This window comes from Pseudomonas sp. MIACH, assembly GCF_001269925.1.
Classification (GTDB): Bacteria; Pseudomonadota; Gammaproteobacteria; order Pseudomonadales; family Pseudomonadaceae; genus Aquipseudomonas.
The window spans coordinates 1-57,515 of the sequence record NZ_LHVO01000065.1; the positions used below are offsets into that span (position 1 = coordinate 1).

Annotated in this window: 51 protein-coding genes (1 of these 51 running past the window's edge); 19 read left to right on the plus strand and 32 right to left on the minus strand. The window is 60.7% G+C overall.

Annotation, left to right across the window (positions count from 1 at the left end; translation table 11 throughout):
- The first annotated feature begins 390 nt into the window (after positions 1-390).
- The 8 genes from AD670_RS28995 (at position 391) to AD670_RS29030 (ending at position 11,130) form a co-directional block, all read left to right on the plus strand.
- Positions 391-1,056 (plus strand): amino acid ABC transporter permease, encoded by a 666-nt coding sequence (locus AD670_RS28995; RefSeq protein WP_003187615.1) that lies wholly within the window; start codon positions 391-393, stop codon positions 1,054-1,056.
- Complete coding sequence (locus AD670_RS29000) at positions 1,037-1,696, plus strand: amino acid ABC transporter permease (RefSeq protein ID WP_033898855.1); 660 nt, start codon at positions 1,037-1,039, stop codon at positions 1,694-1,696. Before AD670_RS28995 ends, AD670_RS29000 begins: the two co-directional genes overlap by 20 nt.
- The gene (locus tag AD670_RS29005) at positions 1,693-2,469 is read left to right on the plus strand and encodes an amino acid ABC transporter ATP-binding protein (protein ID WP_053140207.1); all 777 of its coding nucleotides are present in this window, start codon (positions 1,693-1,695) and stop codon (positions 2,467-2,469) included. Before AD670_RS29000 ends, AD670_RS29005 begins: the two co-directional genes overlap by 4 nt.
- Positions 2,466-3,317 carry a transporter substrate-binding domain-containing protein gene (locus AD670_RS29010; protein ID WP_053140210.1) on the plus strand — a complete coding sequence of 284 codons (852 nt, stop codon included), beginning with the start codon at positions 2,466-2,468 and terminating at the stop codon, positions 3,315-3,317. Before AD670_RS29005 ends, AD670_RS29010 begins: the two co-directional genes overlap by 4 nt.
- Before the next feature lie 206 nt (positions 3,318-3,523).
- Positions 3,524-4,606, plus strand: a complete 1,083-nt coding sequence (locus AD670_RS29015) for an efflux RND transporter periplasmic adaptor subunit (protein WP_053140213.1) — start codon at positions 3,524-3,526, stop codon at positions 4,604-4,606.
- Positions 4,603-5,673, plus strand: coding sequence for an efflux RND transporter periplasmic adaptor subunit (locus AD670_RS29020; RefSeq protein WP_053140216.1), 1,071 nt, complete (start codon positions 4,603-4,605; stop codon positions 5,671-5,673). The genes AD670_RS29015 and AD670_RS29020 overlap by 4 nt, the downstream gene beginning before the upstream one ends.
- Positions 5,670-8,735: an efflux RND transporter permease subunit gene (locus AD670_RS29025; protein WP_053140219.1), complete on the plus strand. Its 3,066-nt coding sequence runs from the start codon at positions 5,670-5,672 to the stop codon at positions 8,733-8,735. The genes AD670_RS29020 and AD670_RS29025 overlap by 4 nt, the downstream gene beginning before the upstream one ends.
- Before the next feature lie 220 nt (positions 8,736-8,955).
- A complete protein-coding gene (locus AD670_RS29030) occupies positions 8,956-11,130 on the plus strand; it encodes a glycoside hydrolase (protein WP_053140222.1) in 2,175 nt (724 codons plus the stop codon).
- An 83-nt stretch (positions 11,131-11,213) separates the two neighbouring features.
- On the opposite strand, the gene AD670_RS29035 is transcribed toward AD670_RS29030, so the two are convergent.
- From AD670_RS29035 to AD670_RS29090, 12 genes are all read right to left on the minus strand, one after another.
- Positions 11,214-11,840 carry a bifunctional 2-polyprenyl-6-hydroxyphenol methylase/3-demethylubiquinol 3-O-methyltransferase UbiG gene (locus AD670_RS29035; protein ID WP_053140225.1) on the minus strand — a complete coding sequence of 209 codons (627 nt, stop codon included), beginning with the start codon at positions 11,838-11,840 and terminating at the stop codon, positions 11,214-11,216.
- Positions 11,841-11,879: 39 nt separating this feature from the next.
- Positions 11,880-12,524 (minus strand): methionine ABC transporter permease, encoded by a 645-nt coding sequence (locus tag AD670_RS29040; RefSeq protein ID WP_016974994.1) that lies wholly within the window; start codon positions 12,522-12,524, stop codon positions 11,880-11,882.
- Complete coding sequence (locus AD670_RS29045; RefSeq protein ID WP_053140228.1) at positions 12,514-13,629, minus strand: methionine ABC transporter ATP-binding protein; 1,116 nt, start codon at positions 13,627-13,629, stop codon at positions 12,514-12,516. The genes AD670_RS29040 and AD670_RS29045 overlap by 11 nt, the downstream gene beginning before the upstream one ends.
- Positions 13,626-14,441: a MetQ/NlpA family ABC transporter substrate-binding protein gene (locus AD670_RS29050; protein ID WP_053140231.1), complete on the minus strand. Its 816-nt coding sequence runs from the start codon at positions 14,439-14,441 to the stop codon at positions 13,626-13,628. Before AD670_RS29050 ends, AD670_RS29045 begins: the two co-directional genes overlap by 4 nt.
- Positions 14,442-14,524: 83 nt before the next feature.
- The gene (locus tag AD670_RS29055; protein WP_053140234.1) at positions 14,525-15,877 is read right to left on the minus strand and encodes an LLM class flavin-dependent oxidoreductase; all 1,353 of its coding nucleotides are present in this window, start codon (positions 15,875-15,877) and stop codon (positions 14,525-14,527) included.
- Positions 15,877-17,070: an SfnB family sulfur acquisition oxidoreductase gene (locus AD670_RS29060; RefSeq protein WP_053140237.1), complete on the minus strand. Its 1,194-nt coding sequence runs from the start codon at positions 17,068-17,070 to the stop codon at positions 15,877-15,879. Before AD670_RS29060 ends, AD670_RS29055 begins: the two co-directional genes overlap by 1 nt.
- 24 nt (positions 17,071-17,094) lie before the next feature.
- The gene (locus tag AD670_RS29065; RefSeq protein WP_053140240.1) at positions 17,095-18,336 is read right to left on the minus strand and encodes an SfnB family sulfur acquisition oxidoreductase; all 1,242 of its coding nucleotides are present in this window, start codon (positions 18,334-18,336) and stop codon (positions 17,095-17,097) included.
- A 187-nt stretch (positions 18,337-18,523) separates the two neighbouring features.
- Positions 18,524-19,300 carry a hypothetical protein gene (locus tag AD670_RS29070; RefSeq protein WP_053140242.1) on the minus strand — a complete coding sequence of 259 codons (777 nt, stop codon included), beginning with the start codon at positions 19,298-19,300 and terminating at the stop codon, positions 18,524-18,526.
- A gap of 369 nt (positions 19,301-19,669) precedes the next feature.
- The gene (gene tcyN / locus AD670_RS29075; RefSeq protein WP_053140245.1) at positions 19,670-20,416 is read right to left on the minus strand and encodes an L-cystine ABC transporter ATP-binding protein TcyN; all 747 of its coding nucleotides are present in this window, start codon (positions 20,414-20,416) and stop codon (positions 19,670-19,672) included.
- 3 nt (positions 20,417-20,419) lie between these two features.
- Positions 20,420-21,085, minus strand: a complete 666-nt coding sequence (tcyL, locus tag AD670_RS29080; protein ID WP_032884921.1) for a cystine ABC transporter permease — start codon at positions 21,083-21,085, stop codon at positions 20,420-20,422.
- Positions 21,085-21,879 carry a cystine ABC transporter substrate-binding protein gene (gene tcyJ / locus AD670_RS29085; protein ID WP_053140248.1) on the minus strand — a complete coding sequence of 265 codons (795 nt, stop codon included), beginning with the start codon at positions 21,877-21,879 and terminating at the stop codon, positions 21,085-21,087. Before tcyJ ends, tcyL begins: the two co-directional genes overlap by 1 nt.
- 384 nt (positions 21,880-22,263) lie before the next feature.
- Positions 22,264-23,259, minus strand: coding sequence for a D-cysteine desulfhydrase (locus tag AD670_RS29090; protein ID WP_053140251.1), 996 nt, complete (start codon positions 23,257-23,259; stop codon positions 22,264-22,266).
- Positions 23,260-23,425: 166 nt separating this feature from the next.
- Here AD670_RS29090 and epsC point away from each other — a divergent pair, with 166 nt between their 5' ends.
- The 3 genes from epsC to mgrA all read left to right on the plus strand — a co-directional run bounded on the left by epsC (position 23,426) and on the right by mgrA (position 27,886).
- On the plus strand, positions 23,426-24,352 hold the full coding sequence (gene epsC, locus AD670_RS29095; RefSeq protein ID WP_053140253.1) for a serine O-acetyltransferase EpsC: 927 nt from the start codon (positions 23,426-23,428) through the stop codon (positions 24,350-24,352).
- Positions 24,353-24,713: 361 nt separating this feature from the next.
- A complete protein-coding gene (gene betT / locus AD670_RS29100) occupies positions 24,714-26,675 on the plus strand; it encodes a choline transporter BetT (RefSeq protein ID WP_162844283.1) in 1,962 nt (653 codons plus the stop codon).
- Positions 26,676-26,848: 173 nt separating this feature from the next.
- Complete coding sequence (mgrA, locus tag AD670_RS29105) at positions 26,849-27,886, plus strand: L-glyceraldehyde 3-phosphate reductase (protein WP_053140257.1); 1,038 nt, start codon at positions 26,849-26,851, stop codon at positions 27,884-27,886.
- A gap of 61 nt (positions 27,887-27,947) precedes the next feature.
- Here the strand turns inward: mgrA and AD670_RS29110 are convergent, their stop codons facing one another.
- The 9 genes from AD670_RS29110 to AD670_RS29150 form a co-directional block, all read right to left on the minus strand.
- Complete coding sequence (locus AD670_RS29110; RefSeq protein ID WP_053140260.1) at positions 27,948-29,150, minus strand: ImmA/IrrE family metallo-endopeptidase; 1,203 nt, start codon at positions 29,148-29,150, stop codon at positions 27,948-27,950.
- A gap of 3 nt (positions 29,151-29,153) precedes the next feature.
- Positions 29,154-29,831, minus strand: a complete 678-nt coding sequence (locus tag AD670_RS29115) for a hypothetical protein (RefSeq protein ID WP_053140262.1) — start codon at positions 29,829-29,831, stop codon at positions 29,154-29,156.
- Positions 29,832-29,942: 111 nt separating this feature from the next.
- Complete coding sequence (gene tauD / locus AD670_RS29120; RefSeq protein ID WP_053140265.1) at positions 29,943-30,779, minus strand: taurine dioxygenase; 837 nt, start codon at positions 30,777-30,779, stop codon at positions 29,943-29,945.
- Positions 30,780-30,790: 11 nt separating this feature from the next.
- Complete coding sequence (gene tauC / locus AD670_RS29125) at positions 30,791-31,627, minus strand: taurine ABC transporter permease TauC (protein WP_053140268.1); 837 nt, start codon at positions 31,625-31,627, stop codon at positions 30,791-30,793.
- Complete coding sequence (gene tauB, locus AD670_RS29130) at positions 31,624-32,403, minus strand: taurine ABC transporter ATP-binding subunit (RefSeq protein WP_053140271.1); 780 nt, start codon at positions 32,401-32,403, stop codon at positions 31,624-31,626. The genes tauC and tauB overlap by 4 nt, the downstream gene beginning before the upstream one ends.
- A 17-nt stretch (positions 32,404-32,420) precedes the next feature.
- Entirely contained in the window at positions 32,421-33,398 is a 978-nt protein-coding gene (gene tauA / locus AD670_RS29135) for a taurine ABC transporter substrate-binding protein (RefSeq protein WP_053140273.1), read from the minus strand.
- 188 nt (positions 33,399-33,586) lie between these two features.
- Positions 33,587-35,170, minus strand: coding sequence for a glutamate--cysteine ligase (gene gshA, locus AD670_RS29140; RefSeq protein WP_053140276.1), 1,584 nt, complete (start codon positions 35,168-35,170; stop codon positions 33,587-33,589).
- Between the two features lie 214 nt (positions 35,171-35,384).
- Entirely contained in the window at positions 35,385-35,768 is a 384-nt protein-coding gene (locus tag AD670_RS29145; protein ID WP_053140279.1) for a PaaI family thioesterase, read from the minus strand.
- A complete protein-coding gene (locus AD670_RS29150; protein ID WP_053140282.1) occupies positions 35,768-38,104 on the minus strand; it encodes a Tex family protein in 2,337 nt (778 codons plus the stop codon). Before AD670_RS29150 ends, AD670_RS29145 begins: the two co-directional genes overlap by 1 nt.
- A 356-nt stretch (positions 38,105-38,460) precedes the next feature.
- Here AD670_RS29150 and ompR point away from each other — a divergent pair, with 356 nt between their 5' ends.
- Entirely contained in the window at positions 38,461-39,201 is a 741-nt protein-coding gene (gene ompR / locus AD670_RS29155) for a two-component system response regulator OmpR (protein ID WP_015373500.1), read from the plus strand.
- Positions 39,202-39,317: 116 nt separating this feature from the next.
- The gene (locus AD670_RS29160; RefSeq protein ID WP_053140284.1) at positions 39,318-40,631 is read left to right on the plus strand and encodes an ATP-binding protein; all 1,314 of its coding nucleotides are present in this window, start codon (positions 39,318-39,320) and stop codon (positions 40,629-40,631) included.
- Between the two features lie 95 nt (positions 40,632-40,726).
- Here AD670_RS29160 and rimK read toward each other — a convergent pair whose 3' ends face one another.
- The 3 genes from rimK to AD670_RS29175 are packed head-to-tail and all read right to left on the minus strand — an operon-like array spanning position 40,727 to position 42,904.
- Positions 40,727-41,632: a 30S ribosomal protein S6--L-glutamate ligase gene (gene rimK, locus AD670_RS29165; RefSeq protein WP_003171022.1), complete on the minus strand. Its 906-nt coding sequence runs from the start codon at positions 41,630-41,632 to the stop codon at positions 40,727-40,729.
- The gene (locus AD670_RS29170; protein WP_169899741.1) at positions 41,629-42,078 is read right to left on the minus strand and encodes an ATP-dependent zinc protease; all 450 of its coding nucleotides are present in this window, start codon (positions 42,076-42,078) and stop codon (positions 41,629-41,631) included. Before AD670_RS29170 ends, rimK begins: the two co-directional genes overlap by 4 nt.
- 46 nt (positions 42,079-42,124) lie before the next feature.
- The gene (locus AD670_RS29175) at positions 42,125-42,904 is read right to left on the minus strand and encodes an EAL domain-containing protein (protein WP_053140285.1); all 780 of its coding nucleotides are present in this window, start codon (positions 42,902-42,904) and stop codon (positions 42,125-42,127) included.
- A 116-nt stretch (positions 42,905-43,020) separates the two neighbouring features.
- On the opposite strand from AD670_RS29175, the gene AD670_RS29180 reads away from it, so the two are divergent.
- Positions 43,021-43,428, plus strand: a complete 408-nt coding sequence (locus AD670_RS29180) for an RNA-binding S4 domain-containing protein (RefSeq protein ID WP_053140288.1) — start codon at positions 43,021-43,023, stop codon at positions 43,426-43,428.
- 157 nt (positions 43,429-43,585) lie between these two features.
- Here the strand turns inward: AD670_RS29180 and AD670_RS29185 are convergent, their stop codons facing one another.
- Complete coding sequence (locus tag AD670_RS29185) at positions 43,586-44,389, minus strand: phosphatase PAP2 family protein (protein WP_053140291.1); 804 nt, start codon at positions 44,387-44,389, stop codon at positions 43,586-43,588.
- A 125-nt stretch (positions 44,390-44,514) separates the two neighbouring features.
- Between AD670_RS29185 and hslO the strand changes: the two genes are divergently transcribed.
- A complete protein-coding gene (gene hslO / locus AD670_RS29190) occupies positions 44,515-45,417 on the plus strand; it encodes an Hsp33 family molecular chaperone HslO (protein ID WP_053140294.1) in 903 nt (300 codons plus the stop codon).
- A 179-nt stretch (positions 45,418-45,596) separates the two neighbouring features.
- On the plus strand, positions 45,597-47,138 hold the full coding sequence (locus tag AD670_RS29195; protein WP_053140296.1) for a phosphoenolpyruvate carboxykinase: 1,542 nt from the start codon (positions 45,597-45,599) through the stop codon (positions 47,136-47,138).
- 57 nt (positions 47,139-47,195) lie between these two features.
- Here AD670_RS29195 and AD670_RS29200 read toward each other — a convergent pair whose 3' ends face one another.
- The 4 genes from AD670_RS29200 to AD670_RS31290 form a co-directional block, all read right to left on the minus strand.
- Positions 47,196-48,047 carry a DMT family transporter gene (locus AD670_RS29200; RefSeq protein WP_053140299.1) on the minus strand — a complete coding sequence of 284 codons (852 nt, stop codon included), beginning with the start codon at positions 48,045-48,047 and terminating at the stop codon, positions 47,196-47,198.
- A 185-nt stretch (positions 48,048-48,232) separates the two neighbouring features.
- Positions 48,233-48,589, minus strand: coding sequence for a DUF1493 family protein (locus tag AD670_RS29205; protein WP_053140383.1), 357 nt, complete (start codon positions 48,587-48,589; stop codon positions 48,233-48,235).
- 774 nt (positions 48,590-49,363) lie between these two features.
- Complete coding sequence (locus AD670_RS29210) at positions 49,364-49,963, minus strand: putative adenosine monophosphate-protein transferase Fic (RefSeq protein ID WP_053140302.1); 600 nt, start codon at positions 49,961-49,963, stop codon at positions 49,364-49,366.
- On the minus strand, positions 49,963-50,133 hold the full coding sequence (locus AD670_RS31290) for a YhfG family protein (protein WP_003236014.1): 171 nt from the start codon (positions 50,131-50,133) through the stop codon (positions 49,963-49,965). Before AD670_RS31290 ends, AD670_RS29210 begins: the two co-directional genes overlap by 1 nt.
- Positions 50,134-50,309: 176 nt before the next feature.
- On the opposite strand from AD670_RS31290, the gene AD670_RS29215 reads away from it, so the two are divergent.
- The 3 genes from AD670_RS29215 to AD670_RS29225 all read left to right on the plus strand — a co-directional run bounded on the left by AD670_RS29215 (position 50,310) and on the right by AD670_RS29225 (position 54,096).
- On the plus strand, positions 50,310-51,485 hold the full coding sequence (locus tag AD670_RS29215; RefSeq protein ID WP_053140305.1) for a tetratricopeptide repeat protein: 1,176 nt from the start codon (positions 50,310-50,312) through the stop codon (positions 51,483-51,485).
- A gap of 218 nt (positions 51,486-51,703) precedes the next feature.
- The gene (locus tag AD670_RS29220) at positions 51,704-53,641 is read left to right on the plus strand and encodes an ATP-dependent DNA helicase RecQ (protein ID WP_053140308.1); all 1,938 of its coding nucleotides are present in this window, start codon (positions 51,704-51,706) and stop codon (positions 53,639-53,641) included.
- Between the two features lie 23 nt (positions 53,642-53,664).
- Positions 53,665-54,096 (plus strand): thioesterase family protein, encoded by a 432-nt coding sequence (locus tag AD670_RS29225; RefSeq protein ID WP_053140311.1) that lies wholly within the window; start codon positions 53,665-53,667, stop codon positions 54,094-54,096.
- A 144-nt stretch (positions 54,097-54,240) separates the two neighbouring features.
- Here AD670_RS29225 and AD670_RS29230 read toward each other — a convergent pair whose 3' ends face one another.
- The 3 genes from AD670_RS29230 to fdhD form a co-directional block, all read right to left on the minus strand.
- Positions 54,241-54,714, minus strand: a complete 474-nt coding sequence (locus AD670_RS29230; RefSeq protein WP_053140314.1) for a glycine zipper domain-containing protein — start codon at positions 54,712-54,714, stop codon at positions 54,241-54,243.
- A gap of 386 nt (positions 54,715-55,100) precedes the next feature.
- Complete coding sequence (locus AD670_RS29235) at positions 55,101-57,449, minus strand: FdhF/YdeP family oxidoreductase (RefSeq protein WP_053140316.1); 2,349 nt, start codon at positions 57,447-57,449, stop codon at positions 55,101-55,103.
- A protein-coding gene (gene fdhD / locus AD670_RS29240; protein WP_053140319.1) for a formate dehydrogenase accessory sulfurtransferase FdhD crosses the window boundary here: on the minus strand, positions 57,446-57,515 show its 3' portion. The gene runs 770 nt beyond the window's last position; the window shows 70 of its 840 coding nt (coding positions 771-840); the start codon falls outside the window, past its right edge — the gene reads right to left on this strand; the stop codon is at positions 57,446-57,448. Before fdhD ends, AD670_RS29235 begins: the two co-directional genes overlap by 4 nt.

A 57,515-nucleotide genomic window follows, 5' to 3' on the forward strand; every position in this document is an offset into this window, starting at 1 on the left:
GGTGTGTCAGTCAAAGATGTACTGACACACCGCTATCGGGAGCAAGCCCCCTCCCACAATTGATCTTCATCTCACTTTGGATTGTTAGTGGTTTTAGAGCGCTCGGCTGTTGATCGCCCTGCGCAACGCCACCAACCATTTCACCAGCTCCTGCGGATCAATCGGTTTCGCTTTGTTCATTGTTCATTCCCTCGAAACACAGACCCCTCAACCATAGCCGTCACCCGCCAACCCCGCGAATCCGGGGGTTATCTTTTTGGGTGATATCAATATGCTATTTCGGTATTTAAATTTTACTTTTTATACCTTTAAAGTTCGCGCTACCCGGCGTTACCCACGCTGGTTCGGACGGCGCCCGCCGCATTACCCCTGCGGCGTCATGGACTCAAGATGACCTTCGATTTCGCTTTTATCCTCAGCACCCTGCCGGCGTTTCTGAAAGCCGTGGGCGTCACGCTGCAAGTAGGCCTGATCGCCATCGCCACCTCCCTGCTGGTGGCGCTGATCAACGCCGCGCTGCTGGTGTTTCGCACGCCGTACCTGTCGCGCCTGGTGGCGCTCTATGTGGAGCTGGCGCGCAATACGCCGCTGCTGATCCAGCTGTTTTTCGTGTACTTCGCCTTGCCGGCCCTGGGGTTCAATATCTCCGGGTTCTGGGCGGCGATCATCACCATGACCTTCCTCGGCGGGGCCTACCTCACCGAAGTGCTGCGCGCCGGTGTGGAAGCGGTGCCGCTGGCGCAGATCGAGTCGGGCAAGTCCATCGGTCTGTCGGATTGGCAACTGCTGCGCCATGTGATCCTGCCCCAGGCCGGCATCCTCAGCCTGCCGGCGTTGTTCGCCAATTTCATCTTCCTGCTCAAGGAGACCACCGTGGTCTCTGCCGTGGCGGTGCCGGAGATTCTCTACACCACCAAGAGCTACATCGCCCTCTACTACAAGACCTACGAAATGCTCGCCGTGCTGACGCTGATTTGCGTGCTGTTGTTCTTGCCGCTGTCGCTGCTGCTCAGCCGCCTGGAAAGGAGGCTCCAGCATGGCCAGTTCGGGTCTTGAGTTGTTGTGGGTGTCGTTGCCGCAATTGGGCAAGGGCGCTGCGCAAACCCTGTCAATTTCGTTTTTGAGCATCGCCTTCAGTACGGTCGGCGGCGTGTTGTATGGCGTGCTGCGCACCTTGAACAACAGACTGATCAACGCGGTGCTGCGGGTTTACCTGGAGCTGTTCCGGGCGATTCCGGTGTTGGTGTGGTTGTACCTGCTGTTCTTTGGCCTGCCGATCTTCTTTGGCCTGAGCATCCCCAGTTTCTGGTGCGCGGTGCTGGTGCTGTCGTTGTGGGGCGCCAGCGAAGTGGGTGAAGTGGTACGCGGCGCGCTGCATTCGCTGCCCCGTGGCCAGCGCGAAGCCGGCCTGTCGATTGGCTTGTCCGACCCGCAGTTGTACGGCTACGTGTTGCTGCCCCAGGCCCTCAAGCGCATGACCCCGCCGACCATCAACGTCTACACGCGCATCATCAAGACCAGCTCCCTGGCGGTGCTGATCGGTGTCGTGGACGTGATCAAGGTCGGCCAGCAAATCATCGAGCGCACCTATGAGTCCGTGTTGATCTACGGCGTGCTGTTCCTGTTTTTCTTCTTTATCTGCTACCCGTTGTCGGCCGCCTCCAAGGTGCTGGAACGGCGCTGGGCCCAAGCATGAGCGCATTGATCGAGTTCCAGGGTTTCAACAAATTCTTCGGCGACCAGCAGGTGCTCAAGGGCATCGACTTGAGTGTGCAAAGCGGCGAAGTGGTGGTAATCCTCGGCCCCAGCGGCTGCGGCAAAAGCACCTTGCTGCGCTGCCTCAACGGCCTGGAAGTGGCCCATAGCGGCAGCCTGCGGTTTGCCGGCAAAGAGTTGTTGGATAAAGCCACCGACTGGCGCCAGGTGCGCCAGGACGTGGGCATGGTGTTCCAGAGCTACCACCTGTTCCCGCACATGAGTGTGCTCGACAACATCCTGCTCGGCCCGCTGAAAGTGCAAAAGCGCGAGCCGCGCGAAGCCCGCGCGCAGGCCGAGCAACTGCTGGCGCGCGTCGGCCTGGCGGACAAGCGCGACGCCTTCCCGCGCCAGCTCTCCGGCGGCCAGCAGCAACGCATTGCCATCGTCCGCTCGCTGTGCATGAACCCCCAGGTCATGCTGTTCGATGAGGTCACCGCCGCCCTCGATCCGGAGATGGTCAAGGAAGTGCTGGAGGTGATCCAGGGCCTGGCTCGCGACGGTATGACCCTGCTGATCGTCACCCACGAAATGGCCTTCGCCCGCGCCGTCGCCGACCGCGTGGTGTTTATGGAGGCCGGTCGCATCCTCGAACACAACACCCCCGAAGAATTCTTTACGAACCCGCAAACCGCACGCGCGCAGCAGTTCCTGGAGAAGTTCTCCTTTGTCTCAACACTGCCCAAGAAAACCAAGGAACTGGAGCTGCTATGAAAAAGTTACTGCTGCCACTGTTGGCCGTCGCCTTACTGGCCGGCTGCGATAAAAAGGCCGAAGAGCCTGCTAAACCTGCTGCCGCCGTGAGCTACCTCGACAAGATCAAGGCGCGCGACAAGCTGATCGTCGGCGTATTCACCGACAAACCACCGTTTGGCTTTGTCAACGAAGCCGGGCGCTACGTCGGCTTCGATACCGATATCGGCCGTCAATTCGCCAAGGACCTGCTGGGCGATGAGAACAAAGTCGAATTCGTCGCCGTCGAGCCGGCCAGCCGTATTCCGTTCCTGCAAAGCGACAAGGTCGACCTGATCCTCGCCAACATGACCGTGACGCCCGAGCGCAAGGAAGCGGTGGACTTCACCAACCCCAACCTGAAAGTCGCGGTGCAGGCCCTGGTGCCCCAGGACAGTTCGGTGAAAAGCCTGGATGACCTGGCCACCCGCACCACCATCGTCACCACCGGTACCACTGCCGATATCTGGCTGACCAAGAACCACCCGGACTGGAAACTGCTGAAGTTCGAGAAAAACTCCGAGTCGCTGCAAGCGCTGTCGGCCGGGCGTGGCGATGCCTATGCGCAAGACAACCTGGTGCTGTTCAGCTGGGCCAAGCAGAACCCAGGCTACCGCGTGCTGGAACAGAAGCTCGGTGACGAAGCGCCCATCGCCCCGGCGGTGAAGAAGGGCAATATCGAACTGCGTGACTGGGTGAATGCCGAGTTGGCGAAGTTGGGTGAGGAGAAATTCCTGCTCAAGCTGTATGACCAATATGTGCGCAAAGAGCTGAGCGATGACACCAAGCCCGAGAGTGTGATTGTTGAAGGCGGGAAGTGGCAGGGCTAGTTCTGCGCTGACTGTTATGCCGCTATCGGGAGCAAGCTCCCTCCCACATTTGAATGTATTCACACGTCACATGTGCGAGAGGACTTGCCCCCGATGAGGCCGGTGACCCCCCCCTCAATACGCCTTCCCCATGCAGATAAGGAACCCTGATCTAAGCTCACAGTCGCATACACACTGGCACATCGCATCGCGCACAAGGAGTCTGCATGGGCGGTCGTATTTCCATCTGTATCGTCGGTTTGGGTTTAGTGGTGTTGCTGAGCGCTTGCGGCCAGGAAAACGCCGAACCCAAGCAGCATTCCCGAGTATTTGTGCAAACCGTGCAACCCGCGGATTTCGCCGCGGCCGTCACGCTGACCGGGGATGTGCAGGCGCGCGTGCAAACCGACTTGTCCTTCCGCGTGGGCGGCAAGATCATCCAGCGCATGGTGGATGTGGGTGACCGCGTGACCGCCAGGCAAGTGCTGGCCAGGCTCGATCCCAAGGATTTGCAGACCAACGTCGATTCCGCCCAGGCCCAGGTCGTGGCCGAACAGGCGCGGGTCAAGCAAACCGCCGCCGCGTTTGTGCGCCAGGAAAAACTCCTGCCCAAGGGCTACACCAGCCGCAGCGAGTACGACTCCGCCCAGGCCGCGCTGCGCAGCAGCCAAAGTGCCCTGGCCGCCGCGCAGGCCCAGTTGGCCAATGCCCGTGAACAACTCGGCTATACCGCCCTGGTTGCGGATGCGCCGGGGGTGATCACCGCGCGCCAGGCCGAAGTCGGTCAGGTGGTGCAGGCCACCGTGCCGATTTTCAGCCTGGCCACCGATGGCGAGCGCGATGCGGTGTTCAACGTCTATGAATCGCTGCTGGTAGAACCGCCACCGGATGCGCCGATCACCGTCAGCCTGCTGGATAACCCCAGCATCAAGACCGTGGGTAAAGTGCGTGAAGTCACCCCGGCCGTGGCCGCCAATACCGGCACGGTGCAAGTGAAGATCGCTCTGCAATCCCTGCCCCAAGGCATGCGACTCGGTTCGGTGGTCAGCGCCACCGCCAATGGCCCGGCCAAGCCGAGCATCGAGCTGCCCTGGTCGGCGTTGACCAAAGACCTCAACGAGCCGGCTGTATGGCTGGTGGACGGCGAGGGTAAAGCGCAACTGCACAAGGTCAGCGTGGCGCGTTACCTCACCGGCAAAGTGATTATTGCCGACGGCCTTAAAGGTGGCGAAAAAGTCGTGGTGGCCGGTGGGCAATTGCTGCACCCCGGCATGCTGGTCGAGATCGCCCAGCCAGGAGGCCAGCCATGAAACGCCTGACGGTTGTACTTGCCGCCAGCCTGTTGCTGATGGCCTGCTCCAAGGAAGAACCGGCGCCCGAGCCCGTGCGCCCGGTGCTGTCCATGGAGGTGAAGTCCGAAGACCAGGAAACCCTCGGCCGCTTCGCCGGCACCATCCAAGCTCGCTACGAAAGCAACCTGGGCTTCCGCGTGCCCGGTCGCATCGCCCGGCGTGCCGTGGATGTAGGTGCCGAAGTGGACAAGGGCGCCTTGCTCGCCGTGCTCGACCCTACCGACCAACAGAACCAATTGCGCGCCGCCCAAGGCGATTTGGCGCGCGTGCAGGCACAGTTCATCAATGCCCAGGCCAATGCCCGTCGCCAGCAGGAGCTGTTCAACCGTGGGGTCGGCGCCCAGGCCCAGCTGGATGTGGCCCAGACCGACCTGAAGACCACCCAGGCCTCCCTCGACCAGGCCCAGGCTTCGGTCAACCAGGCCAAGGATCAGCTCAACTACGCCGAGCTGCGCACCGACCACGCCGGCATCGTCACTGCCTGGAATGCCGAGGCCGGCCAGGTGGTGAGCGCCGGTCAGCAAGTGGTGACCCTGGCGCGCCCGGACATCAAGGAAGCGGTCATCGACCTGCCCGCCGGTCTTGCAGAGCGCCTGCCGCCGGATGTGGTGTTCCTCGTCGCCGGGCAACTCGACCCCAGCGTCAACACCACCGCCACCGTGCGCGAGATCGAACCCCAGGCCCAAAGCGCCACGCGCACCCGTCGCGCGCGCCTGACCCTGGCCGAAACGCCCCCCGCGTTCCGCCTCGGCACGGCGATCAGCGTGACCTTGAGTTCGGCCATCGCCCCACGCATCGAGTTGCCCCTGAGCGCCTTGCAGGACGTCGACGGCAAGCCCCGCATCTGGATCCTCGACACCCAAAGCCAGACCGTGCAACCGCGCGACATCACGGTGCTTAGCCGTGACGCGGACAGCGCCTTGCTCAACGGCGGTGTCAAACCCGGCGAACGTATCGTCACCGCCGGCGTGAACAGCCTGAAACCTGGGCAAAAAGTCAAAATCGACGAGGACAGCCCGCGATGAAAGGGAGCTTCAACTTATCCGACTGGGCCCTCAAGCATCAGTCCTTCGTCTGGTACCTGATGTTCGTCGCGCTGCTGATGGGCGTGTTCTCCTACATGAACCTGGGCCGCGAGGAAGACCCCTCGTTCACCATCAAGACCATGGTGATCCAGACTCGCTGGCCGGGCGCGACCCAGGAAGAAACCCTCAAGCAGGTCACAGACCGCATCGAGAAAAAACTCGAGGAACTCGACTCCCTCGACTACGTGAAAAGCTACACCCGGCCGGGTGAATCCACGGTGTTCGTGTTCCTCAAGGACACCACCAGCGCCAAGGCCATCCCGGAGGTCTGGTACCAGGTCCGCAAGAAGATCGACGACATTCGCGGTAGCTTCCCCCAGGGCTTGCAGGGGCCGTCATTCAACGACGAATTCGGTGATGTGTTCGGCTCGGTGTACGCCTTTACCGGCGACGGCCTGTCGATGCGCCAGTTGCGCGACTACGTGGAGCAGGTGCGCGCCGAGATCCGTTCGGTGCCGGGGCTGGGCAAGGTCGAGATGATCGGCCAGCAGGACGAAGTGATTTACCTGAATTTCTCTACGCGCAAATTGGCGGCCCTGGGCATTGACCAGCGCCAGGTGGTGCAGAGCCTGCAATCGCAGAACGCGGTGACCCCGGCGGGGGTGATCGAGGCCGGGCCGGAGCGGATTTCGGTGCGCACATCCGGGCAGTTTGCTTCGGAGAAAGACCTGGCCGACGTCAATCTGCGCCTCAATGACCGCTTTTATCGCCTGGCGGACATCGCCGAGATCAGCCGTGGCTACGTCGACCCGGCGCGGCCGATGTTCCGCTTCAACGGCAAGCCGGCGATTGGCTTGGCCATTGCCATGCAGAAGGGCGGCAACATCCAGTCGTTCGGTAAGGCACTGCACACGCGCATGGACGAACTGACCGCCGACCTGCCGGTGGGCGTCGGTGTGCATAAGGTCTCCGACCAGGCCGAAGTGGTGGAAGAGGCCGTCGGCGGCTTTACCAGCGCGCTGTTCGAAGCGGTGATCATCGTGCTGGTGGTGAGCTTTATCAGCCTCGGCATGCGCGCCGGGCTGGTGGTGGCGTGCTCGATTCCGTTGGTGCTGGCGCTGGTGTTCGTGTTCATGGAATACAGCGGCATCACCATGCAGCGCGTGTCGCTGGGGGCGTTGATCATCGCCCTCGGCCTGTTGGTGGACGACGCGATGATCACCGTGGAGATGATGATCACGCGCCTGGAAAAAGGCGAAACCAAGGAGCAGGCGGCGACCTACGCCTACACCTCCACGGCATTCCCGATGCTCACCGGTACCCTGGTGACCGTCGCGGGTTTCGTGCCGATTGGCCTCAACGCCAGTTCGGCGGGGGAGTACACCTTCACCCTGTTCGCGGTGATCGCCGTGGCGATGCTGGTGTCGTGGGTGGTGGCGGTGCTGTTTGCGCCGGTGATTGGCGTGCATATCCTCAGTGCCAAGGTCAAACCCCACAGCGCCGAGCCGGGGCGCATCGGCCGCGCGTTCAATGGCGGCATGCTATGGGCCATGCGCAACCGCTGGTGGGCCATCGGCATCACCGTGGGCCTGTTCGTGGCGTCGGTGTTCTCCATGCAGTTTGTGCAGAACCAGTTCTTCCCGTCGTCGGACCGCCCGGAAATTCTCGTCGACCTCAACCTGCCGCAAAACGCCTCGATCAACGAGACGCGCAAGGCGGTCGACCGTCTGGAAGCGATCATCAAGGACGATCCGGACATTACGCGCTGGAGCACCTATATCGGCCAGGGCGCGATCCGTTTCTACCTGCCCCTCGACCAGCAACTGGAAAACCCCTACTACGCGCAGTTGGTGATCGTCAGCAAAGGCCTGGAAGAGCGCGGCGCCCTGATTGCGCGCCTGCAGAAGCTCCTGCGTGATGACTTCGTGGGTATAGGCAGTTTTGTGCAACCACTGGAAATGGGCCCGCCGGTGGGACGTCCGATCCAGTACCGCGTGTCTGGCAAAGACACCGACCAGGTGCGCAAGCACGCCATCGAACTGGCGACCCTGCTGGATCAAAACACTCACCTGGGCGAGATCATCTACGACTGGAACGAGCCGGGCAAAGTGCTGCGCATCGACATTGCCCAGGACAAGGCGCGCCAACTCGGGCTGTCATCCGAAGACGTGGCGCAGTTGATGAACAGCGTGGTCAGCGGTGCGTCGGTGACCCAGGTGCACGACGACATCTACCTGATCAACGTGGTCGGCCGCGCCGAGGACGCCGAGCGCGGCACCCCGGAAACCTTGCAGAACCTGCAGATCGTCACGCCCAACGGCACCTCGATCCCGCTGCTGGCCTTCGCCACCGTGCGCTATGAGCTGGAGCAGCCGCTGGTGTGGCGTCGCGACCGCAAGCCGACCATCACCATTAAAGCGTCGGTACGCGATGAGATGCAGCCGACCGACCTGGTCAAGCAACTCAAGCCGGAGATCGACAAATTCAGCGCCGGCCTGCCGGTGGGCTACAAGGTCGCCACGGGCGGCACCGTGGAAGAAAGCGGCAAGGCCCAGGGCCCGATTGCCAGCGTGGTGCCGCTGATGCTGTTCCTCATGGCGACGTTCCTGATGATCCAACTGCACAGCGTGCAGAAGATGTTCCTGGTGGCCAGTGTCGCGCCGCTGGGGCTGATCGGCGTGGTGCTGGCGCTGATCCCCACGGGCACGCCCATGGGCTTTGTGGCGATCCTCGGTATCCTGGCGCTGATCGGCATCATCATCCGCAACTCGGTGATCCTGGTGACGCAGATCCACGAATATGAAGTGGCCGGCTACACGCCGTGGGACGCGGTGGTGGAAGCCACCGAGCACCGGCGCAGGCCGATCCTGCTCACGGCGGCTGCGGCGAGCCTGGGCATGATCCCGATTGCCCGGGAAGTGTTCTGGGGGCCGATGGCCTACGCGATGATTGGCGGCATCATCATCGCCACCTTGCTGACGCTGTTGTTCCTGCCGGCGCTGTATGTGGCCTGGTACAAGATCCGCGAACCAAAGCAGAAGCAACAGGAAAACCACGGTTAAAAATGTGGGAGGGGACTTGCTCCCGATGGCGGTGGGTCAGCAAAAAATATTTGTCTGACCCACCGCCATCGGGAGCAAGTCGAATCGTCGCACCGCCCCCCCACAATTGATCTCAGCTGGGCATTTGAGACGTGGGAAATTTCCGCAAGTGAAGCCTGTTGCCCCGGCCAATCATTGAGTGCTTTACCCTCCGGCCTCCACCTCTCAACGGTCGCCTGCCATGAACCGTATGCGTCATACCTTACTGATCTGCTGCTTGTTCCTGTCGCCCCTGGCCTTTGCCAGCACCGTATTGGAAAACCCGTTGTGGCGAGTCGAACTCGACCCGACCACCCTCGCCATCCGTGTGACACCCAGTGGCCTGCCCCAGGTGCAAGCCTCCAACGGCGTAGCGGCGCGTGCCGTCAGTCAACTCGCACAAAACGCGCAACAGGTCAGTTGGCAATGGGACGACGGTGCCTATCGCCTGACCGCCAGCCTTGAGCAGCGCGACCTGGTGCTGTCGATCACGGCGCGGGAAACCGGTGAGCTGCCGATTCTTCTGCAACCGGCGAGCGCCATGGGCCGAGGGTTGATGTGGCCGTTGGCCGAAGGGCATTACGTGCCGGCCGGCAATACCATGTGGAGCGCCTTCCTGGTGGCCCAGGGTGACATCAACACCACCCAGGACCTCAGCCTGCCGCTGTGGGGCGTCGATCACGGCGCCTTCACCCTCAACTGGCTGCTGACCAATCCCTATAACAACCGCCTGCGCTGGCGGGGCCAGGCGTTGTCGCTCGCCCATGAGTTCACCTCGCTCGGGCCTGCCGCACCCATGACCCTGCTGTTGCACCTGGGTGAAAGCGATCCGCTGGCCGGGGCCAAGCGCTATCGCCGATGGTTGGTCGAGCAGGGGCGCTATGAACCCCTGGCAGACAAGCTGCAGCAGACCCCTGGGGCTGAGAAGCTGCTGGGCGCCAGCCATGTCTACCTGTGGGGCAATGACCTGCTGGCGCCCGAGGATGTGCGTGATTGGCCGCTGTTGCTCCAGCGCTTGCGCGCTCATGAACTCAGAGACCTGTTGGACAAGGACTCCGCAGCGGTGCTGGCGCAGCCCCGCGCCTTGAATCGCTACGAGCAAAGCGTGCTGTTGCGCGGCCTCAACGCCGCGATCAACAGGAAGGCCCGGCAGAGTTGGCAGGTGGACGAGCCCGATATGACCCGCCTTGCCGCGCGCTACGGCGAGTTGCGTCGCGAATTGGCCGTGGACTTTGCCGGTGCTCTGCGCGATAGCCCCGGCACTTGGGGCAGCCAGGTGGTACAGACGCTGCGCGACGCCGGGCTGCCGCGCTTGATGCTGACCCTGGGCGAAGGCTGGGAAGGCGGACTCTGGCACCCCGAGACCATCCGCGCCGGTGTCGACGCCGGCTACCTGATGGCGCCCTACGACTCCTACCAAACCGCGCTGTCCGCTACCGAAAACCCCGACTGGACCACCGGCCACCTGGGCAGCCAGGCTTACCGCGCCTGCGCCATCGTGTTGACGGACGGCACACTCAAGACCGGCTTCCAGCAGTCCGGCCACTACACCGACCCGCGCTGCGTGCGGCCTCTGCTGGAGGCGCGGGTGAAAGCCGTGCAGGCCAGGGCCGGCTTCAACGCCTGGTTTCTCGATGCGTACGCCACCAGCATGGTGTTCGACAGCTACCGCGACAGCGCACCGATGACCCAGGCGCAAAACGCCGAAGGCAATATCGATGCATCCCGTTGGCTGAATACCACGCTGCAATTGCCGACCGGCTCCGAAGACGGTAACGCCATCACCGCCCAAGGCATCCTGTTCGCCCACGGCATGCAAACCCCGGTGCTGGGCTGGGGGGATCGCGACATGACCCAGGACAAACAGTCGCCCTACTACGTGGGCAACTGGTATCCGCCGGAGCAACCGGCGGTGTTCTTCAAGTCGGTGCCGTTGAACGAGCCGTTTCGCACCCTCTACTTCGACCCGACGCTGCGCCTGCCGCTGTATCAGGCGGTGTTCCATGGCTCGGTGATCACCACCCATCACTGGCTGTTCGACAGCCTCAAGCTGAGCAATGTGCGGGCTGAAAATGAGCTGACCCAACTGCTCTACAACGTGCCGCCGCTGTATCACCTGAGTGCTGCGACGCTCAAGGCGCGGCTGCCGCTGATCCAGCGCCAGGATCGATTTTTCCGACCGCTGCATGAGCGCCTGGCCACCCAGGCGATGACCGGGTTTCGCTGGCTGACGGCGGATCGGCAGGTGCAGGAAACCACGTTTGCCGATGGCACGCGGTTGGTGGCGAATTTTGCCACCGGGTCGAGAGAGGGGTTTGCGGCAAGGAGTGTGACAGCGGTGGTGGATGGGACATCGGTGGTGTATCAGGTGCAGTAGTGGTGTGTATCAGTCCGTCATCGGGAGCAAGCCCCCTCCCACAGGGGAATGCATTCCAAATGTGGGAGTGGGCTTGCCCAGACTTAAACCTTGCGCCAAACGCTGGCCAACCAAGGCTGCTGATCCCGAGGCAATCCCGCCGGCCGGTAGTAATGCTCCAACTCTTCAAACCCCGCCGTCGTCAGCAATGCCTGCCACGCCTTCAAGTCGTGATAAGAGCCATACCTCGGCCCATTCCAGCCTTCCTGGTTCTCACCCCGTGGATTGGAACTGAACAGCGCACCGCCAGGCTTCAGCGCCCCATGCAGTTGCTTGAGTACACGCGGCAGTTCCTGCTTGGGGATATGAAACAGCACCGCATTGGCAAAGATCCCGTCAAAGCGTTCAGCCGGTAAATCCAGCTTGAGAAAGTCCTGCTGCAACACCTCACAGCCACTGTCTTCCCTTGCCATCTGCGCAAACCGCTCGGAGCCGTCCAGGCCGACGGCGATATGCCCCATGCGCGTAAAGGTCTGCAAATCCCGCCCCGGCCCGCAGCCGAAATCCAGCACGGTAAAGGGCGGCGTGCCCTGGATATGCCGCAGCAGCGCGTCGATGTTCTGGCTCACATCGTGATCGCGGGTGCCGTCACGAAAGCTCTCGGCCACGCTGTTGTAGTGGCCGAGAGTGGTGGAGGTGATCTGGTCGAGGTCGTCGGGCTTGAGAGGCATGGGGCTTAATACCGGGCGCTGAGATCGCCCGACTATACCTCACCTCTTGTTGAGCACCCGCGCCAACCGATCACCACCCAACTGGATCACCGCCACCAGGATCACCAGCAGCACAATCACCGTGAGCATGATCTGCGTGTCAAAACGCTGGTAGCCGTAGCGATAGGCAATGTCGCCCAAGCCGCCCGCACCAATCGCCCCGGCCATGGCCGACGAGTTGATCATGGTCACCAGGGTGATGGTGAACCCGCCGACAATCCCCGGCAGCGCTTCGGGCAGCAGTACATGCCAGATGATGTGCCAGCGCCGGCAACCCATGGCCTGGGCGGCTTCGATCAGGCCGTGGTCGACCTCGCGCAGACTCACTTCGGCGATCCGCGCGAAGAACGGTGTGGCGGCGATAGTCAGCGGTACGACCGCCGCCCACACGCCATAGGTGGTGCCGACGATCAGCCGCGTGAACGGGATCAGCGCCACCATCAGGATCAGGAACGGAATCGAGCGGAACAGATTGACGAACGCCCCCAGCACCCGGTTCAGCGCCGGTGCCTGGTAGATGCCGCCTTTGTCGCTGGTCACCAGAAACACCGCCAGCGGAATCCCCACCAGCAAGGCGATCAACGACGACACGCCGACCATCAACAAGGTGTCGATGGCGCCTTGCACTAAACGATCAAACCACATAGCCCAGCACCTCCACCTGTTGTGCCCAGTTCGCGGCGCGGTTGCGCAGTTCTTCGGTGCTATGGGGCGAGCCATTCACCGCCAGCAGCAGTTGCCCCAAGGCATGCCCCTGGATCCGTTCGACACCGCCCTGCAGTAAGCGCACGCGCCCGCCGAGGGCGCTGAACAGCGCGGCCAGGTCCGGTTCATCGCTGGCACTGCCGGTGAGCTGCAAGCGCAACACCACGGCGGCATCCGTCGACACTGGCGTGGGTCGTAGGCGGCTTTGCAATTCTTCCGGCAGCCCATGTTGCAGCGGCGCCAGCAGGGTCTTGCTGACCTCGTGCTGTGGGTTGCCAAACACTTGCCACACCGGGCCTTGCTCGACGATGCGCCCGTGTTCCAGCACCACCACGCGGTCGCAGATGTCGCGGATCACCGCCATCTCGTGGGTGATCAAGACGATGGTCAGGCCCAGGCGCCGGTTGATCTCGCGCAGCAGACCGAGGATCGATTGGGTGGTCTCCGGGTCAAGGGCTGAGGTGGCTTCATCGCACAACAGGATCTGCGGGTCGTGCACCAGCGAACGGGCGATGCCCACGCGCTGTTTCTGGCCGCCGGACAGCTGTGCGGGGTAGGCCTTGTGCTTGTCCTGCAAGCCGACCAATTCCAGCAATTCGCGCACTTTTTGCTCACGCTGGGGCTTGGGCACGCCGGCGACTTTCAGCGGCAATTCGACGTTCTGCCACACGGTCTTGGCCGACATCAGGTTGAAGTGCTGGAAGATCATGCCGATACGCCGACGCAGCGCCACCAGGTGGTCTTCGTCGAACTCGCCGATGTCTACCTGATCGATCAACACCCGGCCACTGCTGGGCTGCTCCAGGCGGTTGATGGTGCGGATCAGCGACGACTTGCCGGCGCCGCTGCGGCCGATAATGCCGAACACTTCACCGTGCTGGATCGCCAGGTCGATGCCTTGCAAGGCATGCACGCCGCCGTCGTAGGTCTTGCCCAGGTTGATAAAACGCACGTGCGCGCGGTTCAGGTCCGGGTGAAGTTCTGTCTGCTCGGCGTCCCTGGGCGGTGAACCCAGGTCGCGCAGTTGAGAGTGGGCGGCGGTCATTTTTTATCTTCCCAACCGACTTGGTACAACTTGCCGAGGGATTTATCCAATGCAGCGCGTACCACTGGCGAGTGCTGGTAGATGTCGACGAACTTGATCACGCGCGGGTCGGTTTTGCTCTTGGGCTGGATCACGAACTGGATCACGTATTCCGGGTGGTCGAGGCCGTCAAACAGCAGCGCCGACTCGGCATCGAAGGTCTTGGACAGGCGGATGTAGGCCGGGTAGCCCTGCACCAGGTCCGCATCGTCATAGGCGCGCACCAGCTGCACGGCCTCGACTTGCAGGATCTTGATCTTCTTCGGGTTGGTCACGATGTCTTCTTCGGTGGCCTTGTAGCCCACGCCCGGCTTGAGGGTGATCAAGCCGGCCTTGGCCAGCAGTTGCAGGCCGCGACCGCTGTTGATCGGGTCGTTGGCAATCGCCACGCTGGCGCCTTGGGGCAGGTCGTTGATGCTTTTGTACTTTTTCGAATACAGGCCGACGTTGTTGATGATGCCCGGCGCGTACGGCACCAGGTCAAAACCGGCGGCGGCCTTGGCGTTTTCCAGGAACGGGATGTGCTGGAAGTAGTTCACGTCGATATCGCCAGCGGCCAGGCTGACGTTGGGCGCGATCCAGTCGGTGAACTCCACCAGCTCGACTTTCAGGCCTTGCTTGCCGGCTTCGGCGACTGCGGCTTCCAGGGGGATCGCGAAGGCGGCAGTGGTGCCGATTTTCAACGGGGTGTCGGCGGCGAATACGGCCGAGCTGAACAACCCGAAGGCCAGGGCCAGTGCTTTGACTGGGTTATTGAGGAATGTCTTTTTCATAGTGGATTTCCAGTCATAAGGTATTAGGACAAACAATGCAGATCCAATGTGGGAGGGGGCTTGCTCCCTCCCACCTTTTTTGTTCAGTGGCGGTAGGTCGAGCCGGTGTGTTGTTCGGGTAAGCGAGCACTGGCGTGGAAGACTTTTTCGCGCAGCGTGCCGGTCTCATAAGCGGTCTTGTACGAGCCCCGTCGTTGCAACTCCGGCACCACCAGGTCGATAAAGTCCACATAGCTTTCCGGCGTCACAATGCGCGTGAGGTTGAAGCCATCCAGCCCGGTTTCGCTGATCCAGGATTCCAGCTCGTCAGCGACCTGTTCGGGCGAGCCGACCAGGGTGATATAGCGCCCGCCGAGGGCGTGCTGTTCGAGCAATTTGCGCCGGGTCCAGTCGTTGTTTTGCAGGTTCTTGGTGGCCGACTGGATCGCGTTGCTCTTCACGTACTGGATCGGTTCGTCGATTTCGTATTGGGAAAAATCAATCGCGGTGGACGCCGAAAAGTGCGCCACGCCGGCCTCCGCGCTGGCATAGCTCAGGTACTCGGCATGCTTGGCCCAGGCCAGTTCTTCGGTGGCGCCGACGATCACGTTCAGCCCCATGAACACCTTGATGTCATCCGGGTTGCGCCCGGCCTCGACCGCACTGGCGCGCACCTTGTCCACCTGGACCTTGGTCGCGGCCTTGTTCTGCCCGCTGATAAACACGCACTCGGCATGGCGCCCGGCAAACAGCAAGCCACGGTCCGAACTGCCGGCCTGGAACAGCACCGGCGTACGCTGCGGCGACGGCTCGCAGAGGTGATAACCCTCCACCTGGTAGAACTCGCCGTGATGCTCGACCTTGTGCACCTTGCCCGGCTGCGCATAGACCCGCGCCTGCGGATCGTTGAGCACCGCGTCGTCTTCCCAGCTGCCTTCCCAGAGTTTGTAGAGCACTTCCAGGTATTCATCGGCCTGGTCGTAGCGCCGGTCATGCTCGACCTGTTCGGTGAGGCCCATGGCCTTGGCGGCGCTGTCGAGGTAGCCGGTGACGATGTTCCAGCCCACCCGGCCACGGCTCAGGTGGTCGAGCGTGGACATGCGCCGGGCGAACAGATACGGCGGCTCATAGGTGAGGTTGGCGGTAAGGCCGAAGCCGAGGTTTTTGGTCACGGCGGCCATCGCCGAAACCAGCAGCAGCGGGTCGTTGACCGGCAGCTGGATCGACTCCTTGAGCGGCACATCAATCGAGTTCTGGTACACGTCGTACACGCCGACGATATCGGCGATGAACAACCCGTCGAACAGCCCGCGCTCCAGAATCTGTGCGAGTTCGGTCCAGTACTCGATGCTTTTGTATTGGGTGGACGTGTCCCGTGGATGGGTCCACATGCCGTGGTTGATATGCCCGATGCAGTTCATGTTGAAGGCATTGAGCAGGATCTTTTTCTTTGCCATCAAATGGTCCCCCGCAGTGGCGGGTTTTCTGCGTTGAGGTAGTAATTGCCTACCGCGTGGTACTTCCAGCGCACCGGGTCGTGCAGGGTGTGCACGCGGGCGTTGCGCCAGTGGCGGTCGAGGCCGTGCTCGGCCAGGGTGGCCTGGCTGCCGGCGAGTTCGAACAGGGTGCTGCCGGCGGCCAGGGAAATCTCGGTGCTCAAGGCGCGCACTTCAGCGACGGCGATGGACGCGGCGGCAACGGTCTCGGCATTGCTGTCGGCCTGGGCGCGGTCGAGGAATTCACCCGAACGCTCCAACAAGGCTTCGGCGGCGTGCAGGCGAATGCTCAGGTGGCCGAAGCTCTTCAGGGTCAGTGGGTCTTCGGTGGCTTTGTCGTTGCCGGAATCGATCCACGGGCGGGTCTTGGTGCGTACAAAGTGCAGCGCATCTTCAAAGGCGGCGCGGGCGATGCCGGTGTCGATGGCGGCGTGAAGAATCTGCGCCAGCGGGCCGACGGTGGTCGGGCGCTCGAAAGCGCTCTGGAACGGGATCACGTCTTGCGCCGCGACCCACACGTTATCGAACACCACCGAGCCGCTGCCGGTGGTGCGCTGGCCGAAGCCGCTCCAGTCGTCGATGACCGTCAGCCCCTCGCTGTCGCGAGGGACAAAGGCCAGTTGCTGCACGCCGTGTTCATCCACCACCGAGGTGGGGATGCGCTGGGCGTAGATCGCGCCGGTGGCGTAGAACTTGCGGCCGGTGATGCGGAAGCCGTCGCCGTCGCGGGTGATGGACGTAACACGGTCGTGGGCGGTCTTGGTGCCCAGTTCTGCCAGGGCGTTGCCGAAACGCTGGCCGGCGAGTACTTCGGCGTACAGGCGTTGTTGCTGTTCAGGGCTGCCATTCACGCGCAGCACTTCGAGGGCATAGAAATGGTTTTGCGGAATCTGGCCCAGGGAGGCATCCGCCTGGGCGATGAGGGCAATGACCTTGGCCAGGGTGACGTTGGACACGCCGGCACCGCCGTATGCTTTGGGCACGCTGATGCCCCACAGGCCGGAGCGCGAGAACACGTCCAGTTCGGGCAGCGGCAGGCGGCGTTCGCGGTCGCGCTGGGCGCTGTCGCGGCGGAAGTCTTCGGCCAGGTCGCTGGCGACAATAAGGGCTTGTTCGTCGCTGGTAATAACCGCGACACGGTGAGAAAGGGTCATGAGTTTCTCCAGAGGTCTGGTCGGTTAAATCCAGGAGTGGCGAGCCGGCAACGTGCCGTTCAAGCGATAGGCGCCGACGGCGTGATACTTCCAGCGCACCGGGTCGTGCAGGGTGTGCACCCGGGCGTTGCGCCAGTGACGGTCGAGGTTGAACTCTGCGAGGGTGGCGCGGCTGCCGGCCAGTTCGAAGAGTTTTTCGCTGACCAGCAACGACACTTCAGTGGTGAGCACCTTCGCCTCGGCCACGGCAATCGATGCGCGTGCGGCGGACTGTGCGGTGATCGGCGCGGCGCTGACCTGGTCCAGCACTTGCCCGGCCTTGCGCAACAGCGCTTCGGCGGCATGCAGTTCGATTTTCAGCTTGCCGATATCGGCGATCACGTAGAGGTCATCGCTGGCGCGCTCGACCTTGGCGTCGATCCACGGGCGCGAACGCTCACGGACGAAGGCGATGGTGTCATCCAGGGCGCCACGGGCGATGCCGGCGTCGATGGCGGCCTGGATCAGTTGGGAAACGGCGCCCTGGATAGTCGGGCTTTCGCCGATGCGCCAGTTTTCCACGACCAGTTCGGCGTCCACTGGCACGCGGTCCAGCAGCACGGTGCCGCTGGCGGTGGTGCGTTGGCCGAAGCCCGACCAGTCATCCACGATGCGCAGCCCTTCGGTGCCACGGCGCACAAACGCCATGACCTGCTTGCCGTCGTCGTTCAGCGCCTTCACGGCCACCCAATGGGCAAACAGCGCGCCGGTGGAGTAGAACTTCTGGCCGCTGATCACGTAACCATCGCCCTGGGCGGTGATGCGCGCCTTGAGCTCCAGGGTGTTTTTGGTGCCGCGTTCAGGTCCGCCATTGCCGATGCGCCAGCCGTCGAGGACGCTCTGGAACAGGTGCTCTTTCTGGCGTGCGGTGGCGGCGCCCTGCAACACATGCAGGATGCCGAAATGGTTCTGCGGGATCTGCCCCAGGGCCGGGTCTACCGCGCTGATGATTGCGAAGACTTCGGCCAGGGTCACGAATGAAACTTGTGGGCCGCCGTACTCGCGAGGAATGGAAATACTGCCCAGCCCACTGCGAGTGAATTGTTCGATCTGCGCCCACGGCAGCTTGCGCTGCTGATCACGCTTGGCGGCTTGCAGGCGCGCGGCCTGGGCCAGCTCGTGGGCAGCCTTCAGCGCCTCTGCATCGTTGCGCAGCACGGTGGCCGGCAACAGCAGGGGCGCTACATCCAGATCACTCTGGGGGGGTGTTAGAGCCAAGTTAGACATCAGCGCCGCTCCTTGGCTGCACGTAATGCCCTGGCGTTATGCACCGGGGTAATTCTGACCATACCGACCTCGCATTCAATGAAATGAAAACAGAAAAATCAAAGATGTCCGGTGGTCCGGTGCATATACCCTAAGCGTGTTAAATATTTAAATAAACTAACTTTTGGGAATATGCATAGAAGGTCTGCTACCCAGGCTCGCAGGGGGAGCCGAAGGGGCGTGGTTGATAGATCCGCGTGGTCCCGGCCGGCTGGCTCGGGGCGCAGGCGGCAATGCGTAAGGTGCGGGTCGGGGCCCAGCGCGAATTGTTGCCGACACGATCGAGAATGCAGTACGTCACTTCCAGCCGACAGTCGTCGCCCGCTTCAACCATCAGCGTCGAAGGCACCCACACCTGTACCGCCAGGCCCACGCCTTTGGCCTGGATTCTTGGCAGATCCATGCGTGCATCGCCCCAGCGCAGGGTGATGGCATCGCCCGTGGCCATGTTCACGTAGGGTTCGATGGTCAGGGGAATACCACGCCGCACCTGGCTCGGGTTGACGCCGTAGCGGCGAATGGTCTCGGGCAGGCTTACCGGGGCAAGGTTCTGGTTTTCGTCGCTGCAAAGGGGGGAGGGCTGGCCACCGGGGCATTGAGTCTTTACACGCACCCCTGTCACGGCCGAGCGCGCAGGCGCGCGACCGACTTGCATGACCTGGTAATGCACCTGTGCCAGGCCGTCCTGCACAAAACTTTCCGGCACCCGTAGATGGGTCTGCATGCCGACCTTGCACGCGCTCACCCTGCGTGAGGCGGCAAAGCAGTTGTTCCAGAACAGTTCAATCAAGTCGCCCTCATCCATGCCGGGGTAGGGCGCGATGTCCACCTGCAGTTGGCTGGCCGACAGTGCGTTGATGCCGTGCCGGTTGGCCTGGGGCAAGGTGGGGGCAGTGAGCATGGCCGGGGTTGCAGTGTGCGTCATAAGTAATCTCCTTGATGCAGCCAGCAGCAATCGCTCCAGCCTTTTGGCGCGGGTGCGCAGGTGGGCTGAAAGGAACGATTCAGTGAGTAGCCGGGATAGGATCCAATCCTCTGGGCCTTAGATAAGAGGGTTGGCCGGGGAGCGTCAATGGCGGCAAAAGGCTAAACGGCGGGTTCGGAGATATTCAGAAGGGTCTGACTGGGCGGGGGATTTTAAGGGGAGAGTGGCGGCGAGATTTACTGGGTGGAACCAGACGTTCCTGTAGGAGCTGGCTTGCCAGCGAAGAAGGTCCAAACGACACGGTGAAGCCGGTTAAACGCGTTATCGTTGGCGATTTTCGCTGGCACGCCAGCTCCTGCAGGGTGGGTTTCAGTGGGCGAGGAATTTGCTCAGGAACTGCCGGGTGCGTTCTTCCTTGGGGTTGGCGAACAACGCCTTGGCTTCGCCTTGCTCCACGATCACGCCCTTGTCGAAGAAGATCACCCGGTTGGCGACATCGCGGGCAAAGCTCATTTCATGGGTGACGATAACCATGGTGCGGTTTTCTTCGGCGAGGCTGCGGATGGTCGCCAGTACTTCGCCGACCAACTCCGGGTCCAGCGCGGAGGTGGGTTCGTCGAAGAGGATCACCTCCGGCTCCATGGCCAGCGCGCGGGCAATCGCCACGCGCTGTTGCTGGCCGCCGGAAAGGCGCCGTGGGTAGGCGTCTTCCTTGCCCGCCAGGCCGACCCTGGCCAGCAGCTTGCGCCCCAGGGCGATAGCCTCTTCGCGCGGCATCTTCTTGACCACGGTCGGCCCTTCGATGACGTTTTCCAGCGCCGTGCGGTGGGGGAACAGGTTGAAGTTCTGGAACACAAAACCCACGTGCTGACGCAGGCGCCGTACCAGGCCTTGTTGCTGGTTGAGCGGTTTGCTGCCGTCGATCTGGATATCGCCCACCTTGATTCGGCCGCTGGTGGGTTCTTCGAGGAAATTCAGGCAGCGCAGGAAGGTGGTCTTGCCGGAACCGCTGGGGCCGATGATGGCGACGACTTCGCCTTCCTTGACCTCCAGGTCGATGCCGTTGAGTACCACCTGACCGTTGAATTGTTTGGTCAGTTTTTCAACCACGATCATGCTTCAAGACTCCAGGTCATGCCGGTTGACCCGGTCTTCCAGGCGGTTTTGGAAATGCGCCAGGATGCTTGCCAGCACCCAGTAGATCAGGGCGGCGGACAGATACATGGTGAAAATTTCGAAGGTGCGCGCAGACACCAGTTGAGCCTGGCGGAATAGCTCTGGCACCTGGATGGTGGCGGCCAGCGCGGTGTCCTTGACCAGCGAAATAAAGCTGTTGCCCAAAGGCGGCAGGGCGGTGCGCATCGCCTGCGGCAGGATGGCCCGGCGCAGGGTCTGCGCACGGGTCATGCCGATACTCGCGGCGGCCTCCCACTGGCCACGCTCGATGGAAGCGATGGCGGCCCGCAGGATTTCACAGGCGTAGGCGGCCATGTTCAGCGAAAAGCCGATCATGGCGGCCGGAATCGGATCCAGCTCGATGCCCACTTGTGGCAAGCCGTAGTAGATCAGGAACAGCTGTACCAGCAAGGGCGTGCCGCGAAAGAACGACACGTAGACGCGGGCTGTCCAGCTCAGCAGCTTGAAGCGCGACAGGCGCATCAAGGCCAGGCCGAAGCCCAGCAGCAAACCGAAAAACATCCCGCCAAGGCTGAGAATCACCGTGTAGTACGCGCCCTTGAGCAGAAAGGGCGCGGAGTCCAGCGCGAGTTGGAAACCTGCTTCCATTATTGAGTGACGTCAGCGTTGAAGTACTTCTCGGACAGCTTTTTCAAGGTGCCATCGGCGCGCAGCTTGTCGAGGGCCTTGTTCACTGCTTCAAGCAGCTCGGGCTCGCCTTTGCGCAGGGCGATACCGGCTTCCTGGCGGGAGAACGCGTCGCCGGCAGCGGCGGTGTCCGGGGCTTTCTTGGCGTATTCCAGGGCGGCCAGGCGGTCGATCAGGATGGCGTCGATACGGCCGATGCGCAGGTCCTGGAACTTGGTCGGGTCATCGTTATAGGTCTTGATAATGGCTTTTGGTTGGTTGTCCTTGAGCCATTGTTCGTAGTTGGTGCCCAGGCCTACCCCGACTTTCTTGCCGGCCAGGTCGTTGGCGGTCTTGATGGTGTCGACGTTCTTTTTCAGCACCAGTGCCTGGATACCGGAAACGGTGTAAGGCGTGGAGAAGTCGTACTTCTTCTTGCGCTCTTCAGAGATGGTGACTTGGTTGACCACCGCGTCCAGGCGCTTGGATTCCAGGGCCGCGAGGATGCCGTCCCAGGGTGTGGCCTGGAGCTTGACCTTCACGCCCAGCTCCTTGGCCAGGGCTTCGGACAGCTCGACTTCGAAACCGCTGAGCTTGCCGCTTTCATCGACGAAGCTGAACGGCGGGTAGGTGCCTTCCAGGCCGATTTTGATCTCGCCGGCCTTTTTGATATTGCCCAGTTGCTCGCCGGCAACCGCCTGGCCCAGCCAACCGGCGCCGAGAGCCAGACCCAAAGTGCCAACCAGCAACGTGCGACGGAATACAGAAATAGTCATGAAGAGCCCCTGTGTTTTTTATGTTGAGCGAAGCAGGTGACGCAGTAGTCGTATCCTGCCTTAAAGCGCGTAGCGCGTCTTCGCCTGCGGCGCGATGATAAAGCCGGGTTTTAAGACTTGAAAATAATATTAAACTCAATTGATATTCTATTTTTGAATATGTGTTGAGTCTAATGTGGGAGGGGGCAAGCCCTAATGCCAGTCAGTTAAGCGTACATCGCCCCCTGTAGGAGCGAGCTTGCTCGCGAAAAACGTCAACGATAACGCGTGCTTCCTGAATGAACGCGGCGCCTGTGAGTTTTTCGCGAGCAAGCTCGCTCCTACAAAAAGCCTTAACTGCCTGGCATTAGGGCAAGCCCCCTCCCACATTTAGCCCGCGTTTATTCAGTTGAAAACCGAGTCATAGGCAAACAACGCCGGTGCTCCACCGGTATGCAGGAAAATAATCGGGCCATCTTCAAAGCGCTGGCGCCCGATGCCGTCCAGCAAACCTGCCATGGCCTTGCCAGTGTAGACCGGGTCCAGCAGCAGGCCTTCCTGGCTCGCCAATAGCTTGACCGCCGAAAGGGTGCCGGCGTTCGGTTCGCCGTAACGGGGGGCGAAATATTCGTCCCACAGGATCACCTTGAACGCATCGGGGATGTCCACGCCGAGCAACTCGGCCGTGCGTTCGGCCAGTCCCTGGACTTTCGGCAACTGCGCTTCTTCGGTACGCGATACGGTGATGCCGATCACGGGCAGTTGCGGCAGCACTTCACTCAAGGCCAAGGCCAGGCCGCTGTGGGTACCGGCGCTGCCGGAGGCCAGCACCACGGCGGCGAATTCGATGCCGCTGTCTTCGATCTGCCCGGCCAGCTCCAGACCGGCGCGCACATAACCTAGGGCGCCGAGGGCATTGGAGCCACCGATGGGCACCAGGTACGGCTTCTTGCCGTTGCTGCGCAGGCGATCGGCGAGGGCGTTGAGTTGGTCGTCGACGTTGTCGAGGTTTTCGACCAACTCAACCTTGGCGTCGAACAACTCCAGCAGCAGGCGGTTGCCGTTGCCCAGGTAGTTGGGGTCTTCGGTGCCGGTGGGGTTTTCCAGCAGGGCGACGCAGCCCAGGCCGAGCTTGGCGGCGAGGGCGGCGGTCTGGCGTACGTGGTTGGACTGGATGGCACCGGCGGTCACCAGGGTATCGGCGCCCTGGGCGATGGCATCGGCTGCCAGGTATTCGAGTTTGCGCAGCTTGTTGCCGCCCATGGCCAGCGGCGTGGTGTCGTCGCGCTTGACGTAGATGTCGCGTCCCAACCAGGTCGACAGCCGTTCGAGTTTTTCCAGGGCGGTGGCGCCGCCGAGCAGTTCCAGGCGGTTAAAACGGTCGAGCTGTTGCTTGATCATGGCTACGCACGGTGGCTAAGGGATGAGGCGACTATAGGCAGGCACTTTTCATCGGGCAACCGCCAATCGCTTATGTCGGATGGTTCTTAGCATCGCACCATTGGTTCTTAAGGGCAGTCAGGGCGCATACCGTAAAGTGATGGCCATTACATCAGGAGTGAATACCGTGAGTGAGCGTTCCAGCCATTGGCAATTACAGACCATTGTCAGCCAACTGCGCGGCGCCCGTGACCAGTGGCGAACGCGCAATGGCCGTTTGAGCGGCGAGCATGGCGGCCGCGAATTGCCGTCCCGTGAAGCCGTTGCCCAGATTCTCGAGTCCCTCTGCGGTGCGCTGTTTCCGATGCGCCTGGGGCCGGCGGACTTGCGTGAAGAAAGTGAAGATTTCTACGTCGGCCATACCCTCGACGTCGCGCTGAATGCCTTGCTCGCCCAGGCGCGTCTGGAGTTGCGTTATGCCGCGCGCCAGGGCGGCCAGGACGACAGCCAGATCGACGCCCATGCCATCCGCCTGATCCAGGATTTCGCCCTGGCCTTGCCGTCATTGCGCAGCCTGCTGGATACCGACGTACTCGCCGCCTACCACGGCGACCCGGCCGCACGCAGTGTGGATGAAGTGCTGCTGTGCTATCCGGGGATCCTGGCGGTGATTCACCATCGCCTGGCCCACCACCTGTACCGCGCCGGCTTGCCGCTGCTGGCACGGATCAGTGCGGAAATCGCCCACTCGGCCACCGGGATCGATATCCACCCTGGTGCGCAGATCGGCCCGAGTTTCTTTATCGACCACGGGACCGGCGTGGTGATCGGCGAAACCGCGATCATCGGCGAGCGCGTGCGTATCTATCAGGCGGTCACGTTGGGGGCCAAGCGCTTCCCGGCGGATGAGGATGGACAGTTGCAGAAGGGCCATCCGCGCCATCCGATTGTCGAGGATGATGTGGTGATCTATGCCGGGGCGACGATCCTCGGGCGCATCACCATCGGCAAGGGCTCGACCATTGGCGGTAACGTGTGGCTGACCCGCAGTGTGCCGGTGGGGGCGAACATTACGCAGGCGAATTTGCAGCATGATGATGGGGCGCAAAAATAGCGCCGGTCTTAAAAATCACACAAAACCCTGTGGGAGGGAGCAAGCCCCCTCCCACATTGAATTGCATTCCAACGTTGAACCGTATTTCAGTCAGTAACCGCTGAACGATTTGCCTCTTCCACCCGTCATACCAATCCTTGAGCTAGTGTAGGAATTATCTACCACTCAGCCCTGCGATTAGTCCCAGACCGCCTACCTATGTTTAACTTGAACGTTCGTTCAAGTTAAACCCGGTGGTTCGCTGCCCGCTCACAACAGGAGGCTTACCTTTGCTGAGTCCGTTTTATACAGCCACATCCCTCACCCTCGGGGTGCACCGTTCATGAGTGCATCGTCTACCCCATCCAGCGGCCTGGTGCGCATGAATGCGCCGGTTTTCTACTTCGCCGCAACCTTCATTTTGCTGTTCGGCATCACTGTCATCGCTATCCCGCAACAGGCCGGTGCCTGGCTGCTGGCGGCGCAAAACTGGGCGGCCAACACGGTCGGCTGGTACTACATGCTGGCGATGACCCTGTATCTGGTCTTCGTGGTGGTCACCGCGCTATCGGGCTACGGCAAGATAAAACTCGGTGCCGACCACGACGAGCCCGAATTCAGTTACCTGTCCTGGGCCGGCATGCTGTTCGCCGCCGGGATCAGCATCACGCTGTTCTTCTTCTGCGTGTCCGAACCGCTGACGCACCTGGTGCAACCGCCCCAGGGCGAGGCCATGAATGCCGACGCTGCACGCCAGGCCATGCAGGTGCTGTTCCTGCACTGGGGCCTGCACGGCTGGGGCGTGTTTGCCTTTGTCGGCATGGCGCTGGCGTATTTCGCCTACCGGCATAACCTGCCGCTGGCGTTGCGCTCGGCGCTGTACCCGCTGATCGGCAAGCGCATCAACGGCCCTATCGGCTATGCGGTCGATGGCTTCGGCATCATTGCCACGGTGTTCGGCCTCGGTGCCGATATGGGCTTCGGCGTGCTGCACCTCAATTCCGGCCTCGACTACCTGTTCGGCGTTGCCCACACCCAGTGGATCCAGGTCGGCTTGATCACCTTGATGATGGGCGCGGCGATCCTCGTCGCCGTCGCCGGCGTCGACAAGGGCGTGCGGGTAATGTCCGACATCAACATGCTGCTGGCCTGTGCGTTGCTGCTGTTCGTGTTGTTCGCCGGGCCCACCCAGCACTTGCTCAACACCCTGATCCAGAACATCGGTGACTACCTGGGCGCGTTGCCGACCAAGAGTTTCGATGTGTACGCCTACGACAAACCGAGCGACTGGCTGGGCGGCTGGACAGTGTTCTACTGGGCCTGGTGGATCGCGTGGTCGCCGTTCGTGGGCCTGTTTATCGCACGCATTTCCCGTGGCCGGACCATCCGCGAATTCGTGTTCGGCGTGCTGCTGATCCCGTTGGGCTTCACCCTGGCGTGGATGTCTATCTTCGGCAACAGCGCCATCGATCAGGTGCTCAACCACGGTATGACCGCACTCGGTCAGTCGGCCATCGATGATCCATCGATGAGCCTCTACCTGCTGCTGGAAACCTACCCGTGGAGCAAAACGGTCATCGCGGTCACGGTGTTTATCAGCTTCGTGTTCTTCGTCACGTCGGCCGACTCCGGCACCGTGGTGCTCTCGACCCTGTCGTCCAAGGGCGGCAACGCCGACGAAGACGGGCCGAAATGGTTGCGAGTGTTCTGGGGTGCAATGACGGCGCTGGTCACCAGTGCGCTGCTGTTTGCCGGCAGCATTGATTCGCTTAAATCGGCGGTGGTGCTGACCTCGTTGCCGTTCTCGCTGATCCTGTTGCTGATGATGTGGGGGCTGCACAAGGCCTTCTACCTCGAATCGCAAAAGCAGATTGCGCAGTTGCATTCGCTGGCGCCGGTGTCGGGCTCACGCAAAGGCACGGGCGGTTGGCGCCAGCGTTTGAGCCAGGCCGTGCATTTCCCATCGCGGGACGAGGTGTACCGCTTCCTTGAGACCACGGTGCGTCCGGCGATTGAAGAAGTGACCGCGGTGTTTGTCGAAAAAGGCCTCAACGTGGTGACCCAGCCGGACCCGTCCAACGACAGCGTCAGCCTGGAAATCGGTCACGGCGAAGAGCATCCATTCGTGTACCAGGTGCAGATGCGCGGCTATTTCACGCCCTCATTTGCACGCGGCGGCATGGGTTCCAAGCAGCTCAACAATCGCCGCTACTATCGGGCGGAAGTGCACTTGAGCGAGGGCAGCCAGGACTACGACCTGGTCGGCTACACCAAGGAGCAGATCATCAACGACATCCTCGATCAGTACGAACGGCACCTGCAGTTCCTGCATTTGGTGCGTTAAGTTCCGTGGTACCACGGCAGGATGAAAACCGCTTCTATGTCAGCTATGTCGTTCCACTCGGGTAGGAAATTGCTGTAAAACGGAAGGGCAGACTTAAGCGATTCAGCTGGTTAAAAGGCCTGGGAATATGGTTATTCCCAGGCCTTATTTGCCTACGTCCAAGAGAGGATTCGATGACTTACATTGCTGCCGAAAACCGCTATGAATCTATCCCGTATCGCCGCGTAGGCCGCAGTGGATTGGTGCTGCCGGCACTGTCCCTGGGGCTGTGGCACAACTTTGGCGACAGCACCCCGATCGACACCCAGCGCGCCCTGCTGCGCACCGCGTTCGACCTGGGCATCAACCACTTCGACCTGGCCAACAACTACGGTCCACCCTACGGCAGCGCCGAGATCAACTTCGGTCGTTTGCTGCGCGAAGACTTCAAGCACTACCGCGACGAATTGATCATCTCCAGCAAGGCTGGCTGGGACATGTGGCCGGGCCCTTACGGCCAGGGCGGCGGCTCGCGCAAATACGTGCTGGCAAGCCTCGACCAGAGCCTGCAACGCCTGGGCGTCGACTACGTGGACATTTTCTACTCCCACCGTTTTGATGCCGACACGCCCCTGGAAGAAACCGCCAGCGCCCTCGCCACCGCCGTGCAACAGGGCAAGGCGTTGTACATCGGTATCTCGTCTTACTCCGGGGTGAAAACCCGCGAAATCGCCGCCCTGCTCAAAGAGTGGAAAGTGCCGCTGCTGATCCACCAACCGGCCTACAACCTGCTTAATCGCTGGGTGGAAAAAGACCTGCTGGACACCACCGAAGAGCTCGGCGCCGGAGTGATTGCCTTCACGCCGCTGGCCCAGGGCTTGCTCACCGACAAGTACCTCAACGGCGTGCCGGCCGACGCACGGGTCAACCGTCCGGGGGGTGGTTCGTTGCAGGCCAAGCACCTGTCGGAAGCCAACATCGCCCACGTACGTGCGCTGAACGAAATCGCCCAGCGCCGCGGTCAGAGCCTGGCGCAATTGGCACTCGCCTGGACCCTGCGCGACCCACGTGTGACCAGCGCACTGATCGGTGCCAGCCGGCCGGAGCAGATCATCGAGAACGTCGGGGCGTTGAAAAACCTGAGCTTCAGTGCGGAAGAACTGGCGGAGATCGATCGGTTTGCGCAGGAAGGCGGGATTAACTTGTGGGAAAAGCCATCCAGCGCTGAATAGCATTGAAAGCAAGCCCTTCCTGTAGAGAGGGGCTTGCAAGTAGGACGGGCTGCTGATTTTGTTACTTTTTGATCGGGAAACCGAGTATTTCTGCCGTTTCGTTGAAAAAAGTTTCGCGTGCAGATCGCTTCCTCAACTGTATATCTACTACCTGTGACTTGTCCGGGCGGTTGAAATAACCTTCGTCCAAGCTACAAAGGTTTTCTAGAATGTGTAGCGGCAACCCGAGCACCTGCCTTAGCTGAGATCGCGAAAGCACGTTGTTTTCAACAAGCATTTTCACTCCTCGCGTGATCAGCTGGGGCTTTTCGAAGTCAAAATCGCTGTCCATAGGCTCTCCCTTTACCCATCCTCTGGCAGATCTGGCCTTCCATAGTCTGGTGGTTGTGGTGTCGTTGATTATTTCTAGATCTAAACAACGCCTCACCATTGCGGCTACTGAGACTTTCCAGCGTGGTTTCAGAGCTAGCAACGTATCCAGTGTCGGCCAACGAACTTCTCGCAGAAAGCTTTCTGGGGGCATTAAAAAGGCGCTTGCAAATCGATGAGCTTGAGTTTCAAGAAGTGCGTAATTCGCGTCGTACTGCTCTTTGGATATGTACCTATGCAGAACGATATGTCCGAGTTCATGGGCCGCATCAAAGCGATTTCTGATCCCGTTTGCCTTATCGGCGACAAGTAAAACATATGGCCGTTGGTCCAACTCGTACCAATTCGAAACGCCATCCATTTTCAGGTGCCCGAGTGTGGTCCGAGCACAGACAATACCTGCACTCTCCAATACGTGAACGACATTGGAGATAGGAGCTATCCCTAGTCCCCAGGTTTGACGGCATTTACTGGCCATCTGTTCGATTTCTTCGTCAGAAATCAGCTCGCAATTACGCTCTTCTAAATGCGGCACATTGACTTCAATAAATTCAAGGCTTTCTTGCAGTTTGTAAGAGATTTCTTGAAGCCACTCCAAGCGTACTTCCGCTATTTCCCGTGCGCTGGTCGTAGTGCTGACCTGCGATCGAAAGAAAAATGGAGTGTTCTCGCCAGTTGTGAACTGTTCCTCAAGTAACCAGTTTTCGCTGACCCCGAAAACTTCGCATAAGCGCTGGAAGGCATCGGCCTCTGGGACCTGAAGCCCATTCTCCCATTTTGAAACGTTGCCAGAGGCGCGCCCCACCATCTCGGCGAGAGTGGTTTGCGTCATCCCAAACGCAAGGCGCAACTGCTTGAGGCGCTCTGACTGAAAGCCCGCGACTCCCGTTCTCATGGTCTACCTCTTGGCGTTTTGCCCATCATCAGCTTGGTCTTCGGTTTCTTCGGCGCGGCGCATCTTATCTCGCAATTTCACCAACTCAACTGGTTTCTGCTGAACCGCCTCATTATCAGAGTAGCTTTGAAGCAAATCCTCAAATGTGCAATTCATGTGGAAGCCCTTACCGTTGAAGTACGGTACGGCCATCATGATTGCGCGTGGCTCTGACTGATCCTCTGAGCGAGTTGGAGGTGCATGGACTACGACAAGCGCATGAATCAATTGTTCGGCTACGGTATGTTTGAGCCCATCGATCCAGTCCATTTGGGTGTCTGCAAGGGATTCATTTAACGTTTTGAGTTCGCTTCGGTGTTTTGCATCGCGGATTTCTTTCTGCCAAGGAAGCACCACCGCCGTGATTCTCAGAGAGCCGAGCTCAAGCAGCACATAATTGTGCCCCTTCGGGTCTGTTGACTTGATTATCGGATTCCATCGCCTCATTCCGGCCAGGGATTCCTGGACTAGCGAATGCCGCAAGTGCCCCCGCAAATCTTCATGGGGGGTATGAATCAGCAGCTCCTGAGTTTCTTTCAAGGCTTTTTGGAAGGTTTGAGGAAGTAAAACTCCAAGCTCCTCGAAAAATTCTTTATTTACCTGTGCACGAATGAACCCTTGGATTTCTTGTTTTGTGACCACGTGATCACCACTTACTATTCGGTAAGCGGATTTTTACTCTATATTTATTCGTTATGGAAGTGAGGCACTGGTTTTTTATCCAGCCGTTGATCGTTTTCTAGAAGTTGGGTATTAGAACGGCACATCCCCAAGAATCGTCGCCCGATGCATTACCCGCCGTTGCGGCCGGTAGTCATCCACCGCGTAATGCTGGGTCACGCGGTTATCCCAGAAGGCCACGTCGTTCTCCTGCCAGCGCCAGCGGAGGGTGAATTCCGGGCGAGTGGCGTGGGCGAACAGTAGCTTCAAAATCGCTTCGCTTTCCGCCGGCTCCAGCTCATTGATCCTGGTGGTAAACCCATCACTGACAAACAGCGACTTACGCCCGCTCACCGGATGCGTGCGCACTACCGGGTGCGACAGCGGTGGGTTTTTCTTGCGGGTTTCTTCCCAGCGCGCCAGGTCTTCGGCGGTGTTGCCAAAGCGTTCCAGCGGAAAGGATTTGGTGAAGTCGTGGGTAGCCGTCAGCCCATCGAGCAACCGCTTCAATGGCTCGGACAATGCCTCATACGCCGCGATGCCACTGGCCCACAGCGTATCGCCACCAAACGCTGGCAACAGCTTGGCGCTGAGTACCGCGCCGAGGGCCGGGGTGGGCAGGAAGGTCACGTCGGTGTGCCATACGGCGTTGTCGCGCACGTCGGTGACGGCGGTGTCGAGGATCAGCACGTCGGGCTGTTCCGGCACGTTGGGGTAGATCGGGTGGATGTGCAGGTCGCCGAAGTTCGCCGCGAATCGCGCCTGTTGCTGCGGGGTGATCGGTTGGCCACGGAAGAACAGCACCGAGTGGCTGAGTAACGCCTGCTCGATGGCATCGCGGTGTTCGGCGCTCAGCGGCTGGGTAATATCGACGCCACTGATCTGGGCGCCCAAGGCGATGCTCAAGGGGGTAACGGTCAGGCTGCTCATGCGGTTCTCACTCAATGTGCCTGGCCATGCCAAGGCACTAACTTACGCTGCAGGGCGCGCAGGCCCATTTCCATGGCGAAGGCGATCAGGGCGATCACCAGGATCCCCAGCACCACCACATCGGTGACCAGGAACTGCGCCGCCGACTGCACCATGAAACCCAGGCCACTGGTGGCCGCGATCAGCTCGGCGGCGACCAGGGTCGACCAGCCCACACCCAGGCCGATGCGCACACCGGTGAGGATGTCGGGCAGGGCGCTCGGCAGGATCACATGGCGAATCAGCTGGGCACGGGTGGCGCCCAGCGACTGCGCCGCGCGTAGCTTGGCCGGGTCGACGGTGCGCACGCCGGTCGCGGTGGCGATGGCGATGGGCGCAAAGATCGCCAGGTAAATCAGCAGCACCTTGGACAGCTCGCCGATACCGCACCAGATCACGATCAACGGCAGGTAAGCCAGGGGCGGAATCGGCCGGTAAAACTCGATCAGCGGGTCGAGAATGCCGCGGGCGATGCGGTTGGAACCGATGGCAATCCCCACCGGTACGGCGGTCAGCACCGCGAAGCCCAGGCCCAGGCCGATCCGGCTGAGGCTCGCGCCCAGGTGCTGCCACAAGGTGGAATCCATATAGCCCGTGGTCGCCAGCAGCCAGCCTTTTTGCAGCACGGCCGAGGGCGGTGGCAGGAACAACGGTTCGATCAGGCCGGTGGCAGTCACGGCCCACCAAAGGGCCAGCAGAGCGATCAGGGTCAACAGGCTGATCCAGCGTGTGCTCAGGCTGCGCCGCACCGGGATAACTGTGTGGGCCACCGGCTTGGCGGCGGTGGCGGGGAGTTCGTAGCTGCTCATGCGGACACCTGCCGTTGCGAGAACACTTTGCCCAGCACGTGCTCACGGGTTTCGATAAAGCGCGGGTCGGACTTGATCGCCCGCGCCGCCTCACCGGCGGCGTAGCGCTGGCCGAAGTCCAGGTGCAGGCGTTCGACGATCTGCCCCGGGTTGGGCGCCAGCAGGATCAGGTCGGTGGCGAGGAACACCGCTTCTTCGATGTCATGGGTGATCAGGAACACCGGCTTGGCCGTGCGTCGCCAGACTTGCAGCAACAGTTCCTGCATCTGTTCGCGGGTGAAGGCATCGAGGGCGCCGAAGGGTTCGTCCATCAGCAGCACGCGCGGGTCAGCGGCCAAGGCGCGAGCCAGGCCGACGCGTTGCTTCTGGCCGCCGGAGAGTTGCCAGATGCGGCGATTGTCGAAGCCGGCGAGGTCCACCAGCGCGAGCATTTCCCGGGCCCGCACTTCACGCTGCGCCTTGGGCACACCGGCCAGTTCCAGGCCGAAACCGACATTGGCCAACACGTCCTGCCAGGGCAGCAGGGCGTCGTCCTGGAACACCACGCCGCGTTCGGCGCTGGGGCCTTTGACCGGTACGCCATCGAGGGTGATGCGCCCGGCAGAAGGCTCGACAAAGCCGGCAATCAGGTTCAACAGCGAAGTCTTGCCACTGCCGGACGGGCCGAGGGCCACCAGCAGCTGCTGGGGCCCCAGGTCGAGTGAAATGTCGGACAGTACCGGTTCTGTGGCGCCTGGGTACTGTGCGCTGATGCGCTCCAGTTGTAGCAAGGCCATCGCGATGAACTCCTGGATCAGTTGGTGATGAACTTGGCGCTGACGTAAGGGGCGTAGTCCGGCAGCACGGCGTCGACCTTGCCTTGTTCCTTGAGGAACGCGGCGGTATCGGTCACGGCCTTGGTGGTCGGTGCGCCCAGCAGAGTGACTTGGTCAGCGGCCAGTGGGTAGACGTTGCCTTGCAGCAGCAGCGGGATGTCACTGGCCTTGGCACCGGAGAGCTTCACCAGTTTGTCGACGTTACCTTTGTCCGCGAGCCAGGCTTGTGGGTCTTTGCGGTAGGCGGCGTAGGCATCCAGGGTGACTTTGGCAAAGGCTGTGACGATTTCCGGGTGCTTCTCGGCGAAATCCTTACGCACGATCCACGCATCGAAGGTCGGCGCGCCGAACTTGGCCAGCTCGCCGGAGGTGATCAGCACCTTGCCGTTTTCCTTGGCCACGCCCAGGGCTGGGTCCCATACGTAAGTGGCGTCGACGTCACCGCGCTTCCAGGCCGCGATGATCGCCGGCGGTGCGAGGTTGAGGATGGTCACTTTCGATGGGTCGATGTTCCAGTGCTTCAGCGCGGCCAACAGGCTGTAGTGGCCGGTGGAAACGAAGGGTACGGCGACTTTCTTGCCGATCAGGTCCTGGGGGCTGTTGATCCCGGAACCATTGCGCGCCACCAGGGCTTCGGCACCGCCAATCTGGGTGGCAACCAGGAAAGTTTCCACCGGCACTTTGCGGGTGATCGCGGCGGTCAGAGGGCTGGAGCCGAGGTAGCCGATCTGCACGTCGCCGGAGGCGATGGCGGCGATGATGTCGGCGCCATTATCGAATTTGCGCCAGTCGATCTTGGCGTTGGTGGCTTTTTCATACGCGCCGTCGGCCTGGGCGACTTTGGCCGGGTCTACGGTGGTCTGGTAGGCGATGGTCACATCCGCCGCCTGGGCAAACAGGCTGGCACCGGCCAGGGACAACGCCGCCAAGAGGCGCAGTGGGGTTAAAAGTTTCACGGGGAAGCTCCTCAATCAGGCGGCCGAGGGTCGGCGTGTGAGGAGACTAAATGATCTAAGAATTCGAAAATAAATAACATTTTCGAATTAGCTTATGGGCGAAAGGTTGAAGCGAATCTTGAGCTTGATGAGGGCAAATGTGGGAGGGGCTTGCCCCCTCCCACATTTTGAGCCGGGTTCGGCTTCGGTTAGTTGCTGATCGCCAGAATGCTCGCCTGGTACGACCCGACAAACACGTCAAAATCGCCCACTTCGTTCTGCTCCAGCTCCGCCTGTTGCGCCAGCGAGGTGCGCGCCAGTTCCTCAAAGCGGGCCTGTTCTTCAGCCGGCAACGGCTCGCGGCGGAAGTACTCGGCATGCACCTCGCTCTGATGCAGGGAGAACTGTGCAAAGCTCTCTTTGCGCTCGGCCATCGCCGCCAATACCTGGGCCGAAGGGGTCAGGGAAGGGTCCTTGACCTTGGCCAACTGGGCGTCCAGCGCCTGGCTGTGTTCGGTGATGCCGTGGCTTTCATCAAGCAGCGCAGCCAACGGGGCAATCTTCTCCAGCAGCTCGGTAGCCCATTCCTTCATGTCCACGGCCTGGCCCTTGCGCTGCAATTGCAGGCCTGGGCGCCGACCTTCCTTGACCACGCTGAGGAAGTTGGACGTGGCGTTGCCGCACTCGTTATCGGCGAACAGTGGGCTGTCGTTCAGCGCGCAGTACAACAGGAATGCGTCGAGGAAACGCGACTCCGGCAGGTCGATGCCCATCGGCAGGAACGGGTTGATGTCCAGGCAGCGCACTTCGATGTACTGGATGCCACGGGCCATCAGCGCCTGGATCGGCCGCTCGCCGGTGTAGGTCACGCGCTTGGGCCGGATGTTGGAGTAGTACTCGTTTTCGATCTGCAGGATGTTGGTGTTGAGTTGTACCCACTCACCGTCCTTATGGGTGCCGACTTCGACATAGGGCGCGTAAGGCGTTGCCACCGCTTCGCGCAGGCTGTCGGTGTAGCTGCTCAGGTCGTTGTAGCACGGCGTCAGGCCGGCCTGGGCGTTGCTCTGGTAACCCAGGTCGCTCATGCGCAGGCTGGTGGCGTAGGGCAGGTACAGGGTGTCGGCGTCGAGCACTTCCAATTGATGCGAGCGACCGCGCAGGAAACCCGCGTCCAGGGCCGGCGAGGCCCCGAACAGGTACATCAGCAGCCAGCTGTAGCGGCGAAAGTTGCGGATCAGCGCGATGTAGGCGGTGGACTGATAGTCGCGGTCGGTACCGACGAAGCCTTCAGTCTCCTTGAGCAGCGGCCACAACTGTTCCGGCAGGGAAAAGTTGTAGTGGATGCCGGCAATGCACTGCATGGTCTTGCCGTAGCGCAGGGCCAGGCCCTTGCGGTACACGTACTTGAGCTGTCCGATATTGGAGGTGCCGTAGTAGGCAATCGGAATGTCTTCCTCGGCCGGCAATGGGCACGGCATCGAGGGGCTCCACAGGTATTCGCTGCCGAGCTTGGTGTAGGCAAAGCGATGGATCTTTTCCAGGCTGCTCAGGGTATCGGCCGGGTTGGGCAGGGCCGGGGTAATGAACTCCAGCAGCGATTCCGAGTAGTCGGTGGTGATCTGTTCATGGGTCAACGCGGCGCCCAGGGCTTCGGGGTGCGGCGTTTGCGCCAGGCGACCGTCACCGGTGACACGTAGGCATTCACGCTCGATGCCGTGCAAGCACTGCTCTAGCAGGGAGAGGTGTTCGCGCTTGCCGAGCAGAGCCAGGCGGCGGTTGAGAAGTTCGCTCAAGTTGGATTCCTTCACGCGTCAGTCGCCCCAATATGGGGGTGGGCAGGACGGTCTACAAGGGTGAAGTTAAAACTGGCGTTATCGCCTGGTTTTGAGTCGATTTGACTCGCTTTGAAAAAGCCTCCTTCACTCCATGAATTGGGCTATGGCGCAGCAAGAAAATTCCGACGCTGTTGTCGCAGCGCCGAAATTAACTCAAATCGGGGGCGGGGAGCTATAGGACAGCGAAGGTGCCCTGTGCTTTTGCGACAAGCCTTTCGTCCTGGTACACCTCGGCTTCGACCACCAGCGTGCGCCGGCCGGCGTGAATCACGCGGCTGGTGCACAGCACATCACCGTCTTCCACGGCGCGGATGTAGTTGATCTTGCATTCGATGGTCGCGCTCTGCTGATCAAAACCATGGGCGCTGGAACAGGCCAGCCCCATGGTGATGTCCACCAGACTGAAAATCGCCCCGCCGTGGAGCTTGCCCGCGCGGTTGCGCAGGTGCGGCTCCAGGGTCAGGGCCACTTCGGCAACGCCTTCTTCAAGGCGTTGCAGGCGGCAGCCGATCAGCTCGCTGAACGCGCTCTGGGTCAAACCGGCGGGGATTTCCATCAGCGTTTCTTCAACTGCTTGGCGTTGGCGAACAGCGAGGCCATGGCGTTGTTGCTTGGCGCTGCGGTGGCGGTTTCCTTGCGCGGTTGGCTGTTTTCAGAGCGGTTCTGCGATTGGCGCGGCGACGAGCCAGGGCGTGCACCACGGGCGCCGTCGATTTTCTCGCCTGGGGTGTCGCTCATGCGCATCGACAGGCCAACGCGTTTGCGCGGGATGTCGACTTCCATGACCTTGACCTTGACCACATCTCCGGCCTTCACTGCTTCGCGCGGATCCTTGATGAACTTCTCCGAAAGCGCAGAGATGTGCACCAAACCGTCCTGATGCACGCCGATGTCCACAAAGGCGCCGAAGTTGGTCACGTTGGTGACCACGCCTTCGAGAATCATGCCCAGTTGCAGGTCCTTGAGGTCTTCGACGCCGTCCTGGAACTCGGCGGTCTTGAACTCGGGACGTGGGTCGCGGCCAGGTTTTTCCAGCTCTTGCAGGATGTCGGTGATGGTGGGCACGCCGAAGGTTTCGTCGGTGTACTTCTTGGGATCCAGGCGCTTGAGGAACGCGGCGTCGCCGATCAGCGAGCGGATGTCGCGGTCGGTCTCGGCGGCGATGCGTTGCACCAGCGGATAGGCTTCCGGGTGAACGGCGGACGAGTCCAGCGGGTTGTCGCCGTTCATCACGCGTAGGAAGCCGGCGGCTTGCTCGAAGGTTTTTTCACCCAGGCGTGCGACTTTTTTCAGCGCGGCGCGGGTTTTGAAGGCACCGTTTTCGTCGCGGTGCGTGACGATGTTCTGCGCCAGGGTGGCATTGAGGCCGGAAATACGCGCCAGCAACGCCACGGAGGCGGTGTTCACGTCCACGCCCACGGCGTTTACGCAGTCTTCCACCACCGCATCCAGGCCGCGCGCCAGTTTCAGCTGCGACACGTCGTGCTGGTACTGGCCGACGCCAATGGATTTAGGATCGATTTTAACCAGCTCTGCCAGCGGATCCTGCAGGCGGCGGGCGATGGACACCGCGCCACGGATCGACACGTCGAGGTCCGGGAATTCCTTGGAGGCCAGTTCCGATGCCGAGTACACCGAAGCACCGGCTTCGGAGACCATCACCTTGGTCATCTTCATGGCTGGGTATTTTTTGATCAGCTCGGCGGCCAGCTTGTCGGTTTCACGGCTGGCAGTGCCGTTGCCGATGGCGATCAGGTCCACCGAATGCTTAGCGCACAGGGCGGCCAGGATGGCGAGGGTCTGGTCCCACTTGTTGTGCGGTACGTGTGGGTACACGGTGGCGTGGTCCAGCAGCTTGCCGGTGGCATCGACCACGGCGACCTTGCAGCCGGTGCGCAGGCCCGGGTCGAGGCCCAGGGTGGCGCGCGGGCCGGCCGGGGCGGCCAGCAGCAGGTCGTGCAGGTTGTGGGCGAATACGTTGATCGCCTCGGTTTCGGCGCCGTCGCGCAACTCGCCGAGCAGGTCGGTTTCCAGGTGGGTGTAGAGCTTGACCTTCCAGGTCCAGCGCACGACTTCACCGAGCCACTTGTCCGCAGGACGATTCTGATTCTGGATGCCGAATTGTTGGCCGATCATGCCTTCGCACGGGTGCATGGTGCCCGGCAACTCGTCGCCGACTTTGAGTGCGGAGCTGAGAATACCTTCGTTGCGGCCACGGAAAATCGCCAGCGCACGGTGGGAAGGCATGCTTTTCAGCGGTTCGTCGTGTTCGAAGTAGTCGCGGAACTTGGCGCCTTCTTCCTCTTTGCCGGCGATGACGCGGGCGCTGAGGGTGGCTTCCTGTTTCAGATAGCTGCGCAGTTTTTCCAGCAGGTTGGCGTCTTCGGCGAAGCGCTCCATCAGGATGTACTTGGCGCCTTCGAGGGCGGCCTTGACGTCGGCAACCCCTTTTTCAGCGTTGACGAAGCGCGCTGCTTCGGTGTCCGGGGTCAGCGACGGGTCGTTGAACAGGCCGTCGGCCAGTTCGCCCAGGCCGGCTTCCAGGGCAATCTGGCCCTTGGTGCGGCGCTTCTGTTTGTACGGCAGGTAGAGGTCTTCGAGGCGGGTCTTGGTGTCGGCGAGCTTGATGTCGCGCTCAAGTTGGGGGGTCAGCTTGCCCTGTTCCTCGATGCTGGCGAGGATGCTGATGCGCCGTTCGTCGAGTTCTCGCAGGTAGCGCAGGCGCTCTTCCAGGTGCCGCAGCTGGATGTCGTCGAGGCTGCCGGTGACTTCTTTTCGGTAACGGGCGATGAAGGGCACCGTGGAGCCTTCATCCAGTAGAGCGACGGCCGCTTCGACCTGTTGTGGGCGTACACCGAGTTCCTCGGCGATGCGGCTGTTGATGCTGTCCATAAAACCACCTGAAATTCTTAGAAGCAGCTCGCAGGCCCGGAACACAAGGCCTTGCGCAGCTGGTTGAGCGGCCCGACTGGCGCCGCTACCTGGGTCAAGAGGCAGCCTATTGACCCTCGAAATCGGAAAAATCGCGACAAGCGGGTAAAAAAAGCCCGGCAGTAAACGGTCATGATCTGACGTTGCCCTGCAGGAAGGCGCCGCATTATAACCAGCGTTCTGTTGTTGAGGGCTACTGCGCAGGTGGTTGTAGGGCGCGGGTTTGCTGGCAGTCGAGGAAAAATCTGCTAACAATGCACACGGTGCGTATAACGACAGCTACGCCATAATGCGCGCCGAGATAAGAGGAGCATCCAATGAGCAGCACTGCACAAACTGCTGAAGGCGAAAAAATTCTCATCGTTGATGACGATCCGGGGCTGAGCAGCCTGCTGGAGCGTTTCTTCAATTCCAAGGGCTACCGTGCCCGCGCGGTGCCGAACACCGAGCAGATGGACCGCCTCCTGGGGCGCGAAGTATTCAACCTGGTCGTACTCGACCTGATGCTGCCCGGCGAAGACGGCCTGACCGCCTGCAAGCGCCTGCGCGGCGCGAACAACCAGATTCCAATCATCATGCTCACCGCCAAGGGCGATGAGCTGAGCCGCATCAAGGGCCTTGAACTGGGCGCTGATGACTACCTGGCCAAGCCCTTCAACCCGGATGAGTTGATGGCGCGGGTCAAAGCCGTATTGCGTCGTCAGGCACCGCCGGTACCGGGCGCGCCGGGCAGCGAAGACGAAAGCGTTACGTTTGGCGATTACGAACTGTCGCTGGCGACCCGCGAACTCAAGCGCGGCGACGAAGTGCATATGCTCACCACTGGCGAATTCGCAGTGCTCAAGGCTCTGGTGATGAACGCGCGTCAGCCGCTGACCCGCGACAAGCTGATGAACCTGGCCCGTGGTCGGGAATGGGACGCCCTGGAGCGCTCCATCGACGTGCAGATTTCCCGTCTGCGCCGGATGATCGAGCCGGACCCGTCCAAGCCTCGGTATATCCAGACGGTATGGGGCGTGGGTTATGTGTTTGTGCCGGATGGCACCGCAACCAAGTGACCGATGATTTGCAGGGCGGGCATCCTGGCGTTTGACTCCATGAGGGTCGACGGGATGTCCGGCGTCTGCAATTCTGCGAGCGCCGCTCGTTCCTGCAAGGTGTCCAGCTGTCTTCTATGAAAACCCCTCTGTGGTTCCCGCAAAGTTTCTTCTCCCGCACCCTTTGGCTGGTGCTGATCGTCGTGCTGTTTTCCAAGGCGCTGACACTGGTTTATCTGTTGATGAACGAAGACGTGCTGGTGGATCGGCAGTACAGCCACGGTGTCGCCCTGACGCTGCGGGGTTATTGGGCTGTAGACCCTGAGAACCGGGAAAAAGTAGCCAAGGCGTCGACGTTGACCCGTGTTGACGGGGCCGGCGTACCTGAGGGTGAACAGCATTGGCCTTACAGCGAGATCTACCAGCGCCAGATGCAGGCCGAACTCGGCGAGGACACCGAGGTGCGCTTGCGCATGCATGTTTCACCTGCGCTGTGGGTGAGGGCCCCGAGCCTGGGCGATGCCTGGATCAAGGTTCCGCTGTATCCGCATCCTTTGCGGGGGCAGAAGATCTGGAACGTGTTGGGCTGGTTCCTGGCCATCGGCTTGCTTTCCACTGCGTCCGCGTGGATTTTTGTCCGTCAGCTTAACCAACCGCTTAAACGCCTGGTGTTTGCCGCCCGCCAGTTGGGCCAGGGGCGCAGCGTGCGCCTGCCGGTCAGCGATACGCCCAGTGAAATGACCGAAGTGTATGGCGCCTTCAATCAGATGGCGGAGGACGTCGAACAGGCTGGGCGCGAACGCGAGCTGATGCTGGCGGGGGTGTCCCATGACTTGCGCACGCCATTGACGCGATTGCGCTTGTCCCTGGAGCTGATGGGCAACCATAGCGACCTCACTGACGACATGGTTCGTGATATCGAAGACATGGACGCGATTCTCGACCAGTTCCTGGCGTTTATCCGCGATGGGCGTGACGAGGTGGTGGAGGAAGTCGATCTCACGGATCTGGTGCGTGAGGTTGTCGCGCCCTACAACCAGAATGGCGAGCAGGTGCGCATGCGCCTGGAACCTATCCAGCCGTTTGCGCTGCGTCGTGTATCCATGAAGCGTCTGCTGAATAACTTGATTGGTAATGCGTTGCACCATGCCGGCTCCGATGTGGAGGTGGCCGCCTACGTCTCTGGCGACAGTGCCGCGCCTTATGTGGTGCTGAGTGTGATGGACCGTGGCACGGGGATTGATCCGGCGGAACTGGAAGGTATCTTCAACCCGTTTACCCGTGGCGACCGTGCCAGGGGCGGCAAAGGGACTGGGCTGGGGCTGGCGATTGTGCGGCGGATTGCTTCGATGCATGGCGGCAATGTTGAACTGCGCAACCGCGAGGGTGGTGGTCTTGAGGCGCGGGTGCGCTTGCCGCTTGGACTGATGCTGCCAAGAGATGCGGTATAGAAACGCTGCAAGTTTCAAGCTTAAAGCCGCAAGAGAAAGGCAGGCAGCTTTTGCCCTTTCTTGCAGCTTATAGCTTGAAGCTAACAGCCGCGTCTCTAACCCTTGCCCTTGGTCCTGGTCATATTCGGTCCACCATTCTTCTCCAGATGCTGAATGATGATCCCCGCCACATCCTTGCCGGTGGTGGTCTCGATTCCTTCCAGGCCCGGCGACGAGTTCACCTCCATCACCAGCGGGCCGTGGTTGGAGCGCAGGATGTCCACGCCCGCTACCGCCAGCCCCATCACCTTTGCCGCCCGCAGCGCGGTCATGCGTTCTTCCGGGGTGATCTTGATCAGGCTGGCGCTGCCGCCACGGTGCAGGTTGGAGCGAAACTCTCCGGGCTTGGCCTGGCGCTTCATCGCTGCTATCACCTTGTCGCCCACCACGAAGCAGCGGATATCCGCACCGCCGGCTTCCTTGATGTACTCCTGGACCATGATGTTCTGCTTGAGGCCCATGAACGCCTCGATCACGGATTCCGCGGCTGTCGCGGTTTCACACAGCACCACACCGATGCCCTGGGTGCCTTCGAGCACCTTGATCACCAGCGGCGCGCCATTGACCATTTCAATCAGGTCTGGGATGTCGTCGGGGGAGTGGGCAAAACCGGTGACCGGCAGGCCGATACCCCTGCGCGACAGCAGTTGCAATGAGCGTAATTTGTCCCTCGATCGCGCAATGGCCACCGATTCATTGAGGGGAAAAACCCCCATCATTTCGAACTGGCGCAGCACCGCGCAGCCATAGAACGTCACCGAGGCGCCGATACGCGGGATTACCGCATCAAACCCCTCCAGCGGTTTGCCGCGGTAATGGATCTGCGGCTTGTGGCTGGCAATGTTCATATAGGCACGCAGCGTGTCGATCACCACCATTTCATGGCCACGTTCGGTGCCGGCCTCGACCAGGCGACGGGTGGAATACAGACGCGGGTTTCGCGACAGCACAGCAATCTTCATGCAGCACCTGGGGCAGAAATAGTAGAGACCGGGAACACCGGCTTGTCTTGAACGTACTTGACGCCGGGATTGACCACCAGATGGCCGTCAATCAGCGCCTTGGAACCCAGCAACAGGCGGTAACGCATGGCTTTGCGGCAGGCCAGGGTGAACTCCACCCGCCATACCCGATCACCCAACGCCAGGGTGGTACTGATCACATAGCGCACCTGCGCGTGGCCATTGGAGCTCTTGATGGTTTTCATCGTCACCAGGGGCGCTTCGCAGCGGCGGTGGCGCAACTGCACAACGCTGCCCAGGTGTGCGGTAAAGCGCACCCACTTCTCACCGTCGCGCTCAAACGGCTCGATGTCGGTGGCGTGCAGGCTGGAGGTGCTGGCACCGGTGTCGATCTTTGCGCGCAGGCCTGCCACTCCCAGGTCGGGAAGTGCCACCCACTCACGCAGACCCACAACGGTCAAATGGTCAAATGTCTTCAATATGGGTAACCGGTCAATTCGCCCAGGCTTTCGGTGAAACCTCGGCCAAGGCTTTGAATGCGGGCTTGGCGAACCAGTAGCCCTGCATCAGAAATATTCCACAGTCGGACAGGAAGTCGCGTTCGCCGGCACTTTCGATGCCTTCGGCGATGACAGTAACGCCCAACTGCTCACAGATTGTGACAATCCCCTGGACGATCACCTGACGGACACGATCCTGATCGACATCGCGGATCAGCGCCATATCGAGTTTGATCAAGTCAGGTTGGAAATCGGCCAGCAGATTCAGCCCCGAATAGCCCGCGCCGAAATCATCGATGGCGGTCTTGAAGCCGAATTCGCGGTATTCACGCAGAATATTCGTCAAATGGCGATAGTTATCTACATGCTCGCTTTCCAGTGTCTCGAAAATCAGTTGGTCCAGCGGAAAATTGTGCGCGCGAGCCGCCTCCAGGGTGCTGCGAATGCACAACTCCGGACGGTACACGGCGTTGGGCATGAAATTGATTGAAAGGTGGGTTTGCATCCCCAGGGCCGAAGCGCCCGCGATCGCCTGGGTGCGGCAACGCTGGTCGAAACGGTATCGATTGGTGTCGTTGACCTGCTGCAGCACTGACATCGCCCCTTCGCCATTGACGCCGCGTACCAGGGCTTCGTTGGCAAAAATCGAATGGTCTCTAAGGTCTACGATGGGCTGATAAGCGAAAGCAAACTCGAAACCCAGGGGCTCGCTCTGCTGGCAGCCCACGCACCGCTGGTTAGGCGAGGTGAGTGAAGTGGGAAAATCGGTCACAGTATGTCCTCGCGAAAACAGGGTGCTACCTGGCGTATCTTAGGTGAGCCTTGGGGTTTATGCGTCGAAGGGTTTCAACGGTAAAGTTGCGACATTTTTCAGAGCGAGGAATTCAAGTGGCTCAGAAGCAGGAAGAGGAAGAAAAGGTCCGTCTGGACAAGTGGCTGTGGGCGGCGCGTTTCTTTAAAACCCGTGCCTTGGCCAAAGCCGCGATTGAGAGTGGCAAAGTGCATCATCGCGGCGAGCGCTGCAAGCCGGGCAAAGAGCCACGCGTCGGTGATGAGTTGCAGATTCGCATCGGTTTTGATGAAAAGACCGTGGTGGTCCAGGCGCTTTCCGTTGTGCGTCGTGGTGCACCTGAGGCGCAGACGCTGTACACAGAGACTGAAGCGAGCATCGCCAAGCGCGAAAACGCTGCGGCCATGCGCAAGGCGGGTGCTACCGGCATGACCACCGATGGCAAGCCGAGCAAGAAGCAGCGCCGCGACCTGTTCAAGTTTCGCGGCAGTGGCAATGATGACTAGCGCTCACACGAGCTGATCTTTGTGGCGAGCGGGCTTGCCCCGCGTTGGGCTGCGCAGCAGCCCTATCCAGACCCTCCACATTTTTTCAGGCACATCGAGGTGGTTGGTTTTAGGGCCGCTTCGCAGCCCAACGCGGGGCAAGCCCGCTCGCCACAGGTCAGTCCGCTGCCCTTACGACGCTAAGTCGATCAATCAGCGGCACCCGCTCAAACAGCCTGAATACCGGGGCTGTCACCCGCAGCAACACCCCCGACACCTTCGCCGCAAACGGCGTGTAATACCCCCAGCCCAACGCCAACAGCGCCAGCAGCACACCGCCGATGTAATCGTCCTGCCCCCAATGGGCACCCGCCACCAGCCGCGGCATCATAAACAACAGCGCCAGGCCCCAGATCACCAGCACCTGGCCGATGCGCTTGGCGAACACCGTCATGAACATCCCCCAGATCAACAGCACCGAAGCATGATCCCCTGGGAAGCTTTGGCTTGAGCGGTCCTTCAGCTCCCAGGTCTTCTCCAGCCCGGGGAAATAGTCACTCATCTGGATCGCCCCGGCGATTACCATCGACGGGCTGCTGTGCTGCCAGCCCATCTGCGCCGCGAGTTTGGAAAACAGCATGCGGATAAACAACAACAGCAACAAAATGCCGACAAAACCTAACAGTGCCTGGCGTACCTGCACGGCCTTGAAGACCCAGTCGCCACGAATCAGTAGCATCAGCAGAATTACTCCGACCACTGCATCAAAAGGCCGCAAACTGGCTACGGCCCATACATGCAGCCACGTTGAGCTGCTCGCCAGCGGATCATTGAGCAGATGAAACAGCCACTCGTCGAAAAGCACACACATCATCTGGCCCGTGGGCCACAGCCAAAAACACAGCAACCCGATAGCGAGTAGATTGCAAAGTGCCCATTGCCGGAGGTTCCACTTGGCTTGGAACAAACCCGGATTGTTCATAAACTGTCCCTCTTCGCTCTATTCAGCTCTCTGTTTCCAGGAGAAAGCCGCACCAAATTGGTGCTAAAGCGTTTAATTTTATAAACCTTGTAATCAATTTGTCATCAATTCAGATACCCAGACCTATGACTGATCTACCGGATACCGACTTCACCCAACGCTTCATCTTCGACGAGAGCGACGCCCGCGGCGAAATGGTGTCGTTGGAGCGCAGCTACGCCGAAGTCCTCGCCAAGCACCCCTATCCGGAGCCGGTCGCGCAACTGCTCGGTGAGCTGATGGCAGCCGCAGCGTTGCTGGTGGGCACCATGAAGTTCGACGGTTTGCTGATCCTGCAGGCCCGTTCCGAAGGGCCGATTCCGCTGCTGATGATCGAGTGCTCCAGCGAGCGCGAAATCCGTGGCCTGGCCCGTTATGAAGCCGACCAGATTGCCCCGGACGCCACCCTGGCCGAGCTGATGCCCAACGGCGTCCTGGCGCTCACTGTCGACCCGACCGTAGGCCAGCGTTACCAGGGCATCGTCGACCTCGACGGCAAAACGCTGTCGGAATGCTTCACCAACTATTTCGTGATGTCCCAGCAAGTGGGCACCAAGTTCTGGCTCAACGCTGACGGCAAGCGCGCCCGTGGCATGTTGCTGCAACAACTGCCGGCCGACCGTATCAAGGAAGACGAAGATCGTGCTGAAAGCTGGCGGCACTGCATTGCCTTGGCCGATACCTTGAAAGCCGAAGAGCTGCTGGGCCTGGACAACGAAACCATCCTGCACCGCCTGTACCACGAAGACCCCGTGCGCCTGTTCGATGCGCAAACCCTGCACTTCCACTGCAGCTGCTCCCGCGAGCGTTCGGGTAACGCCCTGGTCAGCCTGGGCCTGGAAGATGCGCAGAATCTGGTGGTGGAACACGGTGGAAATATCGAGATCGACTGCCAGTTCTGCAACGAGCGCTACCTGTTCGACGCTGCCGATGTAGCGCAATTGTTCGCTGGTGCAGGTATCGACACGCCTTCTGACACCCGCCACTAAAACGTTTAAGCACAGGTAAATCACCTGACAAATGTCGGATTAGAGGTGTTCTGACGGGAGGGCCCTACTTTTTTTGGGCTTTTCTGGCATAATCCGGCCCACTTTTTTCGCGGTAGTAGTGCGCAACTTTCTACTACAAAACGTTTGGAGCACTCGGCCATAGGCCGACGGGGAACCTCATGACGCAAGCCAATAACGCCGTATACACCGATCTGAGTGTTGACGATCTGGTCAAAGAAGCCCTGCAGCGCGGTGAAGGCGTGCTTGCCGATACCGGTGCGCTGGTCGTAGAAACCGGTCACCGTACCGGCCGTTCGCCAGTCGACCGTTTCATCGTTGAAGAGCCTTCTACCCAGGATTCCATTGCCTGGGGCCCGATCAACCGCAAGTTCCCGGCCGACAAGTTCGATGCCCTGTGGGCACGCGTCGAGGCGTTCAACAACGCGCAAGAGCATTTCGTTTCCCACGTTCACGTAGGGGCTGCCGAAGACCACTACCTGGCCGTGAAAATGACCACCCAGACTGCCTGGCAGAACCTGTTCGGTCGTTGCCTGTTCATCAACCCGGCCCAGTACAACCCGGCCGGTCGTGACGAGTGGCAAGTGCTCAACGTAGCCAACTTCGAGTGCGTGCCTGAGCGTGACGGCACCAACTCCGACGGTTGCGTGATCCTCAACTTCGCCCAGAAAAAAGTGCTGATCGCCGGCATGCGCTACGCCGGTGAAATGAAGAAAGCCATGTTCTCGGTGCAGAACTACCTGCTGCCGGCTTCCGACGTACTGCCGATGCACTGCGCCGCCAACATTGGCGAAGCAGGCGACGTGACCCTGTTCTTCGGTCTGTCCGGCACCGGCAAGACCACCCTGTCCGCCGACGAAAGCCGTTACCTGATTGGTGACGACGAACACGGCTGGGGCGAAGGCGTGGTGTTCAACATCGAAGGCGGTTGCTATGCCAAGTGCATCGACCTGTCCGAGAAGAACGAGCCGGTTATCTGGAAAGCCATCAAGCACGGCGCCGTGCTGGAAAACGTCGTCATCGACGACGCCAAGCACGCTGACTATGCCGATGTCAGCCTGACCCAGAACAGCCGCGCGGCCTACCCGCTGGAGCACGTTGCCAAGCGTTCCGAGAAGAACCTGGGCGGCGAGCCAAACGCGGTGATCTTCCTGACCTGCGACCTGACCGGCGTACTGCCGCCAGTGTCCATCCTCAGCGAAGAACAAGCGGCCTACCACTTCCTGTCTGGCTACACCGCACTGGTGGGTTCGACCGAAATGGGTTCGGGCAGCGGCATCAAGTCGACCTTCTCCACCTGCTTCGGCGCGCCGTTCTTCCCACGCCCGGCTGGCGAATACGCTGAGCTTTTGATCAAGCGCATCCGCGGGTTCGGCTCCAAGGTCTACCTGGTCAACACCGGCTGGACCGGCGGCGGCTACGGCGTCGGCAAGCGCTTCAACATCCCGACCACTCGCGGCGTGATCGCAGCGATCCAGAGCGGCGCGTTGATCGGTGCAGAAACCGAACACCTCGACACCATCAACCTCGACGTGCCATTGGCCGTACCGGGCGTTGAGACCGGCCTGTTGAACCCACGTAACACCTGGGCTGACAAGGCCGCTTACGATGAAGCAGCGAAGGCGCTGGCTGGTCTGTTCATCGAGAACTTCAAGAAGTTTGAAGTGAGCGATGCGATCAAGGCTGCGGGTCCGAAGTTGTAAGATTCGCAAGCTGTTAAAAAGCCGCCCCTAGTGGGCGGCTTTTTTGTGCGTGAACGGTTAGTCGACGATATGCAGGACCACCGCCCCGAACAGCACCAGCACAACCCCCAGCACTTGCACCGCCGACAACCGCTCCTTGAAAAACACAAACCCCAAGATCGCCGCAATCGCGCCTGATAACGTACTGATCACCGTCACCACCGACACCGACCCCGACATCGCTCCCCACGAAAACGCCGAAAATCCACCCAGGTTCATCAGGCTTGCCCCTGTCAGCGTGGCGCAGTTTTTCAGCGGCGGAATCTTCAGACCGTCCTTGATCTTCAGCACCATCACCACCAGCACGCACAGCCCTACCAGGTAGCCGAGCCAAAGCATGGTGATCGGCCCCAGCGCAGGCAGTGTGTAGCGACCTTGTAGCCAGAAACTGGTGCCGTATAGCAACGCGGCAAGCATCGCGTAGGCGATCGAGCGGTTTGAGCTGTTGTGCGGGATGCCATTGTCCCTGTGGATGCTGGAAAGGATCACGCCGATGACGCACAGGGCGATGCAGCTGAGTTGGATCAGGCTGATGTGTTCGCCGCTGGCCCAGGACAGCAGGGTGGTGACGACGCCGTAGGACGTCACCAGCGGCGCCACGATGGCGGCTTTGCCCAGGGCGAAGGCCTTGGACAGGGCAAGGGCGCCGGAGACGGTGAACAGTGCGGCGGCAATGCCCAGCAGCCAGACGCTCATCGAGGCGTTCAGGGATTTGAAGAGCAAGGCGGGGAAGATGATCAGCAGCAGGGTCATGATCACGAAGCCGAGGGCCTGGCCGAAGTACACCGCGCGCTTGACGCCCACGGCCCGGGCGTTGAGACCCACGAGGAAATCCGTACCACCCCAGAGCAGGGCGGCCAGCAGGCCCATTGTTACGTCCATGTAAGGTCCTTGTTGTTTTGAGCGCGGCTTGCCAGGTTAGCTTAGATCCAATGGGGGAGGGGCTTGCTCGCTATAGCCGGGTGTCAGTCATCGATCGACTGGCTGATATACCGATATCGGGGGCAAGACCCCTCCCACATGGGGTCTGCGGTGTGCCTCGGGCCAGTGTTCGCTCAACTGAGGTTCTCCAGCGTTTGGGTGTCCCAGCTGTGGGTCTTGATGGCCAGGTAGAGCATGCCGATGGTCAGCGGGACCTTGTCGCCATGCCCCTTGCCGCGGCGTTTGAGGAACACGTCAAAGACCGGTGGGTTGAAGTAACGATAAGTGTCGTAGTCGCCGAGGTCGAGGGCGAATTCCTGCTCCAGCGCTTCCATGAGTTGCTTGGCCTCACTGCCGTCACAGCCCAGGTCGAAATTGAGTGAGGTTTGCAGGCGGATGGTTTTGTGTTTCGGCAGGCCGATTTCTTCGTGCAGCAATTGCAGGAGTTGCTGCATGACGGGGTCTTCGGGGACGTTGGCGGCGAGGTTCATGGTGGGGGCACGCAGGAGTGGGTGAAGGGGCTGGTTGCGTTGGAGGCGGTATTGGTTTCGAGTGATGAAGAGCGCCAAGCCTATCAAGAATACAAAGACAGGTAGGAGGGGCATTCTGAGGATCACCGCTACATAGGGTAGTAGGCACGTCAAAATAAGGCCTGTTGTGAGGCATGTGACTGCGAAGTGCTTTCTGAGCATCGGGTCTGTGATTTGGTAGTGCAGCACCAAATAGAGAATGAGAAAGGAAGCGGATTGAAGGTAAAGGGCCATGTCACTAAGACTCGTCCGAGTAGACATGCATTGAGAGTGTTGACCGCGCCACCGTTTTTGCTTCAAGCAGGCATAGATTGGCCAAAGCATGCCGATTGTCAGGTACAACAGTGAAGCGAATCACCGTGAAGATGACGCCATAGTGGCTGATGTGTTGAGTCCTTTCGATGTTCACAGGTTTCTGCCGAGAAAGTTGAGACCGCGCTATTTTCATTCAGCTACGGGTAACTTCTGTAGAGGGTTAAGCGGGTGTTTGGAGCAGTTTGGGAAGGGGATGTCGCGGTGTTTGGAGGTTTCCTACAAACGTTTCCGGCATTTGTGGCTTGGCAGCGATGCAACAGGTAAAACTGGCCAAATATGGGAGCCGGGCTTGCCCGCAATGACGGTGGGGCAGGTATGAAAATGTCGCCTGATGCTCCGCCATTGCAGGCTAGCCAGCGCCCACAGGGTCAGCTGTGTGCCTGGCCTTCAGAGCATTCCCACGCAGAGCGTGAGGAGCGATCACTCTCCTACAGGCCTGCTGATACACCGCTCAAAAATCGCCTCCAGCCCCCGATAATCACACGCCACCGCGTCAATATTCGCCGGTATCCATGCCGCGTGTTTGACCAGCCACCAGTTCACTGAAAAACCCGCGTTGACGATGATCTGTTCAAACAAAATCCGCTGCGCCCGGCCGTTGCCCTCGCGGAAAGGGTGGATGACGTTGAGGTCGCCATAGGCTTCGGCAATCTTGCTCACCAACTCGGTTTGGCTGGCGCCGACAAACCAGTTTGCCTCGGCCATCTGCCGGACGATCTTCGCGGCTTCTGGTGGGATGCGCTCCGGGGTGCAGAACAGGGTGTCGCCTTTCTGGATGTTCACGCTGCGCAACTCACCGGCCCAGTCGTAGATGTCACCAAACAGCGTGCGGTGGATGTGTTGCAGGCGTTCGAGGTCGTAGGGCGGGGGGAAGAGCGGGAGGCTGCCTACGGCGATTTCGGATAATTCCCGCTCCGCTTGGTGCAGGCGGGCTTCGTCGAGCAAATCGAGGCGGTTGCGCAGGACGCTGCTACCGGGATAGCAGTACGGATCCTGGCCCACCCCGTATTTGTCGAGCATCAGCGTGGGGTGTTGCGGTACTTGGCAAGCACGGCTTCGCGTGTCGGCAGGGGTTTGTCGACGTCGGCCGGTTGGGTGTCGAACCCTTCCAGGCGCAGGCTGGCCAGGTAATTGGAACGGCGGATCTTGTGGTAATGATCCTGTTTTTGCTCAAACGTCAGTTCGCTCATCGCAGCGTACTCCTGGGTAGCAAGGTTTGATTGTAGCGCAATGCTTCAACGGGAAGGCGGGATAAAAACCACGTCACATTCTGTATAAAAAATCCGCCGACACCCGGAATTCAGCGTATGTTTCACCGCAAAATCTTGTAGGGCGATTTCCGCCCGCTACTTAAAGGGAGTTGAGCATGGGTTTGCTGCGTGTTGCTTCGGCGATGTCATTGTGTGCGGTGGCTTTTTCGGTCCAGGCCGGGCAGTTGCCGATCGAAGTGCTCAGTGCGGTGGTCAAGGACCAGAAAATCGCTGATGCCGAAGTGCTGCTGCAACGTAACGGCGCACAGAACGTGGTGGGCCGCACCAACGCCCAGGGCCAGGTGACGCTGACCAGTGAAGCCGCCGATGATGCGAGCAACCTGCTGATCATCAAGAAACCTGGCTACTCCAACCTGGTGGTGAAGTGCCCATGCGCGGGCATGACCTACGCCATCAGCCCGGTGATGGAAAACCTCGACGGCCTGCGTGTGGTGCTGACCTGGGGCAAGACGCCGAGTGACCTCGACTCCCACATGATCTTCCCCGGCAATAACATCTACTTCGAGAACCAGAAGGGTACCGACGCCGAGTTGGATGTGGATGACACTGACAGCTACGGTCCGGAAACCATCACCCTGCAGAAAAAACACTACGGCGAAAGCTACGTCTATGCCGTGCACGACTACAGCAATGGCGGCAACCCAGGCTCGCGCCAGTTGTCCGACAGCGAAGCCAAGGTGTTCGTGTACATGGGCCAATCGCTGGTGCGTACTTACTACGTGCCCAAGAACCGCAGCGGTAACCTGTGGACGGTGTTCCGCATGACCGGCAGCGGCGACTTCCAGGACATCAACACCTTCAGTGGCGTGACCGTGAATGCGGCGAATGTACTCAACGAAGTCAAACCGCTGCTGGATGACAGCGTCGCGGTCACCGCAGTCACCGTCAGCTCTTCCGTACAATCCGATGCGAAGCGTCTGAACCTGCAGGGTGAAGCGGCCTACCAGGCCGGCAAGCTGGACCAGGCCATCGACCTGTTCCGCCAGGCTATCGAGTTGGACAATGGCTTCGGCAAGGCCTACGGCAACCTCGGCCTGGCGTATCAGAAAGCCGGTAACACTGCCGAGTCGATCTGGGCCAACCGCAAGGCTATCGCCCTCGCCACCGGCGCCAATGCTGCCACCGTGCGTGCAGGTGCCTACTACAACATTGCGCGGATCTACGAAGCGGCGGGGCAGTTCCCGGATGCGTTGCGTCACTACCAGTTGGCCAAGGAACAGAAGGCCAACCCGGTGTATGACACGGCGATTGAGCGCGTGCAGAATCGCTGATTCAGCTGTAGTGCAGTTCTGAAATGTGGGAGGGGGGCAAGCCCCCCTCCCACATTTGGTTTGCAGTGTTCCTATAGCCACAGTCGAATTTGGCCCAAGGCCATTGCTGCACCCTGTGTATCATCCTGTCTCTTTTTTCCATGCGACCTTTCTCGATTCGCTGAGCTTACTGGGCTACGTTTTTAAGCCACCTTCAGCGGTCAATGGAGTGACAGCCTATGCACGACACCCTCCAGCAGGTCTTTGGTTATCCACAGTTTCGTTTGGGCCAGGAAGAAACGGTCAGCGCCGTACTGGCTGGTCGTTCGGCTGCGGCCATTTTTCCTACGGGGTCGGGCAAGTCCCTGTGTTATCAGCTGTCGGCGGTGCTGCTGCCGCACCTGACGTTGGTGGTGTCGCCATTGTTGGCGTTGATGCAGGACCAATTGGGCTTCCTGCAACGCCACGGTATTTCGGCGGGCAGTATCGATTCGGCGCAAAGCCGCGAGGAGGCCAATGACGTGATGGCCCGTGCGCGTTCGGGCGAGTTGAAAATCCTGATGATTTCCGTGGAGCGTTTGAAGAACGAGCGCTTTCGCAACTTTCTGCAAAGTGTGCAGATCTCGCTGCTGGTGGTGGATGAGGCGCACTGTATTTCCGAGTGGGGCCACAACTTCCGTCCGGACTATTTGAAGCTGCCGGACTACCAGCGTCAGTTCAAGATCCCACAAGCGCTGCTGCTGACGGCTACGGCCACGCCCAAGGTGATTGCCGACATGCAGGCCAAGTTCGCCATTGCGCCGGACGACGTGGTCACCACGGGCTTCTACCGGCCCAACCTTAACCTGTTGGTGGAGCCGGTCGCCGGTGCGGACAAACGTCGTCGCCTGGTGCAGTGGATGAGCGAGCGGGCCAACCAGCCCAGCATCGTCTACGTCACCTTGCAGAAAACCGCCGAGCAGATTGCCGAGCATCTGAACCGCAACGGCATCCAGGCCGAGGCGTACCACGCCGGCTTGCCCCACGACAGGCGTGAGGGCATCCAGCAGCGCTTCATGGGTGGGCGCTCCAATTGCATCGTCGCCACCATCGCGTTCGGCATGGGCATCGACAAGAGTGACATCCGCAATGTGGTGCATTTTGACCTGCCTAAATCCATCGAGAACTACAGCCAGGAAATCGGGCGTGCGGGGCGTGATGGGCAGCCCTCGGACTGCCTCGTGCTGGCCAACCGCGACAGCCTCAATGTGCTGGAAAACTTCGTGTATGGCGATACGCCGGAGCAGGACGGTATCCGCCGTGTGCTGGAGGAACTACAGTCGGCGCGCAGTGAGGGGCAGTGGGAGTTCCTGCTGAGGTCGCTGTCGGACCACAGCAACATCCGTGAACTGCCACTGAAGACACTGCTGGTGCAATTGGAGCTCAAGGGCGTGATTGCGCCGCGCTATGCATTTTATGCCGAGTATCGCTTCAAGTACCTGGTCGAGCCCGAGGCCTTGCTGGCGCGTTTTTCCGGCGAGCGCCAACAGTTTGTCGCGGCGATCATCCAGGTGTGCAAGCGCGCAAAAACCTGGGCGACCGTGGATTTCGACGCGCTTTACCAGCAACACAATGCCGAGCGCAGCCGGGTGGTGAAGGCCCTGGATTACTTCCAGGAGCAAGGCCTGATCGAGTTGGAAAGCAAGCAGATGACCGAGGTCTACAGCCTGCTGGATACCGATTTTGATCCACAGGTGTTGAGCGTCGAGTTATACACAGGCTTCAAGCAGCACGAGGTGACGGAGGTGGCGCGGATTCACGCCATGCTTGATCTGTTCGCTACCAAGCATTGCCTGGGGCAGCGGCTGGCCGAGTACTTCGGCGATGAAAATGCACCGCAGCGCTGCGGGCACTGTTCTGTGTGCCACGGCCATGTCGCGCATTTGCCGGCGCCGCCGAGCCTGCCGCCGCTTGTGGATAAAAACTTCATGGGGCTGTGCGGTGATTTTATCCACAGGCATCATGAGCACACCGGCCAATTGCCGGGCGCTGAGCGGCTGACACGTTTCCTGGGCGGTATCAGCGTGCCGTTGTTTACCAAGTTGAAGGCGCGGGGGATTCCCGGTTTTGCTGCGCTGGAGGACTATCCCTACGCCGATGTGCGTGAGTGGGCCCAAGTCCATTTGAATGACCTGTAACCCTACTTTCATGAGACGTGCCCATGCCTGACTCAATGCCACAACGCGCCGATTACCGGCACTTCCAGCCAATCACCACGCGCTGGCACGACAACGATGTGTACGGCCATGTGAACAATGTCACCTACTACAGCTTCTTCGACACGGCGGTGAATACCTACCTGATCGAACAGGGTGGGTTGGACATTCATGACGGTGAAGTGGTGGGGTTCGTGGTGAGTTCGGCGTGCGATTACTTCGCGTCTATTGCCTTTCCCGACCGCCTGGAAATCGGCCTGCGAGTCGGCAAGTTGGGTAACAGCTCAGTGCAGTACGAGTTGGCTGTATTCAAGGCAGGCGAAGAGGAAGCCTGTGCGGCGGGGCGCTTTGTGCATGTGTTCGTGGATCGGGGGACGAACCAGCCGGTGACCATTCCGGGGATGTTGCGCGAGGCGTTGCAGCGGTTGGTGGTCTGACTTCGGCGTTGCAGGCACCACGGAACCCAATGTGGGAGGGGGCTTGCTCCCGATAGCGGTGGGTTAGCCAGTACACGGGTGGCTGACACTCTGCTATCGGGAGCAAGCCCCCTCCCACATTGGTTTTGCGCTGTTTTTTAGCGCTTAGCGGTGACGGTAGTGATGCTTGTTCTTGCGATGCCCGTAGGCATGGCCACGGCCGCGATGGTCATCGCGGTCATAACGGCGGTTATCACGACTACGACGATCATCGTCATCACTCTTGTTGCCCATGTAGTTGCCCAGCGCACCACCCGCGCCACCGCCGGCTGCTGAGCCGATCAGTGCACCGGTGCTGCCGCCGACACTGCGGCCCACCACGTTGCCGCCGGCTGCGCCCAGTGCGCCGCCAATGGCTGCTTCGCCGCGGCTGCGCTTATCGGCGCCGACCGCGCTACCACCTGCGCCACCGAGGGCTGCGCCGATGGTCGAACCGGTATTGCCGCCCAACTGCTGCCCGACAACCGAGCCTAGAACCCCGCCCAATGCGCCGCCCACACCGGCTTCGGTGGTGCCACCGGCCATGGCTGCGCCACTGACCAGGCCAAGGGACAACAAGAGAATCGAGGAGAACTTCATAGAGAGACCTCAAGAGGATGACGGCGCGATCCTGAGGCTGTATCGACATGGTTACAATAGAAATCCGACCAGTAACACGAGTTGTACACAATTCTCTAAGTTACTGTTTTAACTCCGGAACTTAAGTGGTTTTTGCGAGTCTTTAGCTACTTCGGAACGGCCGCTTTTATGCAAAAGCGGCCTTTTTTGTGCCCGGATTTTTACGACAATCAGCTTTGCAGCTTTTCTGTGGCGAGCGGGCTTGCCCCGCGTTGGGCTGCGAAGCAGTCCTATTAGGGCCGCCCCGGCGTGTCAGGCAAATCGCGGCGTCAGGTTTTGGGGCTGCTGCGCAGCCCAACGCGGGGCAAGCCCGCTCGCCACAATGAAAGCAGTCTGCCCGGTTCTTGTCAGGCTGAACGCGCCATGATCAGCCCATTGTCACTTGCAGCTTCCAAGCGGATCGCCACGAACTTCGACGTCGGTGTATGGCTGCCATCGCCGGTGCTTTCCAGCGGTACCAGCGGGTTCACTTCTGGGTAGTAAGCCGCAGCCTGCCCCGCCGGAATATCAAACGCCAACAAGGTGAAGCCCTTCACCCGACGCTCACGACCGTCTTCCCACAACGACACGATGTCGGCTTTCTGCCCCGGCTTGAAGCCCAGGCGGATGATGTCGGCTTCGTTGACGAACAGCACGTCACGCTGGCCTTTGACCCCGCGATAGCGGTCGTCCAAGCCATAAATGGTGGTGTTGTACTGATCGTGGGAGCGCATCGATTGCATGATCAGATCGGGTATACGGCCGGTGGCGTGGGTACGCTCGTGGATCAGGTCCTTGGGCAGGATGTTCGGGCGGAAGTTGGCACGGCCCGAAGGCGTGTTCCAGCGGCGTGCACCGGCGGAGTTGCCCAGGTAGAAACCACCAGGGTGTTTAAGGCGTTCGTTGAAATCCTTGAAGCCTGGAATGGTGTCGGCGATCAGGTCGCGAATGCGGCTGTAGTCGGCCACCAACCAGTTCCAGTCCACCGGTTTGCTGCCCAGGGTCGCGGCGGCGATGCCGGCGAGGATGGCCGGCTCCGACTTCATCAACTTCGACAGCGGCTGCAGTTGGCCGTTGGAGTCGTGGACCATGCTGAACGAGTCTTCCACCGTCACCGCTTGCGGGCCTTCGGCCTGGATGTCGATGTCGGTGCGGCCCAGGCACGGCAGGATCAGCGCGTCTTTACCGTGCATCAGGTGGCTGCGGTTGAGCTTGGTGCTGATCTGCACGGTCAGGTCGCAATTGCGCAGCGCTTCGAAGGTGCGCGGGCTGTCCGGGGTGGCTTGGGCGAAGTTGCCACCCAGGCCGATAAACACCTTGGAGCGGCCTTCGAGCATGGCGTGGATCGCTTCCACCACGTTGTGCCCGTTGGTACGCGGCACCTGGAACTGGAAACGCCGCTCCAGGGCGTCGAGGAATGCCACCGGTGGGCGTTCGTTGATGCCCATGGTGCGGTCGCCCTGCACGTTGCTGTGGCCACGCACCGGGCACAGGCCGGCGCCGGGGCGGCCGATGTTGCCGCGCAGCAGCATCAGGTTGGCGATTTCCTGGATAGTCGGCACCGAGTGGCGGTGCTGGGTGATACCCATCGCCCAGCACATGATCACGTTCTTGCCCTTGGCGTACATGCGCGCCGCTTGTTCGATCTCGATCAGCGGCAGGCCGGACTGGGCGACGATTTCATCCCACGAGGTATCGTCGATCTGGCCCAGGTAATCGAGCACGTTGGCGGTGTGTTCATTGAGGAAATCGTGGTCGAACACGGCTTCCTTGCCTTCGGCCTGAGCCTGGCGCTCCCACAGCAGCAGGAACTTGGCCATGCCGCGCAGGATGGCCATGTCGCCACCCAACGCTGGGCGGAAGTACGCGGTGTTGGTCGGCTTGTCGCCGTTGGTGAGCATTTCCAACGGGTGCTGCGGATGCTGGAAGCGTTCCAGGCCACGCTCTTTGAGTGGGTTGATACACGCCACCTGGGCGCCGCGCTTCACCGCTTCACGCAGCGGTTCGAGCATGCGTGGGTGGTTGGTGCCGGGGTTCTGGCCCCACACGAAAATCGCATCGGCATGTTCGAAGTCATCAAAGGTCACGGTGCCTTTGCCGACGCCCACGCTCTGCGCCAGGGCCACGCCGCTGGCCTCGTGGCACATGTTCGAGCAATCCGGGAAGTTGTTGGTGCCGTAGGCGCGCACGAACAGCTGGTACAGGTACGCCGCTTCGTTGCTGGCGCGGCCCGACGTGTAGAACTCAGCCATGTCCGGGCTGGGCAGGGCGTTGAGGTGCTTGCCGACCAGGTCGAAGGCCGCTTCCCAACTGATGGGGGTGTAGCGGTCGGTTTCAGCGTCGTAGCGCATTGGCTCGGTCAGGCGACCCTGGTATTCCAGCCAATAATCGCTTTGCTCCAGCAACGCGGTGACGCTGTGCTTGGCGAAGAATGCCGCATCGACACGGCGCTTGGTGGCTTCCCAGTTGACCGCCTTGGCGCCGTTCTCGCAGAACTTGACCATGCCGCTTTCCGGCGAGTCGCCCCAGGCGCAGCCCGGACAGTCGAAGCCGCCGTTCTGGTTGGTCTTGAGCATCATGCGCAGGTTTTTCAGCGCGTTGTCGCTGGTCAACCACGCCTGTGCCACGCTGATCAGCGCACCCCAGCCGCCAGCCGGGCCCTTGTAGGGCTTGTAGCGCGGGGTTGGGGTTTGGTCGGCTTGATGATGATTGCTCACGGCTGGTTCTCCATCGCAGGGCTGTAGACCCGCGGCGCACTTTTCTGCGGCAGGTGGATGAGATTG

Bases quoted from the DNA above. Each gene is read 5' to 3' on its own strand.
- AD670_RS28995 (WP_003187615.1), top strand. From the start codon at position 391: ATGACCTTCGATTTCGCTTTTATCCTCAGCACCCTGCCGGCGTTTCTG.
- AD670_RS29000 (WP_033898855.1), top strand. From the start codon at position 1,037: ATGGCCAGTTCGGGTCTTGAGTTGTTGTGGGTGTCGTTGCCGCAATTG.
- AD670_RS29005 (WP_053140207.1), top strand. From the start codon at position 1,693: ATGAGCGCATTGATCGAGTTCCAGGGTTTCAACAAATTCTTCGGCGAC.
- AD670_RS29010 (WP_053140210.1), top strand. From the start codon at position 2,466: ATGAAAAAGTTACTGCTGCCACTGTTGGCCGTCGCCTTACTGGCCGGC.
- AD670_RS29015 (WP_053140213.1), top strand. From the start codon at position 3,524: ATGGGCGGTCGTATTTCCATCTGTATCGTCGGTTTGGGTTTAGTGGTG.
- AD670_RS29020 (WP_053140216.1), top strand. From the start codon at position 4,603: ATGAAACGCCTGACGGTTGTACTTGCCGCCAGCCTGTTGCTGATGGCC.
- AD670_RS29025 (WP_053140219.1), top strand. From the start codon at position 5,670: ATGAAAGGGAGCTTCAACTTATCCGACTGGGCCCTCAAGCATCAGTCC.
- AD670_RS29030 (WP_053140222.1), top strand. From the start codon at position 8,956: ATGAACCGTATGCGTCATACCTTACTGATCTGCTGCTTGTTCCTGTCG.
- AD670_RS29035 (WP_053140225.1), bottom strand. From the start codon at position 11,840: ATGCCTCTCAAGCCCGACGACCTCGACCAGATCACCTCCACCACTCTC.
- AD670_RS29040 (WP_016974994.1), bottom strand. From the start codon at position 12,524: ATGTGGTTTGATCGTTTAGTGCAAGGCGCCATCGACACCTTGTTGATG.
- AD670_RS29045 (WP_053140228.1), bottom strand. From the start codon at position 13,629: ATGACCGCCGCCCACTCTCAACTGCGCGACCTGGGTTCACCGCCCAGG.
- AD670_RS29050 (WP_053140231.1), bottom strand. From the start codon at position 14,441: ATGAAAAAGACATTCCTCAATAACCCAGTCAAAGCACTGGCCCTGGCC.
- AD670_RS29055 (WP_053140234.1), bottom strand. From the start codon at position 15,877: ATGGCAAAGAAAAAGATCCTGCTCAATGCCTTCAACATGAACTGCATC.
- AD670_RS29060 (WP_053140237.1), bottom strand. From the start codon at position 17,070: ATGACCCTTTCTCACCGTGTCGCGGTTATTACCAGCGACGAACAAGCC.
- AD670_RS29065 (WP_053140240.1), bottom strand. From the start codon at position 18,336: ATGTCTAACTTGGCTCTAACACCCCCCCAGAGTGATCTGGATGTAGCG.
- AD670_RS29070 (WP_053140242.1), bottom strand. From the start codon at position 19,300: ATGACGCACACTGCAACCCCGGCCATGCTCACTGCCCCCACCTTGCCC.
- tcyN (WP_053140245.1), bottom strand. From the start codon at position 20,416: ATGATCGTGGTTGAAAAACTGACCAAACAATTCAACGGTCAGGTGGTA.
- tcyL (WP_032884921.1), bottom strand. From the start codon at position 21,085: ATGGAAGCAGGTTTCCAACTCGCGCTGGACTCCGCGCCCTTTCTGCTC.
- tcyJ (WP_053140248.1), bottom strand. From the start codon at position 21,879: ATGACTATTTCTGTATTCCGTCGCACGTTGCTGGTTGGCACTTTGGGT.
- AD670_RS29090 (WP_053140251.1), bottom strand. From the start codon at position 23,259: ATGATCAAGCAACAGCTCGACCGTTTTAACCGCCTGGAACTGCTCGGC.
- betT (WP_162844283.1), top strand. From the start codon at position 24,714: ATGAATGCGCCGGTTTTCTACTTCGCCGCAACCTTCATTTTGCTGTTC.
- mgrA (WP_053140257.1), top strand. From the start codon at position 26,849: ATGACTTACATTGCTGCCGAAAACCGCTATGAATCTATCCCGTATCGC.
- AD670_RS29110 (WP_053140260.1), bottom strand. From the start codon at position 29,150: ATGAGAACGGGAGTCGCGGGCTTTCAGTCAGAGCGCCTCAAGCAGTTG.
- tauD (WP_053140265.1), bottom strand. From the start codon at position 30,779: ATGAGCAGCCTGACCGTTACCCCCTTGAGCATCGCCTTGGGCGCCCAG.
- tauC (WP_053140268.1), bottom strand. From the start codon at position 31,627: ATGAGCAGCTACGAACTCCCCGCCACCGCCGCCAAGCCGGTGGCCCAC.
- tauB (WP_053140271.1), bottom strand. From the start codon at position 32,403: ATGGCCTTGCTACAACTGGAGCGCATCAGCGCACAGTACCCAGGCGCC.
- AD670_RS29145 (WP_053140279.1), bottom strand. From the start codon at position 35,768: ATGGAAATCCCCGCCGGTTTGACCCAGAGCGCGTTCAGCGAGCTGATC.
- AD670_RS29150 (WP_053140282.1), bottom strand. From the start codon at position 38,104: ATGGACAGCATCAACAGCCGCATCGCCGAGGAACTCGGTGTACGCCCA.
- ompR (WP_015373500.1), top strand. From the start codon at position 38,461: ATGAGCAGCACTGCACAAACTGCTGAAGGCGAAAAAATTCTCATCGTT.
- AD670_RS29160 (WP_053140284.1), top strand. From the start codon at position 39,318: ATGAAAACCCCTCTGTGGTTCCCGCAAAGTTTCTTCTCCCGCACCCTT.
- rimK (WP_003171022.1), bottom strand. From the start codon at position 41,632: ATGAAGATTGCTGTGCTGTCGCGAAACCCGCGTCTGTATTCCACCCGT.
- AD670_RS29185 (WP_053140291.1), bottom strand. From the start codon at position 44,389: ATGAACAATCCGGGTTTGTTCCAAGCCAAGTGGAACCTCCGGCAATGG.
- hslO (WP_053140294.1), top strand. From the start codon at position 44,515: ATGACTGATCTACCGGATACCGACTTCACCCAACGCTTCATCTTCGAC.
- AD670_RS29195 (WP_053140296.1), top strand. From the start codon at position 45,597: ATGACGCAAGCCAATAACGCCGTATACACCGATCTGAGTGTTGACGAT.
- AD670_RS29200 (WP_053140299.1), bottom strand. From the start codon at position 48,047: ATGGGCCTGCTGGCCGCCCTGCTCTGGGGTGGTACGGATTTCCTCGTG.
- AD670_RS29205 (WP_053140383.1), bottom strand. From the start codon at position 48,589: ATGAACCTCGCCGCCAACGTCCCCGAAGACCCCGTCATGCAGCAACTC.
- AD670_RS29210 (WP_053140302.1), bottom strand. From the start codon at position 49,963: ATGCTCGACAAATACGGGGTGGGCCAGGATCCGTACTGCTATCCCGGT.
- AD670_RS31290 (WP_003236014.1), bottom strand. From the start codon at position 50,133: ATGAGCGAACTGACGTTTGAGCAAAAACAGGATCATTACCACAAGATC.
- AD670_RS29215 (WP_053140305.1), top strand. From the start codon at position 50,310: ATGGGTTTGCTGCGTGTTGCTTCGGCGATGTCATTGTGTGCGGTGGCT.
- AD670_RS29220 (WP_053140308.1), top strand. From the start codon at position 51,704: ATGCACGACACCCTCCAGCAGGTCTTTGGTTATCCACAGTTTCGTTTG.
- AD670_RS29225 (WP_053140311.1), top strand. From the start codon at position 53,665: ATGCCTGACTCAATGCCACAACGCGCCGATTACCGGCACTTCCAGCCA.
- AD670_RS29230 (WP_053140314.1), bottom strand. From the start codon at position 54,714: ATGAAGTTCTCCTCGATTCTCTTGTTGTCCCTTGGCCTGGTCAGTGGC.